Genomic DNA, 56472 nt, shown 5'->3' with positions numbered 1-56472 from the left:
AACAAAGTAACTGCTTAATCACTGTATTTTAAAATATAAGTAGGACTTTATTTTATATTTTAAAATTAGATTTCGAGTTATTGTATTATATCAAAATATAAGTTTGCAATTCCGCAGCGGGCAGTTGCACATCGGCTCCGCTTAGTGCGACAAAGCATTGTCAGCCTGAGCGGAGCCGAAGGCAGGTGTACGACTTTTACACCCTACACATAAGCAATGCAGTCAATTTCAACCAGTGAGTCACCCGGCACGCCGCCGTAAACAGCAACAGTTGTGCGGCATGGTGGTTTGTTGCCAAAGCGGCCTTTGTAGGCTTCATTCATTGCTTTGTAATCATTCAAATCATGAAGGAAAACGCTGCATTTCAGCACTTTCTCCATCGAAGATCCTGCCTTGATCAATTCTTTTTCCAACTCGTCCAAAACGTGCTTCGTATGCGCAGTGATGTCCCCTTCAAAGTGCGCGCCTTTTCCGGCTACGAACACCATATTGTTGAATTTGGTGTGACCAGAAAACAAAGGCACATCCTGATACATCACAACATCGCCGACTTCCTTTTCGGGTGCAGCCACAGCAGGGGCAATTGCTTCTGCTTTTGAAGCGACTCCGATTCCGGCCACTCCGGCAATCGAGGCGAATAATTTTTTGAGGATTGATCTTCTTTCGGACATGATTGTTTTATTAAGTTATAAAAGGGATGGATTATGCTCTTTTCTTTTTGCTCTTTTTGGCAATTTTTTCGTTGGCAGGCATTGTGATTTTCCAGATGCTTCCGCCCGATTTGTTGCCTCCTTGTTTGCCGCCGTATTCGATGATGTACAGGATATTTCCAACAAGCAATGCATCGGTAGGCGAGGTGAAGCCGTCGATAATGCGGGTTGTTTTTACTTTGTAATTGTCTGTTGCTTTGTCATATTCCATTTTCAGGTGCAGCAAATCTCTGCCTTGCTTTCTTAATGGACTAGGGTTGGCGACGCCGTTTCTTGGGCCGCCTGTGTAACGAATGACAAAACCGTCGCCGGTGAAATCTTTGCCCAGGTCTTTTTTCGTGTCAAAAAACAATCCTAATGGTGAGGAATGTGCATTGAATGTGCTTACGCCGACTTTGGTTGAATCACCATCGAAGACCAGCCCGGTTTTCTTATCGCGATATTCGTTGGCATCGGGACCCATGTTTTGAACGCCGGGGGTGAATGTTACACCAGCTGGTCTTTTTGGAAAATCCGGATCGTTGTGAAAATACTTCATCAGCCATGCAAAAGCAAATTTGCTCAAAAACGGATCCGTGTCTGGGTTCGGCTGATAATCGGGATATTGCTGGGGGTTGTCAATGCCGCCCATCACCCATGGAAAACCATAATGATGGCCCTGCCTCACCCAGAACATATCTTCCGAATGGTCGTAATCGCCGGAATTGGAAACTGCGAAAAGGTTTCCTTTCGGATCAAAAGCCATGTCATAGGCATTGCGAATGCCTTCTGCATAGAGATAACCTTCTGCTTTCAGTTTTGCGGCGTCGTCAACGAGCAACAGATCTTTTGAATCGATTGGGAAACGGTAAATGTTGGATGTCAATGCGTTGTCGCGCGCGTTTGGATATTCGCCGCCATTGTCCTGCACTTCGCCGTGATCCGTTCTTGCGCCTGTGTTTACGAAAATATACTTGCCATCCGGGCTGATTTCCAATGCATTCCACCCATGATCAAACGTGGTTTTGTTTGCCCCATATTCCACCGTGTTGAAAACAACGGTCATTTCTGGTTTTTCCCCGCCACTTTTAAGCTCATATCGGACCATTCGGCCTTTATTGCCTTTGTTGTTATTGACATTAATATTTCCGGCCAAAAAGAGCGTATTTCCTTTGAAAGCAGCTCCTTGCAGACGTGTGATGCCATGATCTTCTGCACTCAAAATTTTCTTGCTTTCGGGCTGTCCGTTGGTTGTGACGATCTTTAAAACGTCACCAAAGAATGTTGTATAATAAATATCTCCGGTAACCGGATGCTGAATGATGCGCACCGCTTCCGGCTCGATCTTCATGTAATGCTCAATCGTAATGTCGTCCCGAAGCGATTTCGGTGTGTTGGTGACGGTTTCTTTTTGTTGGGCCAATGCATTGCTTGCAATGACCGCAAACAGAAACGCGGCGATTTTTGGTTTGAAAAAGCGGCTGATTGTTGACATTTTTTATGTTAAGGGGTTCAGTTTTATTCAGTTTTGCCTAAATGCCGAATGTACGCGACGAGCTGCCAGCGCTGCTCATCGGTAAAGACGTCCTTAAACGGAGGCATGTTGCCGCGACCGTTTGCTATTTTCCAAAAAATAGACCCGTCACTCTGGCTTTTGACCAATGTGTCGTGAAAATTGGCCGGTTTTTGTCCCAACGCACCGCCCGCAGCACCATCGCCGTAACCCGCATCGCCATGACAAGCAGCACAATATAATGTAAAAAGCTCTTCACCCTGTGCGAGCGTAAGCGGTTCTTCGTGATACGGACTTTTCAGCGTGTCTGCCCAGGCTGGCGCTTTCCAGGGGTCCTGGGTCAACTTTTGGTCAATGGTTTTGGAAGAAAATCCTGCGAGGACAATGCCGGTAAAAATAACAGCACTTGCTGCTAAAATGTTATTTGTGCGCATTAATGTAAGTGAAACGTTGTTTATAAATCTTGCGATTCTCCCTCCAACCCCTTAAAGGAACACTCAATTGCCGGAGAGTAATATCCGCTTAAACGAGGTTGGAAGGAGAAAAGCGTTTTTGTCAATTCATGCTTTCCACAGTTGCCCTGACTTTCGAAACTTCTTTGGCACTGACTGCGCTCGCCTTGTTTCCGAAATTACGGCGGATATGCGTCAAAACTTCTGCTATTTCTTCATCCTTTAAAAAACTGTGCTGCGGCATAACATTGTTGTAGGATTGCCCTTTGACTTCAAGCGGCCCATCCAAACCTTTCAGCAATACTTTTATAAGTCGCTCTTTGTCACCAGTTACCCAATCAGCGCCGCCGAGTGGAGGAAAGCGCTGCAAATCGCCCATTCCGTTGCGCTGATGACAAGCCGAGCAGTAAACGCTGTATACTTTTCCGCCGGCAACGGGCTTGTCTTTGTCCAGATTGTCGTTGATTATGTCCGGTGTGCGAATGTTGGACATGGATTTCCTTTTTTCCATTTTTACCAAATCGGTTTTCGCAAACTGCTTCCTATCGCCTTTGTAAGTAACTTTCCAGATCTTTCCTTTTTCGGTTTCCGCAATGTAAAGCGCGCCATCCGGCCCCATAGCAAGGCCCATCGGCCGATAAACTGCGTCGCTTACATTCACGATTGGGTCTATTCCTGCAAAACCATCTGCAAACACTTCATAATCACTGGAAGGCTGGCCGTTTTCAAAAGGAACAAAACCAATGAAATAACTCGACTGCGGATACGGCGCACGATTTGTGGAGCCGTGAAATGCGATGAACGAACCGTTTTTATAGCGGTCCGGAAAATGGTTTCCCTTGTAAAAAAGAATGTCGTTTGGAGCCCAATGGCCAGGAAATCCGATCAATGGCTTTTCGTATTGGTCGCATCGCCCGACTTCGTTTCCATCGCCGCCATATTCGGGATTAAGGACTTTTTTGCCCTGCATTTGGTCATAATAACAATATGGCCAGCCCGCGTGCGTGCCTTCTTTGATCCGTAGAAATTCCTCCGACGGAAGCATTGCGCTTTGCCAGGGTGAGTAAATCTGCGGAAACAGGCGCAGCAAATCGTCGCGTCCGTGCTGCACTGCATAAAGATTGTTGTCAGCAAAGTTCCAGTCAAGCGCTACAACGCTGCGTAATCCGGTGGCGAATTTCAGGCCATCTTTCTGCAACTGGCCTTTTTTATTGGCATCGAAGCGCCATATCCCGCCGTGATCTTCCAGAATCGGGCAGGGGTCCAGGCCGCTCGATGAGGGAATGCGGTTATCATCCTGACATGCATTGGAATTGGCTCCAAATGGCACATACATAAATCCTTTGTCATCAAAAGTGACTGGTTTCGCAATGTGCTCGTGCATGCCGTGCGCATGGTCGTCTGTCAAAATAACCTCTTCTTCGCTTGTAGGAACGAGCTCGCCGGGTTTCAATTTGTATCGGTAAACAATCAGCTCCGAACTGAAATAGAGATAACCATTGTAAATCCGCATGGCAGTTCCGTAAACGCCTTCGCCACCCCGGCCACCAAATCGCTTGATTACATCTGCACGCCCGTCACCATTCGTATCCCGCAATGCGATGACGGATTCGCCTTTTTTAGCAAACCTTGCTTTCACATAAATATCGCCGTTGTCATTGATTGCAAGATGTCGCGCACGACCCGGCAAGCTGTCCACAACCACAGTCGCCTCGAAGCCATCCGGCAGGAATAATCCGCCATTTTTATCATTGATAACTCCATTTTGTTGAATCCCACGCCCGGTAAAACCCAAAGCAAAAAGCACCAAAATGGAAGCTGAAAGTTTGAACGATTTATAACGCATTGGTCAAGAGGAGGAGTTTAGGATTGCGTCAGCTTATTTTAGGTAAATGGGATTTGCGATGCCGTTGAGGTCATAGACGATTTTGCCGCCCATAATCGTCATTTCACATTCCAGCTTCTCTTTGCCTTCCATTTTAAAACCGGTTTTGTCATAAAAACCGAAATTTCCTTTTCGCATAGAAAAAATGGCGACGTCGGCGATTGCGTTTTCAGACATGTGGCCCAGGTTTTCTCTCTTAATGACTTGCGCCGGAGCCCAGGTGCTGGCTTTGATAACCGCTGGCAGATCCATACCCATGACATAAAATTTGGACATAATGCTCAGCATATCTTTCATGGAGCCGTTCATGCTGCCCGTATGAAGATCCGTGCTGATGGTGTTGGGGTAAAATCCTTGCTTAATGGCCGGAATTGCTTGTGAATAGTTGAAGCTCGCACCGCCGTAACCCACGTCGAAAATGATCCCGCGCTTGCGTGCTTCCAGAACAAATGGCCGCACTTTCTGCGCCTTTTCGTCCACAATGGTTTCTCTGACATTGCCTTCGAGCAATGTGTATGCGTGTGTGAAAATGTCTCCCGGGCGCAGGTGTTTTAAAAATAAATCTTCCAATGGAAGTGGCGGCGTGCTTCCGCCAAAATCAATCATCACCGGCATGTTGGCCAATTTGCCAGCCTTAACCGCATTATCAACGGGTTTCCAGTCATTGCCGATAAAATGCGCAACTTTGAAACCGACAATGTCATTCTTGTTTTTAAGCGCAACGCCGGCAGCCAGCTCCGGATTCATGTCGCTCGTGTCCTGTTCGTAATTTCCGCCGCGCATGCCTTCTCCCACAATGTTCAGGAAGGAAAGAACCCGCGTTTTGGAGCTGAAAATGACATTCTTTTTAAATTCCGGAAATGATTCCCAGCCCGCGCCGCCTGCATCCACGATCGTGGTGACGCCTACGCGAAATGTAAAGCCATCGGGCGGTAACGCAACCAGACCATTACTTAAATAATGGTCTGGTTGCGTTCCAAAAAACACGTGTCCGTGCATATCAATGAGGCCGGGCGTGACATACATGCCTTTGGCATCCACGACCTGTCGGGCTTCCTTCGGATCAATGTCCTTGGCAACCTTCTTGATCTTTCCTTCAAATATCCCCACGTCCATCACTTGGTTGAGGTTATTTTTAGGGTCAATCACCGTTCCGCCTTTGATCAATATGCTGTAAGTTTGCGCGTTAACAACAGAGCTTTGACAGCATATCAGTAAAATGATAAGCAGAAATTTGTGTTTCATTTTTTATAGGGCTTAGGAATAGTATTCGGTAATGCAAAGTCTTAAACAACCGCCTTGGACAATTCTTCTTTCAGGCGGGTTGCTACAATTTTTTCTTCGCCCGGCTTCAAGCACCAGGTTGTAATGGTCAATGTGTTGTTTTCGCCCGGCATGATTTCGATGGATGGATCGCCTTTGCGCATATTTTCCTGCAATAACTTCACAGGCAGACTTACTTTGGCTGCGTCCCACGAAATTCTGAGTGTAGGCGTGTGGTTTCCGAGTTCAGGCGCAAATGTCTCTACATTCACACCCGCCACGCTTTTTGCTGCATTGCTGATCACTGCAGCACGGTCTTCCCACATTTTCCACTCTTTCTTGTGGTCCATCTTCACAAACTTTTCCAACGCTACATACATGCCGAGAATCTCTTCCTTATTCACTTTCATGCCTCGCCCGATGGTTGAACCGCGTGGCGGCATGCTCAATCTTGCTGCGTCAATCAGATGTTTTTTGCCCATCAGGATGCCCGCGCTTTGTGGCCCGCGCATGGCTTTTCCTCCCGAAACGCACACAAGATCGAAGCCCATATCATTGAATCGCCAGAGGTTTTCCACCGGCGGCACATCTGCAGCCATATCGATCATGGTCGCAATGCCATTCTTTTTCGCGATTTCAACCCATTGCTCATGCTTAATCTGTCCCTTATCCGATTGAATATGCAGGAACCAAAGCAGAGCTGTTTTCTCGTTAATGGCTTTTTGTAATTCTTCAACCGTCTCAATTTCAATGATTTTGCAACCTGTGTTCGTCAATGCATGCGAATAACCAATATTATGGCCCTTCTGAATGATCACTTCGGACTTCATTCCGGTGCCTTCCAAATGCGGCAATGCTTCCACTTTTTTAGGATCCATTCCGGTTAATACGCCGGCCAGTCCCAATGTCAATGCAGAAAAGCAGCCAGCCGTAACCACGGCCGCCTCGGCGTGGGTTAATGCAGCTATTTTTTCTCCAACCTTGGTTTGCACTTCGTCCAGCATCATGAACTCTTTCGCCGCACCCTGGATCGTTTCCACAACCTCATCCTGCATCAACGAACCGGTCATAGCCGTGTAGGTACCCGCAGCATTAATAAAAGTTCGGATGCCTAGTTCCTTGGCCAGATTTCTCACGGGAAGTTTAGCAGCGAAAGTCGCAGCTTCGGCACTGCCATTGCCCAAAAATCCGCCCAGCAAAGGAAAAGCGGAAAGGTGTTTAATAAGATCTCTACGGTTTATCATGATTTTGGAAAGGACTTGGATTAATGATAAGGGTTCTAAAAGTGACTTTGAAAGGATCAACAAATGTAAGGATGCAGGAAATGCATGCTGATACTCTTTTTGCAAAGATTATTTTTTACCAATTCAGAAAATTATAAAATAAACTTTGGTCAATGTAAATTTTAACGTCCTTTTAATTCGGTGCAGAATATTTAGTCAAGAAAAAGCTGCTTCACGCAAACCGGCGTAGGAATGCTGATTTCTTTTTGAGTGTAAGTGAGCTGACCCGTTTGGGCATTTCTTTTGAAAAATACCACATTATCATTGTCCCGATTGGTCACAATGGCAAGCTCGCCTTTTTCATCGATCATAAAATTACGCGGGTGTTTGCCATGCGTTTCAGCGTGTCCGGCAACGGTTAGTTTGCCTGTCTGGGCGTCGACGGCATAAATCGCCAAACTTTCATGACCACGGTTGGACGCGTAAAGGAATTTGCCGTCAGGTGAAAAATGAATGTCCGCCGCAAAACTTTTCCCTGTAAAATCCGCTGGAAGCATCGTAACGCGTTCCAAAGGCACGAGCGCGCCTGAGTTTTTTACGATTTTAAAGGAATTGACAACCGAGGCCAGCTCGCAAGCCGAATAACCAAAGTTCCCGCTCGGATGAATTGCAAAGTGGCGCGGGCCGTCGCCAGCCTTCACTTCGGCATAAGGCACAGCTCCGGGCGTTAATTTGCCTGTCTTTGGATCCACAGCATACACCATGATTTTGTCAATGCCTAAGTCAGAAGCGTAAATGAATTTGCCGTCCGCAGAAGGAATAACCGAATGCATATGCGGTTTCTGAGAAGCTGCGCCTTTGTCCTGAATGCTGTCTGCCGCTACACCGATCGTTCCGTCGCTGTTCAACAAATAAACGCCTAATTGTCCGCTGCCGTAGTTAGAAACATATAAAAACCTTCCTTTGGGGTCCACGCTCACATGGCACGGGCCTTTACCGAGCGATGATTTTGAATTCAGCGTTTTCAGCTTTCCGGCCGCATCAATGGCGTACGAAGAAACCGTGTTGTTTCCTTCATTCGCAGAATAAAGGAATTTTTTATTGGGATGAAATTCAAGGAATGATGGGCTGTTTTTATTAGTCAAAACCTGTAATTCCTTGAAAGACAAGTTGCTTCTATCAAACTCATAGACGTAAATTCCTTCACCTTTTTGGGTGTATGTGCCAATGTAAAGGATCTCTTTTTGTCCGGATTTTTGTGCAAATGTCATGATCGCGGAGATTAGTAAAATGAATGTGAAGATGGTTTTGCGCATGGGGCAGGAATGTTTGTGGATGATAACGAGAAGTCTTAACTGGTTTCTATTCAAATATCAATGTGCCGAATTTGCTAAACTCATGAAAGCTGCCGCCCGTTTTTTGCCAGGAGTAATAGGCCGTTTTAGCGTCGTAATCGATTCGGTAAAAATTTCCCCGCCACTTCGTCCCCGACTTGGGTGCGGATGTCACCATTGGACTCATGAGTGCATACGGAATAAAAAACTCCGCTTTCCATCCTTCAACCGACGCCATACTTTTTTTCTGGCCGCCTTGCGCGCTTGTTGCGTGCTGCACGCGGTTGCGGTCGGTGTAATGCCAGGCTTTCCAGCCTTCGGTTTTGCCTTTGATGTTGGCAATGATAATGGGCAGCTCGTAATCCAGCGGCGAAAGCTCGTATTCAAGGTAAATGGGCACCGTCGTGTCAGGCCACAAGAAAACTTCTACGACATCTTCCTTAAACAGCAGGCCATAATCTTCCATAATGGTCGTTGTCAGCTTCTTATCTGTGCAGTCGAATAGGAAATAAAGGCCTTTTTCAGAATAAAGGATTTTGACTTTGGTGGTAAACTGTTTGCCCGGCGCGGCTTGGTTTGGGCCTTTTTGGACAGTGATCTCAAAAGCCTTGGCTGTGGACCAGTTGGCCGCGTTGCCTTCGCCATTAATCTTGAAATCGGTTGTTTTTTTGATCACCAACGACGAATCGGGGATTTCCGCCTGCGCATTGGTGCCCGCTAAAATTCCTGCCCACAAGAGCAGGAGGACATATCTTTTAAACATTATTTATGGTTTAGGATTGAATTGGTCCCGCCGAAGCAGGTTATGGCAAGTTCATTAGGTTTTTACATATTACCAAATCGCCACATAATCTTTGGAATGATTATTTAATGGAAGGCTGTATTGAACAAAAACCTTTTAACTGTAAAATATTATGATACGCGAAAGAGGAGAACCCGCAATAGCTGATACCAGCAAGCCAATTTTAGAGGCGCCTGTATTCCAGGATTTTCCACAAAATACACAGCAAACCCGCTCAGTCGCTGACGATCCGGATTTGATTGGTGACGACGACGATGATGACGCCGACGATGTGCTTCCAGCGGATGCAGTTGACGATGAAGACGATGATTTGCTTGACGATGAAGAGCCGGTAATTGTTGATGGCGACGAAATCGTTGACCTGGAAGATGATGAAGATGACGATACGCTATAACTTTTGCGTCTCAAAATAGCTGCTTTCAGCAGAAAATGGCAAGCCCCGGGACCGATCGTCCCGGGGCTTTTTTGTGGACGCAATGAGTAATGATATTCTACCCGGCGCTTTTCCAGCTAAATAAGGAAGATTATTGTCCTCACTTTACCTAACCCATGCAGTCCACAGAAAAGAATGTTACCCAAAGCATTACCCAGGTAATTGCAGCTTCGTCCCTTGGTACTTTAATCGAATGGTATGATTTCTACATTTTTGGCAGCCTTGCGGTCATCATTGGTCAACAGTTATTTCCCAGCGATGCCGGAGCTTCTGCCTTGATCAACACACTGGCTATTTTTGCTGCTGGTTTTATTGTCAGGCCGTTTGGTGCATTGGTTTTTGGTCGTTTGGGTGATCTCATCGGACGTAAATACACGTTTTTGCTCACGCTTGTCTTAATGGGCGGCTCCACTTTTCTGATTGGTTTAATTCCTTCCTATTCCAGCATTGGTTACGCCGCGCCGATCCTTGTTTTGATTTTGAGATTGGTGCAGGGCCTCGCATTGGGCGGGGAATATGGCGGAGCCGCAACTTATGTGGCTGAACACGCGCCCGTTGGAAAACGCGGCTTTTTCACAAGCTGGATCCAGACGACTGCAACATTGGGTTTGTTCCTTTCGCTGGGGGTTATTGTGCTAACCAAGAACATGTTAGGAGCGGAAGCATTTGCTGACTGGGGGTGGCGCATTCCATTTCTGGTATCTATTTTGCTCGTTGGCGTTTCCATTTACATTCGGATGAAAATGCATGAATCGCCTGTTTTTACAAAATTAAAAGCGGAAGGCAAGGTCTCGACAAATCCCTTAAAGGAGAGTTTTCAAAAACGCGCAAACTTCAAAATGGTTTTGCTTGCATTGTTTGGAGCAACGATGGGGCAGGGGGTTGTCTGGTATACGGGCCAGTTTTACGCGCAGTCTTTTCTGGAAAATACGTGTAAACTTGATTTTAACGAATCCCGTTATGTGCTGCTTTGGGCAATTCTTTTCGCAACTCCATTTTTTGTGATTTTTGGTTCGTGGAGCGATAAGGTGGGTCGCAAATGGATTATGCTGACCGGAATGTTGCTTGGTGTGCTCTGTTATCGACCGATCTACCAATATTTTATTGATGCGACCAATGTCAAAGAGTTTCAAAAGACGGAGCTTAAAAGTGCGTCCGAGCCGGTGGTTGAGCGGACGTTGATCAAGGACACAAAGGATTCCCTGATCACCACAACAACATTCAAAACATTGAACAGTGGCATGACATTCAAGGAAGCGACCATCGTTGTGATCCCGGACGATGTGCTTGCACCATTGCCTGAGCCGCAGACCGTTATCAAAGATGTGACGCTTACCAGGTCAACTTATATCATTATCATTGCGCTGGTTTTTTTCCAGGTTTTGTTGGTAACGATGGTTTATGGACCCATTGCGGCCTTTTTGGTTGAATTGTTTCCAACCAAAATCCGCTACACTTCCATGTCGCTTCCTTATCACATTGGAAATGGCGTTTTTGGTGGACTTGTGCCGTTTATTGCAACATTGGTCGCCTCATTCAGCGGTTCTACGCCGTTGTCCGGACTCTGGTATCCGATTGGCATTGCAGCACTTTCGTTTGTGATTGGAGCCGTTTACATTGATAACAAACGCGAAGAGCATGTTGCGGATTGATTGCGTGTTTTTTTAGAGATAAAATAGAGACTAACATATTTATTATGAATGATTTAAAGAAATTTTTAGGAATAATCTGGATGCTGCTTGGGCCGGTTATTATCATCTTTTTAATCATGCAGGCCAGTGAAAAAATTGCGCTTGCAACCGAGGGCATCGCGCGGACGAACACAACGCTGCAATGGTCGATCATCATTTTAGTTTTTATTCCAATTTGTGCAGGGCTTGTCATTTTCGGCTTTTATGGCTGGAAAGGTGAGTATGACAAGTTGCCATCCAGTTCGTCGGAACTTTAAAAAAATTACATAGGAATTTGCTTCTTTTGTGGATTTCCCGCTCGTTGATGTGGATTTGGCTGGATAGTTTCTATTTTTGATCATATCAACAGACGATCCTGGATCATGAAAGAAGAGGTTTTTATTTTGTCCGCAGCCAGAACGCCAATCGGCAGTTTTGGTGGAAGCTTATCCTCCGTCCACGCCGCCCGGCTTGGCGCAACCGCGATCAAGGCCGCTTTAGAAAAAGCAAATGTATCCGCTGACCAGGTGGAGGAAGTAATTATGGGCAATGTAATTTCTGCCAATCTTGGCCAGGCGCCTGCGCGGCAAGCCGCATTGTATGCCGGACTTCCCGAGAGCGTAATTACCACAACCGTCAATAAAGTGTGCGCTTCGGGCATGAAGGCGCTGATGTTTGGTGCCCAAGCCATTCAATCGGGAGATGCGAAAGCGATTGTGGCGGGCGGCATGGAGAGCATGTCGCAGGTTCCGTTTTATTTGCCAAAAGCCAGAAATGGTTATGGTTACGGAAACGGTGAAATAATCGACGGATTGCTAAAAGATGGACTTATAGACGTTTACGACCAAATAGGCATGGGCTTATGCGGCGACCGGACCGCAACCAAATACAACATTTCGCGAGAGGATCAGGACGCATTCGCCATTCGTTCCTACACAAAGAGTGCAGAATCGACTGCTAATGGATTTTTCCAAAATGAGATTGCAGCAGTTGAAGTGCCGTCGCCCAAGGGCGGTGATGCGGTTATTGTTTCCGAAGATGAGGAATACAAAAAAGTGAAGTTCGAGAAAATTCCGTTACTGAAACCTGCATTTTCAACGGATGGGACTGTAACGGCCGCGAATGCTTCTACGATCAACGATGGCGCCGCTGCACTCGTGATTTGTAGCAGCGAGTTTGTAAATTCTGGTAATTTCAAGCCAATTGCCCGCATCGTAGCTTATGCCGACTCTGAGCAGGAGCCTGCCTGGTTTACCACAACACCAATTCTTGCCACACAAAAAGTACTTAAAAAAGCTGGAATGTCACTCTCTGATATTGATTACTTTGAAGTAAATGAGGCTTTTGCCGTTGTCGCGCTCGCTTATATCAATGTGCTGGAATTGGACATGGATAAGGTTAATGTCTTTGGAGGAGCAGTTTCGCTCGGACATCCGCTTGGCGCTTCCGGCGCACGCATTGTCACGACTTTGTTAAATGTTTTGGAGAAAAATAATGGCAGGTTTGGCCTCGCAGCGATTTGTAATGGTGGCGGCGGAGCGTCTGCTGTGATCGTTGAAAGACTTTAAGATTCTTTGATCAATTCTTTCAACCGATCGTAAAAGCCAGTGCTTTTGAATGTGAAGGTTTTGTGCAGAATATAGTTGCTGACGAAGCTGCAACCTTGCCCAAAAATGTAACAGGCCATCTCTGTAATATTCACGTCTTTCTTACCAAATGGAAGCTTGGCTTCGTAAATGCCATAACCCAAATAATTGGTCACGACTTCGTAAGAAAGATCCGCTCCAACTTTGGTAACAACCATTGAAACCATTGCGACCATGAAAAACTTAACCATTTCACGGCGCGTCTGATTACTTTGACGTGCATTGAATGCGAAAAGCTTGGTCAGCGTAAAGCCCCATATCAGCCCGACAAGATAGGAGGGAACGATGGATGCGCTCCACGAAATATCAAACCAATCTTGAATTAAACTACTGGAAATTAACTGAATAACAGCACCGGTCCCCGCGACGATAAAATAAGCTATTAAATCCTTGGCATTAAAAATTTTACTGTTCTGCGGTTCGGCCACGTGCGTTTGAAGTTTGTTGAAAAACGGCTGAATGAATCAAATGAGGCTCAATATTAGAAAGAAATTGATCCTGAAACAAAACCGTCCTTTGATTTTGATCGAAAGGAAACATGAATGGCACACCATCATTATGGCACCATTTTTGTTGCATTGGCTATTTTGGAAACGCCTATGAAAAACATTATTCTCTTTACACTTCTGCTTTTTAGTGCCGTTCCGGCCTTGGCTCAAACGCAAAAATGGGCCGTGGGGCTAGAAGTTGGTGAGCCCAATGCGGTGAGTATCAGGAAATATGGCGACCGCAATGCATTGGATATCAGCATAGGAACTTATATTGGACTTTTTAAAAGCAAGGACAATTATAAAGTGAGCAACGACGACCTTGGCAGCGTTGGCATCATGTTCAATGCAACCTATCTTTGGTATACGCATTTTCTAAATGATCGTATGACTGCGTATGCCGGCCCGGGTTTTCAGGTTAATTCGCGGCGTTATTATCCGAATAAGAATGTGAAGTCGGTTTACACCACCAACATTTCTACCGGACCATCGGTAACGGTTGGTTTAGAGTTCTTTTTTGCCGAAAAACCTACCTCATTATTTGTGGAAGGCGGTGGCTATCTGGAATTAATTCCAAAATTCTTTTATTTAAATCCCAATCTAAGCATTGGATTACGACATAACTTTTAACAACAGAAACCCGTGAAAAAAATCTATTTAATAAGCTTAATGGCTGTTCTGGCAGTAGTTAGCTTGTCGTGTTCTCAGCAATTGCAAAGACGTTATGACCAGCGACACGGCACATCATCAGCGAGCAGCCGCGACGGCTCGGAACGCACTTACGACTCCGACTATCGCTCCAACAACGGCACTTACAAAAGGGATTATGACAAAGTTGCGACAGACGGCATAAGGGATGATTCACGTATTACAAGCTCGCCGGGAAGTGCTGATTACAACCAGCAACTGGTGTCGCAGTATCAGGAAATGGACAAGCTAGCGGAGGTTGTTCTGTATGAGCTCGACAACCTGGAAAGTCGTTATAATGTTTTAATCAGTGAATATAAAACAGCCAAAACGTCTCAAAAGGACCTTTTATCAGATCAATTGGACAGGATCAGCTCGGATCAGCTTGTGCTTTACCGCGCTTACACCAACATTTATCGCAATGGCAAAACCAATTGGACGTCGGTAAAAAGAGATGTTGAAAGTGACCTGCGTTCAGTGAGAAAAGTTGAAAATCGCTGATTACCAGCCAGCGCCTTTGGTGTTCGTTTTGATCCTGCAAATATAACCGTCCACGGTCATGTAAAGCGTTGAGCCGTCATTGCCCCAGGCGCAATTGGAGGTGAGTTCGCCCATTTCCAGTCTGCCCAGGAGTTTTCCGGCAGGCGTCAGGATCAACATTCCTCCGGGCCCGGAAGACCAAAGATTGCCGTCTTTATCAATTTTGAGACCATCGGGTAAGCCGGCTTTCCCTGCTTTCACCATTGGCGTTGCATCGAATATCAGTTTTCCTTTTCCAACATTGCCGCCTTCATCCACATTGTAAGCCATAATCACGGCCTTTTCAGGGTCGGATTGGGCGACATAGAGCATCTTGCCGTCCGGTGAGAAAGCCAATCCGTTCGGTCGGGTGAGGTCTGGAATTTGCAAGCTTACTTTTCCATCTTTTGCAATGCGATAAACGCCAAATTTATCAGTTTCCCGATTTGGGTCCTGATGCTTTTTGGCCATCCCATAAGGCGGATCTGTGAAGTAATAACTGCCATTGGAGTGCTCTGCGACATCATTTGGACTATTAAACCGCTTTCCTTCAAAATTGTCGGCAAGCGTGATTTTTCCTCCTCCTTTCAATGGCAATGCTGAAATGCGGCGATCACCATGTTCGCATGAAACGAGACGGCCTTTGCTGTCAATAATGAGTCCGTTGCTTCCCTGTTCGTCGCTGTAAACACCTCTTCCCGTATAACCCGAAGGTTCCAGAAAAACCGACAACCCACTTTTTTCGTCCCATTTATAAACTTTGTTTTTGGGCACATCAGAAAACAACAGAAAACTGCTGTCCTTCACCCAAACCGGGCCTTCGGACCATTCAAAACCGGAAGCGAGCACTTCAATTTTTGCATCTTTCGAGAGCAATTTTTCAAATGCGGCGTCCTCATAAATGACCCTTCCCATCGTCGGATATGACTTTTGGGCAAAAGAAATTTGAGAATTAATTAAAAGGAAAAATATGGCCAAATAGCGGAGCTTCATCTTTTCGTGCGTAAGGGTGAATGGAAGAGATTAATGCCCTGTAAAGCAGAAAAGTAATTCTAACCTACTGTTTAGCTGCGAGAAAGCGAGTTAGCGATTGGGAATGGAAGCCAGAATCAGGCTGCAATAAGGGGCGAGTTCCATTTTTGTCAAGAGCTCGCTGTGTTGTGGATCATTTGAGAAAACAATATGAACAAAGTCGGCTTTATCCGCGGGCATTAAAATCGGTTTTGAAAATTGGCTTAAATTATGCATGATAATCAGTGACTTATCTATATGGGGGCGCAGATATGCGAGCATTTGGTTGTCGTGCAGACACACGCGATGCAGGTTGGGTGCGAAGATTTGCGCCAGCGCCGGCTCCGATTTGCGAAGCTGAATTAAGGTGCGGTAATGATTGAAAACAGATTCCGGGTCGGCCTGCTGGATTTCTAATGGCGCCACGGTGTCGGTTGTTGAAAACTGCGCTTCAATCCAGCTTGTGTTTCCACTTTCGGGCTCATTATTTGTCCAAAGAAACGGCTCCCGAATGTAGGGATCGGGCTTTGTGCCAAGCATGCCGATTTCCTCTCCATAATAAATGTAAGGCTGACCGGGCAAAGTGAGCAGAATGCTTGCAGCCATTTTGATCTTCGCTTTGTGATTTCCCGTGACGCTGCCAATGCGGTCCTGATCGTGATTGGTCAGCATAATGGCGTCCACAAACAAGGGATTGTATTTTTCAAAAAGCGCATAACTCGCTTGGAGTTTTTCAACAATTTCCTCATCCCTTTCGCCAATCAGCATCCGTTGCAAAGCAAAACTCAGGTCGAAATGAAAGGTCGCGTCCAGATATCTGAAATAGGGTGCCACCTCTTCCGTTTCCGCCCAAACTTCGCCAACTGTGAATGCATCGGGCTTCACTTCCTGCACGATATTTGAAAAATACTGCCAGAATTCAATGCTCAAATGCTTCTCCCAATCGGGATAAATGTGCCTCGCAGCGTCCAGCCTGAAACCATCCACACCAATTTCAACGAGCCAAAATCGGATGATTTTTTCAAGTTCGTCGCGCAATGCTTCGGAATGATAATTCAGATCCGGCATGCCTTTGAAAAACAAGCCATAATATTTTTCAGGATCTTCCAGGTTTTCATGCCATGGATAAACCACTTGTGAATCGTCGGAAGTTTCGCGCGTTGAAATGCCCAGCGCTTCAATTTGCGGCGGCGTCATCCACCAGTAAAAATTTCGGAATTCATTCGAATTGCTCTTTCGCGCTTCCGAAAACCAAGGGTGCAGCGTGCTGGTGTGGTTAATGATCAGGTCAAGATAAATGTGAATCCCGTGCGCGTGAGCGGCATCCAGCAAGCGCTTGAAGTCGTCCATTGTGCCATATTCGGGCTCAATGGCATAATAGTCGGTCACATCATATTTGTGATAACTCGGCGAGGGATGGATCGGCGTGAGCCAAATCGCCTCAATGCCCAGCTCGTTCAGGTAATCCAGTTTTGAGATAATGCCATTGATATCACCAATTCCATCGCCGTTTGAATCGCAAAAAGAGCGGACAAAAATCTCGTAACAAACGCGCGGGACAAACTTTGACTTATCTGCAATCATTGGAAACACGCCTCATTGCGGCATTAGTCGGTTATTTGGTAAAATAAGGCTTCAACATCTCGTACACAATGTGCACCGGCAAGCCCATAATCGTATAAAATGATCCTTCAATTCTGTCAACACCCGTCATCCCGATCCATTCCTGAATGCCATAAGCGCCTGCTTTGTCGAAAGGTTTGTATTGTTCAATATAATAAGTTATTTCCCAATCTTCCAATTCACGCAGAGATACTTCGGCAACATCAGAAATAGTTTGAATGCTTTCGCCAGCTAACAAGCTTACGGAAGTGATTACTATGTGTTTTTTGCCAGAAAGCTTGCGCAACATTTTGAAGGCTTCGCGCTCATCTGCCGGCTTTCCCAGAATCTCGTGATCCGCAACGACGATGGTGTCTGCGGTTAAGACAAGGGAATCCGGTCGTGCATTCAAAAACATCTGTGCCTTTCCTTTGGAAATGTAATCGGCAACTTGCTCGGCAGGCAAATCGGCGGGATAACTTTCATCCGTTGGAAGCACTTCAACTGTAAAATCGAAACCTGCATCTGTCAGTAATTGCTTTCGTCTTGGAGAATTGGATGCCAGGATAAGAGGCTTTTTTAGCAATATCATTAATGTAAAAATTTATATAAGGTTCTTTTACGGCGTTTAGGAAGCGTTTTAAGTGGATTTCAAGAACTTTTTTTAAAATCTTTTTATCAAATGAAACCAATCCCGCACAAATAGATGTTACAACATTAAATGTATATACATCATAATTTACATTTGCCAGTTAACATGTCCATTGAAACTGATATCAAACAAAAAAAATTTCGAAGCGTCTATCAGCGCCTCGCATTGAACCTTGTTTATACGAGCAATTGGCTGGAATACAAGCAACTGGAATTTTTCAAAGAATACGACATCACAAGTCAGCAATATAATGTTTTGCGCATTTTACGCGGTCAGCAAATGACGCCGATCAAGGTAAGTGATATTACCGAAAGAATGCTGGATAAAAATTCAAACACATCGCGGTTGGTCGACAAATTGTTGGCTAAAAACCTTGCTAAACGCTCGTCTTGTCCCAATGACAGGCGCGCAGTGGATGTTGTGATCACCGAAGAAGGACTGCAATTGCTCAAAGAACTTGATCCGCACGTGGAGGAATGGGAAAACCGCTTCAATGTGCTCACGGCTGAGGAGGCAGAACAAGTGAGTGCGTTGCTTGATAAGCTTCGCGAGTCGGACAGTTAATGCTGATTATTAGAGAATTACCATGAAATGAATAACCCAATAATTAAACAATCAATTAATTCAAAAATGAAAACTACAATGAAATCTGTGAAATTTTTTATCGCCTCTCTAACAGTTGCCCTTTTCGTTTCTGCATCGGTTTCAGCAGAAGACAATGGCAAAAAAGCTACAAATCTTAAAGTAAACACCGCTAAAAGTGAACTTACCTGGTTGGGTAAAAAAGTGACTGGCGAGCACACTGGCAAAATTGCTTTGAAAGAAGGAACAATCACAATGGACGGCGCTAAATTGACTGGCGGAAAATTCGTTGCAGATTTGACCAGCATTACTTGTACGGACCTTACGGACAAAGAATACAATGCAAAATTGATCGGTCACTTGAAATCAGATGATTTCTTTTCAGTCGCAAAACACCCGAATGCTACATTCGTGGTAACAAAAGCAACTCCAAAATCAACAGGCGTTTACGAAGTAACTGGCGATCTTACGATCAAAGGAATCACAAAGCCTGTAACTTTCCCTGTAACGGTTAAAACAACTGCTGCCGGTGCGGAAGCAACTGGAACATTGGTTGTTGACCGTTCGAAATATGATATTAAATACAACTCTAAGTCTTTCTTTGAAAACTTGGGAGATAAAATGATCAACGACGATTTCACAATTGACGTGAAATTGGTTGCTGCAAAATAATTCACTTTTTTATTTTCATGGCTAATAGTATTAACCTGTCCGACACTTGTCGGGCAGGTTTTCGTTTTTTAAGCCAATAAATTTAATTGTTTAATTCGCGGTATTTTGGGAAGTCGTCGAGGAAGTGGATTTGTCCATTCACAGCTTGGAAGCAATAATGGCTTAATCCATTGGTAACGGCCAGATATTGAGGTTGTAAAGTGAAATTGTACCGGCTTATTTGGGCAAAAGTGGCATCATTCACGGAAATGAAAGGCGCTTTGCATTCAACCAAAAGAAAGGGAAGGGAGTCGCCCGACAAAATCATAATGTCTGTTCTTTTGGCCAGTGTGTTGTATTGCATGCCGGTTTCCACGGCGAAGAGTGACTTGGGATAACCGTATTCGGTAATGAGCAAATGAATAAAATGTTGCCTGACCCATTCCTCCGGTGTAAGCGAGACGAATTTCCTGCGTATGATGTCGAAAATATGCGGTTTCCCGTTAACCTGCTTAACTTTGTAAGCGAATTCAGGGAGGTTCAGAGATTCCATGAACGAAGATACGCATCGCAGCAAAGGCAGCCAATAAACTTAGAGATTTCATGACTACCAAAGAACAAATCGTTGAAAACTGGCTTCCGCGCTACACGGGCACGGCTGTTGAAGAGTTCGGGAGTTACATTTTGTTAACCAATTTTGGGAATTATGTGACCATGTTCGCGGAGAAATTTGATGTGCAGGTGAAAGGGCAGGGACGGGCCATGCAAACGGCTACGGCCAAGGACATTACGATCATTAATTTTGGAATGGGAAGTCCGATGGCTGCCACCGTAATGGACTTGTTATCAGCCATTAATCCAAAGGCTGTTTTGTTTTTGGGTAAATGCGGTGGTCTGAAAAAAACGCAGGTTGGGGATTTGATTCTGCCCATTGCCGCCATTCGCGGGGAAGGAACGAGCGACGATTACATGCCTTCGGAAATTCCGGCATTGCCGTCGTTTCGGTTGCAAAGCACGGTTTCGGCTAGCATTGCAAAGCACAAGATGGATTACTGGACGGGGACGGTTTACACAACCAACCGCAGGATTTGGGAGCATGACGACAGTTTCAAAGAATATCTCCGCGACATTCGCGCAATCGCTATTGATATGGAAACGGCGACTATTTTTATAGTCGGTTTCGCCAATTCTATTCCGCATGGCGCATTGTTGTTGGTTTCAGACAATCCGCTGGTTCCGGAGGGTGTGAAAACGGAAGACAGTGACAAAAAAGTAACGACCAATTATGTAAAAATGCACCTCGATATTGGCATTGAGTCACTGACAGAGCTGGCCAGATCCGGGGCGTCAGTGAAGCATTTACGGTTCGAAAATTGATTATAAAATGAATGAAGCTTCTCTCTACGAGCGCATTGGCGGCGACGCCGCGCTCAGGCAATTAACCGATAAATTCTACGATCTGGTCTTTTCACACGAACTCATTTCCAGACTTTTCAAAAGTGATAAAGATGAGATTAAAGAAAAACAACGCCTCTTCCTGACCCAATTTCTAGGAGGCCCGCAACTTTACTCCGACGTCCACGGCCACCCCATGATGCGCGCCCGCCACATGCCGCACGTCATCACGGAAGACGACGCCATCGCCTGGCTGCAATGCATGTTCTCAGCCGTAGGAAGCCTTTCCATCAGCAAGGAATTAAAGGATGAGTTATTCAACAGATTCCCCAGAACAGCGTTTTTTATGGTGAATAGTTGATGGAGTAGGTTTTTTGCGTGGGTAATGTAAAAGGCAATGCTTACCGGCTGACCGTAAAGTTCAATTTTGAGAAACAATGGGCATTTATCCGTTTTATTGGAACCCACCAGGAATATGATCGCATTGACGCTAACTCGATTTAATTTATGAAACTCATTAAGACAACAGAAGATTATCAGGCGGCGCTCGATCGCATGGAAATCCTTTTTGACGCGCAAGCAGGTTCGCCCGAAAGCGACGAGGCGGATGTGTTAGCGCTGCTCATTGATGAATACGAGCACAGACATTATCCGATCGAAGCGCCCGATCCCATTGAAGCAATCAAAATTCGGATGGAAGAAATGCAATTAAAACAAGTGGATCTTATCGATGCGATCGGAGGGAAAAGCAGGGTTTCTGAAATTTTAAATAAAAAGAGGAAGTTAAGCGTAGAAATGATCCGCAATCTGGCATCGCGACTACATTTATCAGCCAACAGCCTCATTGGCGACTATCAGCTCACCCGATAATTTTATTCTCCAAGTCAGGCAGAACAAGAAATCTTTACCTTTGCCGCATGAATTTTAAAGAGCAATTAATCCAGTATCCGATACTCGAAATTGTGGCGAAGGCTGCGGCGGAGCTGGGTGTCGAGGCGTATGTTTATTGATCGGTTTGGTGGCAGCGGTTTTAGTAAGTTTTTAAAGCTTTTTGAATGTACATGAGAACATCTTCAATTGAAATATCAGTGCTTTCTTCGACGGAACCGTTGCCGAAATGTTTGTGGTGAGGAAATGTGGATAGTTGAGGAAAGTGCGGTGCATTGTCCCAGCGGACAATTAATTCTCCGGTTTTCTTCTGCCAATGAAAGGCATATTTTCGGCGCGTTGGCTCTATAAATTCTTTGACATACAGTATGCTGTCATCCTTAAACCTGATTTCCAGATTTAAATAATAGCTTTCTGAAAGCTCTCGAAAGTCATTGATTGTATAAGCCGCAACAAGGCTTTTGTCATCCAGCCATTTGAAAATCTCCATTCCTGATATCAGCTATTTTTGAATCAATTTCTGATAGGAACTGAGTATAAGCTTTCCATTCTATGAGATCTTCCCACGCTTTAAAATCTTCTGAGTCAGCGTTTTCAATCTCAATTTCAAATGCTTCTAAACCGGAATTATATTTATTTTCAAGAAAAGTGATTTTTTCTTGAAACTGCTGTTTTTGGGCTAAGTAATCTAACAAAACCCAGTTGCCGATTTGTTTTTTAGTCAGCGTAAGCATAATATTTTTGAAGCCGATGTTAACAAATTTAAATATTCCGAAAGGTTAAACAAGTTTTATCACAGATTAGTTAAGTTCTTTACCTTTGCCGCATGAATTTTAAAGAGCAGTTAATCCAGTATCCGATACTCGAAATTGTGGCGAAGGCTGCGGCGGAGCTGGGTGTGGAGGCGTATGTGATCGGCGGATTTGTAAGGGACCTGATACTCAAACGGAATAGTAAGGACATTGACATCGTTTCCATTGGCAGCGGCATTGAGCTCGCGGAAATGGTTGCCGGGCAGCTGGGACCGGATGTTTTTGTCAGCATTTATAAGACATTCGGGACGGCTCAAATTAAACAAGGAGATCTCGAAATTGAATTTGTAGGCGCCCGGAAAGAATCTTATCGGGCAGATTCGAGGAAGCCAGCCGTGGAGGACGGGACGCTAAGCGACGATCAAAACAGGCGAGATTTTACAATCAATGCAATGGGCATTAGTCTCAACAAAACTGCATTCGGTGAGCTTGTTGACCCATTTGACGGCATCCGCGACCTGAAAAAGAAGATCATTCGCACGCCGCTCGAACCCGAGATTACATTTTCCGATGATCCGTTGCGCATGATGCGTGCGATCCGCTTTGCAAGCCAACTTAATTTTGACATTGAGCCGGATACATTCGACGCGATCGTTAAAATGAAAGACCGCATTGAAATCGTTTCCATGGAGCGGATTTCGGATGAGTTGAATAAAATAATTCTTTCCCCGACGCCTTCTTACGGTTTCAAGTTGCTCTATCACGCGGGCATTTTGCAAATTATTTTTCCCGAAATGATCGAATTGCTTGGTGTGGAAACGATTGACGGGAAGGGCCATAAGGATAACTTTTACCACACTTTGCAGGTTTTGGACAATGTGTCTCAACACACCAATGACCTCTGGCTGCGCTGGTCGGCCATTTTGCACGACATTGCGAAGCCTGCCACCAAGAAATTCGATAAGCGCGTCGGCTGGTCGTTCCATAATCACGAAGAAGTGGGCGCGCGGATGGTTCCGGTAATTTTCCGACGGATGAAATTGCCGCTTAATGAGAAAATGCGGTTTGTCAAAAAGCTCGTTCGGCTGCATTTGCGTCCCATTGTTTTGTCTAAAGAAGAAATCACGGATTCTGCAATGCGGCGTTTGCTGGTCGAAGCCGGCGAGGACATTGAAGCGTTAATGAAGCTTTGTCGTGCGGACATTACTTCCAAAAATCCGGATAAAGTGAAGCGCTTTCTGCACAATTTTGATCTGGTGGAACAAAAGTTGAAGGATCTTGAAGAACGCGACAAATTGCGCAACTTTCAACCTGTGATCACCGGTGAGATGATTATGGAAGCTTTTGGCTTGAAACCTTGCAAAGAAGTCGGCATCATTAAAGAAATGGTCCGGGAAGCCATTTTGGAAGGAATTATTCCCAATGAGTTTGAGCCTGCATTCGCTTACATGGTGAATGAGGGCGAAAAAATGGGCTTAACTTTACAATCATAATTTGTCCCTCATATTTTTTAAATGGAAAACAATACCCAGTTCAAACGCTTTTTCGGCGCACTTTTGACCATCTTAGGCATTTCTGTCCTGTTATTTGCGTGTGTTGCATTTTTGTCTGACAAGCCCGTTTTAGGACTTACGGTTACCAAATGGGAGTCGGTCGTTCCGTTTTTAGTCGGGACCGTTTTCCTGCTTACCGGCGTCAATCTCGTTAAGGGCTGAAGGAGCGCGGACCAGAGCGGCTCCGACTGTACATTCCAGGCACTTCCGGAATGTACAGTAATTGTTATACCACTCTATAAGCGACTGTGAATCAGCGGCTGTTTTTACTTTCATTCCCAAAGTTCCCCATTCTCTCATGATCCGATTGTTTTCCGCGTTAATTTCTGACAACCAGGAAATGGCCTTGTCAAGCAATTCAGACTGCTGACGATGCCTGGCGTAGGCGACTAGCAGTGGCACGGCAGCATTGATAATGAGCAGGTTTGAAGCATCTTTGCCTAAGAATGGGACCTTTGATTTTGATTTTTTACCAAACAAATAATGCGCTTGCCAATATTCTGACTGTTCTGCATGGAATAAAGCTTGTAAATCTGCAAAGTTGGAGGCCGAGATGATTTCCGAAAACAAGCTTGTCGTCCTGCTCAATATTGCAGCGAATTGAGCGAGCCGGACGGTTGGGAAACCAGCCGGTCGCATACGCAGATTTTTCCATTCATGACCGCTCATAAGTTGCTCTTTCAAAGCATATTTTGCTTTCAGAAATTGAAATTCAATGCGTAGTTGATTCACGTAATCTTGGTCTGAAATTTTCGGAATCAGCCCCGCGCATCCGAAGAGCAATGCCTCGGTCTGCAACAATTTCCCCCTGTGCCTTCGAACGATTTTCCACGTTACAATGCCGGTCAGGCGAATGAATGCCGCATCGTTTTGTTTAAAACCGAAATGTTTGCCCAACCATTGATAAGCGGTTTCTTCCCAATCACTGTTATTATTTTCAAACAATTGCATGACTTGTGCGGCTTTTTTATCAAGCCTTTCAAGCAGCACGCGATCGAGCATATTGAACTTTTGAATGTCTGGAACCTGTGCAAATAGGGCTGCACAAGGGATGGTTTCAGTTTCATCCTGCAAATGGCGATAGCGCTCCAAAACGGAAGTCGTCACAATATCTTTCAATGTTAATGTTGGCAGCAATGTGCCGTCTCGCCTGACAACCGGCCGGTCATTTTCCCACACAACATGCAGCACAACTGTTTCATAAGCCGCATCTTTTTCATGATTGTGCAAGCTCCAATCGGAGGACTTAACATGGATTTCGACATTGCCGATCCATTGCACATTATCAATAACGACCCTTGCTTCCGAAAAATCGGGTCCAGAGTTGCCATTTCTGTGGCCCGTTCGCAAGATGGTGAGCGGCAAGCCTTCGTCCGTTTTGAGGTTGTTTGAGGCGAAATATTGGAAACGCCATATAAAACTCAGAATATCTTCATTCATAGCATTGGGAATAAGCGTGTGCCGAAATATTTGATGTTGTGCGCATTATTTTCTTTGTCTAAACCTGATTAGTTTCTGTTCTTTGTACGCTGATTTGGTTTGTTGGTCTCGATTTTTGAAGTAAAAAAGTTTTATGCTCCGCCGTTTGCAATTCATTGCGCTTAGATTTCTCATTGTTTTTTTTGTCATTTCAATCGTTTGGGTGCTGGTTTTGAAGTTCTTACCCGTTTGGGTAACGCCTTATATGCTTTCAAGAAAAATTGAAGCTTTCAGGGACGACGAGGACACTGAAATTCACCACGATTGGGAGCCGTATGAGAACATTTCGAAAGAAGTTGCGCTGGCCGTTGTGGCATCCGAGGATCAGAATTTCCCAAAACACTGGGGCTTCGATTTTGACCAGATTTACAATGCGGTGACAGAAAAGCGGAAACGCGCCCGGGGAGCGAGCACAATCTCACAACAAGTGGCCAAAAATGTATTTTTATGGCACGGCCGAAGCTTTGTCCGCAAAGGACTGGAAGCCTATTTCACTGTTTTGATTGAGTTGATTTGGGATAAAGAGCGCATTCTGGAAGTTTATCTCAATGTCGCTGAGATGGGGAAAATGACTTTTGGAGTCGAAGCAGCGTCATTGCGTTATTACAAAAAACCGGCAAAATCGCTCACGCGTTATGAATCCGCCCGCATCGCAGCCGTTCTGCCCAATCCCGTCCGTTTCTCCATCAAAAATCCGTCAGCTTACGTCAACAAACGCACCAGCCAAATCGTAAGGCAAATGCGTTATCTCGGCGGGCGGAAATATATTGAGGGGTTATAGAGTTAAACTTTATTTAAAAAAGTTTGTTTAATTTGGACAAAACTAGACGCACCTATGCAAACAACTTATCATATAAAAGCAGGCGATATTAACGTCAATCTGCTTGAATCCATTAAGAAATTGTTTCGGGAAAATGATCCTGTAACGCTAACAGTTCAGTTGGAGAAGCCTGCCAATCAGGATCAATTCGAGCTATTTCTTAAATCCGAAGCATTGCAGAAGAAATATCCTCCAATCCGCGTGGATAATGATATCGACCTTTCTAGTTTGGCTAATGAAGTCAATCTATGATTTACTTTGATTCTGATGTTCTAATTAATTATTTGGTTGTTCAGGACTTGGCTAAGCATGAACTTGCGACAAGTTTATACCAAAAAGCATCGAGGGATCAGCGATTTTTCATATCACTTTTATCCCTGCAAGAAGTTTCATTTGTACTGGCGAAACTAAAGGTCAATAATAACATCATAACTGAGAAGTTAGACGTTTTTTTGAAATCTGACCCCGCCGGTTATGACGCTAGGTCATTTAAACGAGCAAGCTATCTGGCGGAAATTATTGGCTATCAAAATATCAATGACTGTCTTCACACTGCAATTGCGGAGGCTCACTGCGATGAATTATATACATTCAACCATCGTGATTTCAGATTCCTTCAAAACAATACAAATTTGAAAATTACGATATTGGACTAAGTCTTGAACAAAAAAGACGAATTTCAATAGCACTTGATTGGCCACAAGCAAGTCTTCGTTCAACCTCAAAGCAACTCCAAAACATCCGACCAGCCTACTTTAATCATTCCCGCGGGCACGGCTGCTTCTTTTGTGGTGACTTCCAGGGTTTGGTTTTCGCGGCCGATGTTGTGACTGGCGAGGTTTTCCCAGTCATGGAGGAAAATGGTTCGGAAGTAATTCGCTAATTCGGCGTCTTCAAAAAGTAAACTGGCGTCACGGTTAACGGAAACGCCATCATTTGACCAATTCTGACTTCCTATCAGCACTTTTTCGTTGTCTACAATGATGCCTTTTGTATGACATTTGTCGTGCACTTTGATGCGCATCGGATCAAAACCCATATCGACCAATGCTTCCAGATTTTCACGGGCTGCGGCGGGAATAAAGTTTCTAAAAATAATCCTGACGTCCAGGCCTTGATGCTGTTTTTCAAGCACGGCTTCAATCAGTTCCGCAAGCTTATCATGACCTTCTTTCGGCGCATTGAATGTCTGATTTTGAATGAATAATTCACGTTGTGCGCTCTTGATCAATGCCAGTGTTTCCTCAAAATAATTATCGGGCGACAAAAGCGGCGTGACCGTAAAATTCCGCTCAGCGACAAACGGATCGAAGCTTTGAAACTGTGCCGCAAGCTCTTGTGCCAGATTTTGAGCCGGGATCAGAAAGTAAATGTCTTCTTGGAAAAACTCATTGACGGTCGCAAGTTGCGTCGTTTTGTTGTTTTCGTAATCATGCAAAATGTATTTTTCAAATTCCTTCGCAATCGCCTTGTTTTCAAGCAACACGTGCCAGTCACGGTTATAGTTTTTGAGGAGAAATTCTTGCGTGGGATTTTCAATTTTACGCACATCAGGCTGATTGGATGACTGCCAGCTTCCGCTTGAAACCGAAACGCTTTTGCTGTCGCGAACGGCAACTTTAATGTGGTAACTCGTGGGAACCCAGCCGTTCTTGCTGCCGATCCGCACCCAAGCATTTTTGAGTTTTCCGTCCAATGCATCGCTTAGCTCATCCACCATTTCCTTATCTTCGAGATCGTCTTTTTTGGTGCCTTCGCCAGCATTTGATCCAACCTGAATGGCCATTGTCATTTGCTTGAAAGTTGGCTTCGCCGCGGCAACTTCCACGGCAGCCTGAATGTGCGTGGCTCCGAAATCATACATTCCAACGGTCAGGGATTTATTCGTGGCTTCCAAAAATGGTCGCAAATTGTTCCAGCCAGCTTCGGGACTCACATTGGCGTTCACTTTCATCGGGGCAGTGATTTTTTTCAAATCACCATTTGCCGGCGGAAAATAGCGGCTTTCCAATGCAATTGCGTCCGCCGGACTTAGCATTGTTTCCAGACTTTTGATGCCAGCGTCAAACCCAATGAGGTCCGCAATCGTAGGACCTGAAACTTCAACGGGATAATCCAGAAAAGTCTTTGGAAGCGGGGAGAAGCCTTCTTTTGCGAGCTGGCTGATCGTTTTTCGTTTGAAAACAGTCACTACGATTGCCCGTTTTTTCGTTATCCAGCCATTTTCAAAAACGTAACCCATCCGCAATCCGGCGACATCTCCGCGAGACAAAAACGCCTGTCTGGCTTTTTCCAAAATGGCAGACTCGCTGGCCGTATCATTCGGTTTCAGGACAAGAGAGTCACTTCCGCCGGACGTTGCAGCATTCAAAATCGCTGGCGTTCCTACATTGACGGTGAGTGTAAACGGAATGTTGATCGACACGCCGTTTTCAGCATTGACTACGGCGCCATTGGAATGAACCATAAGCGAACTATCGCTATTTGAAGCCGGATTTGGCTTGGCTGTAAACAATTCGGCGAACAGCCTGCCTTCTTGCGCATTTAATGTCCGCGCGTCCATGTGGCTCAGAATAGAACTGATCCGAACGCCCTCATTCATGATCCATTTGATTTGATCTTCGCCCATGGAACTGGTCCAGATTCCGCCATTCACGGAAACGATGTTCCCGTTTTCATCTTGCTCATAAACACCTGAATGATGCAATCCCACAACTTCCCAGCGCTCATTATAAACCGGCGAGCCCGAAGATCCCGGTGCTGTATCTGTTTGATAATGAAGGAAATGGTCCAAAACATCAATAAGCTGATTTTCACGGAGCCCGATCTGCTTCGGCATGCCATTGGGATGTTCGATCACATTGAGCCATTGCGAAATAATGGTTTTTCCCTCTTCCCTGATCAACGAATTGAACCCATATGCCGACAACGGACGACCGTTGGTGCTAAGTGCGCGTACGGACACAATGGTGTAATCCAATGTTTCATCCGTAAAGAAAAACGTGCTCGGATCAAGCGAAAAAATGTCGGTTGGCTGTAAAACCTGATCAACATTGAACTCGTAATTCATTTCCAGCCGTGCCAATGCAGCGGTGGCTCGTTCTGGCAACACGTGATTATTTGTCAGCATCAATGAAGGCGAAATCATGAAGCCGGTGCCGTAACCAAGCAAATTTCCCGAGGCATTCTGGATCCAGATTCTGCCAACGGTTTTGGAAAAATAAATGGCTTTTGATAAAAAGGATATGTCAACAAGATCATTGGTGCCCAGAATTCTTTCGAGGCTTTTAACCAGCACTTTATCCGTTGTTGGCAATGTTCCCTTCAATGCGGGGAAGGGCATTTGCGACCTGGAAACTTCCGGTAAGCCGGTGACGTCGAGTCCGCGCATGGTCAAGAACTTCGAAACTCTTTCCGGACTGTCAATTTCGAGGAAACGCTGTTCTCCTAAGAGGCTCATGTGCTCCGCTCGTTGCGGCTCGCGATCCAGAAATCTGCGTAACGTGTGGGCGAGTTGCTGCTTGAAATGGCTGTTGATCATGTCGCGAAAGTTGAGGTCGGCAAAGTTGCCTTTAACTGCTTCCTTTGTTCTTTTCTTTCAGAAATTTGTAAGTTCTGTGACGCGCAAGAATGGGGTCTAATTTTTCAAATAAGCCCTGGCTTTTGAAGGCATACCAATTGATTTTGAGCAGATAAAGGCTCACAAACGAGTCGCGGTGTTCCAGGATAAAAGCGCTCGTTTTTGTTTGCAAATCCAGCCTTTCGAGCGCTTGTAACCCGTGCCAGTAATCAATGCTGTCGGCCTGCGCTTTCTTTCGGGCAAGTGCTTCGCCTGCCGTGTAAACCTTCAATCGGTCGTCGGAAGGTTTTTGTATATTTTGCCAAAAGATTTGCCATTCTGCATTGCTTTTTGAATTGCTGACGGCAGATTTTGAGAGATCCGTTGTGTCGAGCTGAATGCGGATTCCTGGTTCGAGGAAAAAGAAAAGCGAGCCTTTGAGCTGGGAAACCTGCATTTGATACAGGTTTGGAACCAGGTCCTTTTCCATTTGCAAATTAACGCTGTCCTGGCCCAGTTTCAGCGAATGAACAGTTGCCGCAAAGCCTTTTTCACGTGTCAGTAAAATCGCTTTGCGGCCTTTAAGTCCTTCGGGATTAACAATTTTTATCCTGACAAGCTGACCAAATGACGCAATCGAAAGCGTGAGCAGTGCGATACATTGCAGCAGAAATTGGGTCATTTTCAGCGATCAGATTTAAATCAATTATTTTATCTCCACTTTCACCAAAACCGGCTGGTGATCAGAAGGATAACGTTGCTCCCTGGCATCCGTTAGAACGCCGTATTTGAGCACATCGATATTTTTACTAACGAAAATGTAATCAATGCGTTTGTCCATGGGTGCGTCAAACTTGAAACTGTTGAATGTGCCCTCCGGACCGTAAGGAGCCTGTTTTGTAACCTCGTGCGTGTCGCTCAAAATGCCTTGAATTGTTTTAATTTGCTCGGTGTCAGGGGTTGAGTTAAAATCTCCGGTAAGGATAACTGTGGATTTGCCTGCAATTTCCTGAATTTTCTTCACCATTAAATGTCCCGACTGCCTGCGCGCTTCAACGCCCTGATGATCAAAGTGCACATTGAAAAAATAGAATTCTTTCTTGCTCAAAAGATCCTGAAATTTACCCCAGGATGAGATCCGGTTGCAGCAGGTTGCGTCCCATCCTTTGCCCGGTTTGTCGGGCGTTTCGCTTAGCCAGAAATCGCCCGATTGCAATAATTTAAAACGGTCTTTTTTGTAAAAGATCGCAGAATGTTCGCCGCCTTCCTTGCCATCGTCGCGGCCTTTGCCATAAAATGCGTAATCCGTTAATTCAGCAACATCTTTCAGCTGTCCGATCAATGCTTCCTGAACGCCAAAAATGTCAAATTCGTGGAATCGAATCAAACCTTTTACATTCTCCTTGCGATTGGGCCAGGCGTTGACGCCGTCGTTCGCGGTGTTATAACGGAGGTTGTAAGAAGCGACATTAATCGTGTTTTTTTGTGCAAAAGTGCTTTGGCACAATGCAAACGCCAGGTAAAAGGCTAAGGCAATTCTTTTCATTTTAAAACGGTTGGCATAAATTAAGTTTGTAACAACAACAACATTCCCGAAAGATGTTTCACGACTCGGGAATCGGCAAAAATCGGACATAAATCGCTGATTAATGTGCATAACAGATTAAGTAATCGCCCTCTTTGTTTTACTTTTCTTAATAATTATTTAAAGTTTACGCGTTCGCAGTGTTTTTTTGTAACTCGTAGTTCCTTATTAGCCATTTATAACATACTGCATATTACGCGAATGAATATTTATCCGCAGGCTTCCCGCATTCTGCTGGCCATCGATTGCATCATTTTTGGATTTGACGGAAAAGACATTAAGCTGCTGCTCGTCAAGCGGAATTTTGAACCCGAGAAGGGAAAATGGTCGCTTATGGGCGGTTTTTTGAATTCTGATGAAGACCTTGCAGACGGCGCCGCACGCATTTTATACAACCTGACCGGACTGAAAAACATTTATGTCGAACAACTCGAAACGTATGGAAAGGTTAAACGCGATCCGGCTGAGCGAACAGTTTCAGTCGTTTTTTTTGCATTAATTCAAATTGACGATCATGATTCTGAGGCGGTTAGGAGCCATAATGCGTCCTGGATCACCTTGGAAAACAGGCCTGCATTAATTTTTGACCACGAGGAAATGGTTTGCAAGGCCATCGAACATTTAAAATACAAAGCTGCATTGCACCCCATTGGCTTCGAGTTGCTTCCAGAACTTTTCACCATTCCGCAGTTACAAAAACTTTACGAAGCCATTTACAGCATCCCGCTCGACCGGAGAAATTTTAGCCGCAAACTGCTTTCAACAGGCTTATTAATTGACACGGGCAGGAAAAACAACAACAGCACCACGAAAAAGGCGACGCTTTATAAACTTGACGAAGTGCGCTACAAAGAAAAATTCCACTCGTTCTGGAATTTTATGCCCGACAGCATGAAGCAGTCGTAAGGGTGGATCTCGCAATTGCAGTCAAACTTACATGATCAAATGCGACGATCAAATGTGTGAACGGTGTCAAATTTTAATTGTGTCAATATTACACCAAAGATAAATTAAATTATATTTGTTGGCTGATTAATGAAATAAAACATATTATTGCCTCGATCTTATCCTAATCCACAATGAAAGAAGACTACGTTATTGGCATTGATTTTGGCACGGATTCGGTAAGAGCGCTCGTCGTCAATGCACAAACCGGCGAACAAGCGGGCACTGCGGTGCGCGAATACAGCCGATGGAAACAGGGAAAATATTGCGATGCATCGCTGTCCCAATTCCGGCAGCACCCGCTGGATTATCTGGAAGGGCTGGAAGGAGCGGTTAAGGAAGCGCTCGAAAAAGCAGGCGATCATGTCCGGCAAAACATTCGCGGAATCTCTGTTGATACGACTGGTTCCACGCCCGTGGCCGTTGATCGCAATGGAACGCCGCTTTCACTTTTGCCTGAATTTGCGGACAATCCGAACGGCATGTTTATCCTTTGGAAAGACCATACGGCCAATGCCGAAGCAGAACAAATCAATGATCTCGCGCACGGTTTGGCGACAGATTACACCAAATATGTAGGTGGCATATATTCATCTGAATGGTTTTGGGCAAAGATTTTACGAACATTGCGCGTAGATCCAGAAGTGCGTGAAAATGCTTTTTCATGGGTGGAACATTGCGACTGGATCTCGGCAGAGCTTACCGGAAATACAGATCCGCTTACATTGAAAAGGTCACGCTGTGCGGCGGGCCATAAGGCGCTTTGGCACCAGGATTTTGACGGACTGCCTCCTAGTGATTTTTTGTCAAAGCTCGACCCGCTTCTAGACGGCATCGGGGATCGGCTGTTTTCCCAAACGGAAACTTCCGACGCGCCAATGGGCACCATATCCAGTGGATGGGCGAGCAAGTTAGGTGTTCCAGAGAATGTTGTGATTGGCGTAGGCGCATTTGATGCGCATATGGGTGCCGTGGGCGCGTTGATCGAGCCTTATTCTTTATGCAAAGTCATTGGCACTTCCACTTGCGACATGCTGATTGCGCCCAATGAAGAGGCTGGACATCTACTGATCAAGGGCATTTGCGGACAAGTGGACGGCTCTATCATTCCCGGCATGCTGGGCATGGAAGCAGGACAATCTGCATTTGGAGACATTTACGCATGGTTTGCGAAACTAATCATTGAACCTGTCAGAACTTTGTTGGGTGAAGAAGCGGCGCAGGAAATGTCGCGCAATTTGATTCCGCATCTTGCAAAACATGCTGAGAAATTGCCTGTCACCGATAACGACATCATTGCCATCGACTGGCTGAACGGCCGCAGGACGCCCGATGCAAATCATACGTTAAAAGGCGCCATTCTCGGCTTAAATTTAGCCAGCGACCACGTTCGCATTTTTAAAGCATTGGTTGAATCGACGGCTTATGGTTCCAAAAGCATTGTGGAAAGGTTCAGGCATGAAGGTGTGCCAATCCATCAGGTGATTGCGATTGGAGGCGTGGCGAAAAAGTCGCCGTTTGTGATGCAAACATTGGCTGATGTGCTCAATATGCCTATCAAAGTGGCCGCGTCGGAACAAGCGTGTGCATTGGGAGCGGCTATGTTTGCGGCTGTGGCTTCGGGAGTTTACACATCATTGCCCGAAGCGCAGGAAGCGATGAGCTCCGGCTTCGATGCTGTTTATTCCCCCAGACCTGCGCAAGCGGCTGTTTATCAGACCTTATATCAAAAATATTTACAGACAGGAGCGTTTCTTGAGAACAGCTTTCTTCACCAATTTTCACTTGCATAATGGTTGATTTAAAACAATTTGAAATCTGGTTCGTCACCGGGAGCCAGGATTTATATGGAGATGAAACGCTTCGGAAAGTGGCTGAGCACGCACAAATCATCAGCCAATATTTCAATGATGCGTCGGAAATGCCTGTCAGAACGGTTTTTAAGCCTGTTGTAAAGTCCTCCGGAGAAATTTTCAACATTATGCAGGACGCCAATGTTACGGCAAACTGCATTGGAATCGTTGCGTGGATGCACACATTTTCGCCTGCCAAAATGTGGATACGCGGATTGCAGATCATGCAAAAGCCGTTGCTTCATTTGCATACGCAATATAACCGCGACATTCCGTGGGCGGACATTGATATGGATTTCATGAATTTGAACCAGTCTGCGCATGGCGACAGGGAATTTGGTCACATTATGACGCGGATGCGCCTGAACCGGAAAGTTGTAGTGGGCCATTGGCAACAAGCGCAGGTAATGAACGATGTGGCGCAATGGACCCGTGTTGCTGCTGCACGACATGATATGAAAGGAGGGAAATTTGTCCGTTTTGGTGATAATATGCGGGAAGTCGCTGTTACAGAAGGTGATAAGGTTGCAGCTGAAATGACCTTTGGTTTCTCGGTAAACACACACGCGGTTGGCGATCTGGTTGCGGTGATTAATCAGATTTCGGATGAGGAAGTCGGTCGGTTGATAGACGAATATCAGTCGCAATATGAACTTTCGGCGGGCATCAGGAAAGGAGAGGAGCGGCATGATGCACTTCGGGATGCGGCCCGCATTGAACTGGGGTTAAAATATTTTTTGGAAAACGGAAATTTTAAGGGTTACACCAACACTTTTGAAGATCTGCATGGCATGAAACAGCTTCCCGGCATCGGCTCGCAGCGCATGATGGCTGCGGGTTACGGATATGCCGGCGAGGGCGACTGGAAAACGTCTGCAATGGTGCGCGCATTGAAAGTGATGGGCAGCGGTTTGCCGGGCGGCAATTCCTTCATGGAGGATTACACGTATCATTTCGATCCGGCCAATAATTTGGTTTTAGGCTCACATATGCTGGAAATTTGCCCGAGTATCGCGGCTGCGAAGCCTTCTTGTGAAATCCATCCGTTGGGAATTGGCGGAAAAGAAGATCCCGTCCGGCTGGTTTTTAATGCATCGGCAGGGCCAGCCATTAATGTGTCTTTGGTGGATATGGGCAACCGTTTTAGGATTTTGGTCAATGAAGTTGAAGCCGTAGCAGTGACGGAAGCGCTGCCCAAATTGCCCGTTGCGAGGGTTTTATGGAAACCAGCGCCGGATATGGCAACGGGTTGTGCCGCCTGGATTTATGCAGGAGGCGCGCACCACACCGCATACAGCCAAAACCTGACGACGGACCACATTGAAATGTTTGCTGAAATGACGGGCGTAGAATTGGTGGTTATTGACAAAAACACTTCGTTAAGGCAGCTGAAAAATGAATTGAGATGGAGCGAAGCTTCTTATAAATAACAGGGCATGTCAAAATACACTTATTTAAAAGAGCAGGTTTACGAGGCCAATATGGAGATCCCGAGAGAAAATCTGGCGATCGTTACATTTGGTAATGTGAGTGGAATAGACCGGGATGCTGGTGTGATCGGCATCAAACCCAGCGGTGTACCTTATCACAAGCTGAAAGTGGAAGACATTGTAATTCTGGACCTGGAAAATCAGGTTGTAGAAGGGGCGATGCGCCCATCTTCTGACACCAAAACGCACACATTGCTTTATAAAAGTTTCCCTAACATTGGCGGCGTGTGCCATACGCATTCCACCTACGCGGTGGCCTGGGCGCAAGCCATTAAACCGATTCCAAACCTCGGAACAACACACGCCGACCATTTGACAACCGCCGTGCCGGTAACGCAGGTGATGTCTGACGAAATGATCCAGCGGGATTATGAATTGGAAACGGGCAATCAGATTCTGGATCTTTTTGCTGCGGAAAATTTAAGTTATGAAGAAACCGAAATGGTCCTTGTGGCTTGTCACGGACCGTTTACATGGGGTAAAGATCCGGCAAAGGCCATTTACAATTCAATTGTTTTGGAAGAAATTGCAAAAATGGCGTTTCTGACCCTGACGATTAATCCGTCGTGTGAGGCCATTAAGCAAAGTCTGTGCGATAAGCATTATTTTCGTAAACACGGAAAAGATGCTTACTACGGGCAGGGATGCTAATTATTTCTTCTCCTCCAAACGTCTGCTTGCAATGTTGCGCATTTGTTGTAGTGCCTCCTGGCGTGACATGCGTTTCTCGCTCGCTTTTGCTTCATTAATGGATTCTTTGGAAAAACGACCTTTAAATAGGTTCCAAATGGCAAATATCATATCGGGTTATTCTTAATAGTTTAATCAACTAACGTAATCCAAACATAGGAAAGTTTAGGATATAAAAAAACTACCAGCAAACAAGTTCGCTGGTAGTCATTAGATTGTCTAAACGTTGAGTATGAAGTCCTTTTTTCTCAATAAATTAACTTAACACGCCCTTACGCAGTTTACTGCCAGGATTAAATTCGTCCTTGATCCAACGAACGAAATTGTTGGAGTTCGTTTTGTAAATCTCCATAGACAATGGCTTTATGCCACTGAATTCCACCTCTTTAACGTACTCTGCATGCAATTTTAGAATTTCAGACAGGGTTTTGCTATCAGTTTTCATTTATTCAGGGATGTTAAGGTTACGACAGGTTTGGATTTTTACCATACTAATGTTGTTCCCAAAGTCCTAAAAAATTTACTCAAATTAGAAAAGTTATAAAAATAGTAATAATTGTTATAGGGTGTGGCGTAAATTTCCCATTTCATCATTTAATGTGGACGAAAGCGTACAAAAGTTGTTACATTATAGGACAAAGTGGGAAATATCTATAACTATATGCATTAGTAAGTGCCTGGAAGACACATTTTTGCAGTTCAAAAAAATGTAACAAATTAAGGTTATAAAACCTGTTCCAGGAGAGCGTGGAGGCTATGGAAAGCGGTGTTACTTGGTTTTCTGACTTTCCGAGTTGTTTGCAGCATTCAAAAAGTTATAGCCCTTAAATCCCAAGCTTCTTCTTTAAAGTTGCAATTTCCAAAGGTTTGGGGAGCAGATCCAGAATGTGCAGGCTGGCTCTTGCTTTGTCAATATCACGCGTGTCAATGGTGGATGACAACATGAAAATCCGGATTTTTTCTTGCAGCAAAGGCGGTAGGCTGTCGAATTCCTCAATGAATTCAAAGCCGTTCATATCAGGCATTTGCAAGTCCAGCAGGATAACGCTTTCAGGTAAATTTGCGCCTTGGCTGACTAAATGTTTGAGTGCATCACGTGCTGAGTTGAATGTCTTCACCGAGTCTGTGATGCCGCTCTTTAGAAGGAGTTTTTCGTAAATGAATAGATCAAAAGCGCTATCATCTATTAAAAAGAAGTGTAGAAGTGGCTTCATAACTATTATTTATGAATGGAAGGGATGTTGACTTCGAAAATACTTCCTTCTCCTATCGACGACGAAACCTTGATTTGTCCCCCTAATTTGGCGATTGCTTCGTGAACAATGTACAAACCGATTCCCGATCCGCTGTTCGTTGCGCCGGCACGGTAAAACATTTTAAAGATCTTATCCTGATCCGAATCCTTGATTCCGGAACCATTGTCTTCCACAATGATCCTGGCCGCATCAGGCGTCGACTTAATGGTCAGATGGACAAATTGGTTTGGTTTCGTTTTGTCCTGAAACTTGATCGCGTTGTTGATCAGGTTATTAAAAATGATCCGCAATTTCATCACATCCGACTTGAAGACGCCCGCTTGATCAATGTCGGTGGTCATTTTCAAATTTCCATATTCGGGAAGATATTGAATGGTGGCCTGGACTTCCGTAACCAGTTCCTCAAAACTGATATCCGTAACCACCGGCACGCCACGTGCGTTTTTGTAATAGTCTATAATGTTGATAATGAATGTGTCCAGCTTTTTTACAGATTGCCGGATCAGTTCCAGATATTCATTCTGGGACTTGATATCATCTTCCAGCAAAGCCAGATTGACGATCCCAAGCACAGACATCAAGGGCGCGCGTAAGTCGTGTGAAGCGCTGTAAACGAATTTGTCCAGCTCCTCATTGGCCTTTTGCAGTTCTATATTGCGCTGTTGGAGGTCTTCCCGTGTTTTGTAAATGTCATAAGCATGTGAAATGGCGTTTTCCACATAATTGTAATCCCACGGTTTGTCGATAAACCTGAAAACTTCTCCTTTGTTAATGGCGTCAATGGCAGCGCTTATGTCTGTGTGTCCGGTGATTAATATGCGTATGGGTTTTGGGAACTTCGTTCTGATCTTTTCAAAAAATTGCACACCCGTCATGATCGGCATGCGCTGATCCGCGAGAATAATGCAAAAGTCATTTTTTTCAAGAATTTCTTCTGCTTCTACGACCGACGAGGTGACTGTAATGCTGTACTGCTTCCGGAAAGAAGCCTTGAAGGAGTGCAAATTATGCTCCTCATCGTCAATGTACAATATGGTTATGGGTTTTTCACTCATTGAAATCCTGGATAGGGCGAGGCTTTTGTTTTACCGGCAGTGTGATTAAAAATTCTGTTCCCTGGCCAACTTCGGTATTAACCTGGATATTGCCACTATGAACCTCGATTATTTTGAAGACAATGGACAGTCCGAGTCCGGTCCCGTCACCCACTTGTTTGGTGGTGAAAAAGGGTTCGAAGATCTTCGCACGAATCTCCGGCGTCATTCCAGGCCCGTTATCTTTGATGGAAATGGAAATGTTATCGGGATCGCGCAGCCACGACTTCACCCAGATTGTCGGCGTTTTATCCCCGGTCCTGTGCTTCAACAAGGCGTAAATCGAATTGTTAAGAATGTTCATAAAGACCTGGTTTATCTTGCCCGCGAAGCACTCAATACTCGGAATGTTGCCTAACTCCTTCACCAAACGGATCGAGTTGCCCATTTGGTAATTCAAAATAATGAGCGTTGATTCTATTCCTTCATTGATATTGACCACATTAAGGTCGGATTCATCGACGCGGGAAAATATTTTCAACCCTTTCACGATCTCAACGGTCCGGCTGGCGCCATCTTCCATGCCTTTCAGCAGCGTTCCCAACTCGGTTTTTATATAATCAAGATCCAGCTCTTCTTTTAGTTTGTCAATTTCCCTGATTTTCCCCTGAATGCCTTCAATGGAATCAATGGTCTCGATATCGTTATATGAATCCAGAATTTCAAGCACATCGTCAATGTCCCTGCGCAACGGTCTGATATTGGAGCTCACGAAGTTGATCGGATTATTGATCTCATGCGCAATGCCAGCCGTAAGCTGACCAAGCGACGCCATTTTTTCAGAATCGAGCAACTGCGTTTGCGTGTCTTTCAATTTGTTAAGCGTCACATTCAGTTCTGTATTTGCAAATTGCAATTCGGCCGTCCTTTCGTTGACACTTTTTTCCAGAAAGCTGTTTTGCTCCATGATGATCTTCTCATTTTCGAGCGAAATTCTAAGTGCCTGCGCCTGCGACTCTTCCCGGTCCCGCTTGAAAATGTTGATTTTGTCTGCCAATGCGATGGAAAGTAAAACCACTTCTGCAATAGAACCGAATTGCATTGTATAAGTTGTAAAAACATTATAAGGCAATATGTTGATATTACGCAAAACCAGTAAGAAAAGGCCTATCAGGAAAATTGTCCAGGCAGTCAGGAACAGTTTTGCAGGACGATAATTCTCTTTTGAAAGTTTTAATCCGATAATAAAAAGCCCGATTGCGCCAATTCCTCCTGAAACGTCCACCGCGCGAAAGCTCAGAAGCTCAAATCCCAACAAATTTAATATTCCCGTCGAAGAATAAAGGATAATGATAACATTTAGTATCATAATTCCGGGTGGCCACTTTTCATCCAGCTGCAAAAAGTTTTTCACAAACAGCATGGCAAAAATTCCGGCAAGCCCTGAAAAGTAAATTGTAGCAACCGAATTGAAACCAGGAGCAAACGGCCACATGTATTTGAATCCGTAACCCGAAAGTGCTGTCTGCGCTAACCCGACGAAAAACACGTAAAGCACATAAAAAAGGTAACTTTTATCGCCGGTCGAAAAGTAAATGAACATGTTGTAAAGCACCATCACAATAATGATCCCTGCAAAAATGCCATTGATCGTTTCACCAATTTGCGCCGATTCGAAAAAGTTTTCCTGGTCGCGAATGATCAACGGTAAAATGACCTGATTATAACCCTTAACCCTCAAATAATAATCTTTGTGATCGCCAGGCGTGATGTTGAGATTGAAAACGAGGTTCTGATGCTTGATAATCCGGTCGTCAAAATCGTCGGTTTCAAGATATTTTTCGGACTTGACATGAGAGCCGGTTATTTCGAAAAGCTCGCAGGTGTGAATGAGCGGATGCGCAAGTTCGAGGAAAAGTGCCGGACGGCGTGTTTTATTGACTATTGAAAAACGAACCCAGAATGTGGATTGACTTAGCCCCATATTGGGCGTGTCGTCCGTGCTTTGGACAAATCCTTTTTCTTTTCTAACCTCTTCAAAACTAAGCTTGTTGGTCCGGTCCTCGTAAATTTCAAGCTGCTTTCCAATGATCATGGAGCCATCGTGAAATTCCACAGGTTTGCCATAAACCAACTGTATGGAAAAAATCAGAATTGTAAAGAATCGCGTAAAAAACCTCATAGAGTCTGAATCTTCATGTCGAGATTATAATGTAATGCTATCTCACCCTTTGGGCCTTTTTCCACCGCATATTGAACCGGCTGTTCGCGCAAATCGAATATCCGATCGCGCTCTTCCTGATGTGCATTGGGCAATCCTTGCAAGTCGTCAACAATGATGGCAGTCGCGATAAGGCCTTCTTTGGGATAATAAAATGTTCCATTATTTCCCAGAACGCGGATGATATCAAACCCGATTCGCAGGCACTGTCTTAATGTCGGCGGCGAACATAGGGCGAGCAAACGATCTACACCTACCTGAGAAGTAATTGCAACGCCAATCCTACCCAAGAAGATGCTCCCGATGCCATAACCTGCTACTTCTTTGGAGTTAAACAGCCCACAGAACTCGGCAATTTTTTTATCTTTCAAATTGTCAACGTACCCGTAAATGCGCTCATCCTTCTTCGCAATGGCATCTTCCATAGGCAGTTTCATGACCTGGTTACGCACCTGAATGCGTCCGCCTCCATAGATTTTTTCGCCATCCTCCGACTCGACAATGATAACATAGGTGTTCTCATCATGCAACCAGTTGTGACTTGCGGAAGTAACTTGTTTTACGCCGTACGCCTCTAATACTTTTCGGTGTTCGTCGATATATCTGTAACTAGTCTCAACATCCTCCGGAGCCTTGTACGCCTTAATTTTTGCTACCATCAAATTTTGTCGTTTACAATAAACAGAGTTTCATTCAATGGAAGGCGTTTCGATTTCATTGCGAGCATTTCAGTTTTGTTGATTTTTAAGAGGAAGACTGCCTTTGTATTGTTATGCTGAGTTATAATTCGTTCAAAGTCAAGCTGTACGTTCGTTAATACTGCAATCTCCCGGTCATCCAGACCTTCACCAGTGGCGAGACGCTCGAAAAGCTGCAAAGGCGCATTCACCGGTTGCGCGGCCAAGCCAAGTTGCTCAACACGCAGCCAAAGCCTTTGTGCCGCCATTCCTCCTTTAAAATATGCTTCTTTTGAGCGCTCGACCGCCACCACCGCAATGCATGAAGCGTTTGTAACAGCTGCCTGCGTGGCTTCCGATAATGCATTTCCCCCACCGATCGCGCGCAGCGTTCGCGCAATTTTTTTATCTTTCAAAATGCTTAAAACCGCCATTTGCTGCGGCGAAGTGACAATCGATTGGATTGCATAGCCATCGCCAAACTCACTTTCTGTTCTGCCAGGCCAGCGCGTGTTTCGCTCGAAGAAATCGTGGTGGCCCGCATCATTCAATAAAAGCGTCAGCTCGCAGGCGCCAATAATGCTGCCCAATTGCGCCAGCTGATTTTTCCCCTGAATGAATGTGACGTGTGCTCCTTTAACATCCGCCACAGCATTTCGCATTGCATCCAGTTCCGATTGGTGTAATGTGTACAGAACGCCTGGATTGCGATTGGTAACGCGGGTTTCAATGTAATCGGCCAGTTCATTGGCCGAATCAGGAATGCTTCCTTTGTTTTGGACTAATTCTATTGAGGCAGTCAAATCAGTGGCGGACGCCAGCGGGAAAAACGTAGTTTGCGGCTCGTAGCCTAATTGTTTGGCCCTGAGACTGGCATTTTCCAGTGCAGCGCCAAGCGCGAGGTGAGCTGCTGTATTTTTATAGTTTGCAAAAGAATGCGAGCGGGCGGGATCGTGGAAGAGGTGAAGGCGGCCATTCCGGAAAACCCATTTCCAGGGCTGGTCGTTTCCGGCAGATGGGGCCAATGTCCCCGCATGCACGATTTGCTCAATTTCTTCATTTGATATTACTGCCGAAGATTGACTTCCGGGAAGTGAATCGACGATTTTTATGGCATTATCAAGATCAAAACCTTTGTCCGGTTTACTATAAACGGTTGATGCGGATTCTGCTGATTTGTTTGCGATAATGTTTTCAAGATCAACATAATAGCGTCCGGAATCCGTAAACTGATTGAGGAGAATGCGTCTGCACACATCCGTTACCACGCCTCCACCCAGCGTCACCGCACTTGCCAGCTGCGGCCACGTGCTGATCGACTGCCCGATTTCCAGAAGCGAAGCGCGTCCACGGCTGGATGTGTTCATGGCGTCAATGATGCGCATAACGAGTGGAAACCGGTCGGCGGGAGCAATGTTCCTAAGCTTTTCTTCTGGAATGCCTGCGAGTAATCCGTGTAAAATCGGCATCCCGGCGTCCAGATCAAACCTTTCCACATCCAGCATGCCCCGATCACTCGTTTCCATCACCACGGGAATGCCGAAGTGCCGCGCCTTTTCCCGACAGCTTATTTTAACTTCCAGATCATCGCATTCGTCAACCAAAATATCCAGTTTTCCATGCTCGGTCAAAAACCCTGTTATGTTGGTGTCCGTAATGCCTTCGGGATAGCATTCAATGTCCAGATAGGGATCAATTTCGGCGATTTCTCTAGCTGTAACAATGCATTTATTGATCCCCAGATTATGGAGTCCGGTCTTGATGCGGTTAAGGTTGCTCAGCTCTATCGTGTCGAAGTCAGCGAGCTTCAATGTGCCGCAAATGCGCTCAGTGGCCACACTTACAGCAACCGCGTGGCCGACAGACAGGCCTATAATTCCTATTTTTCTTTTGGATAAAAGATCTTGTTCCTGAGGAGTGATTTTGTAATGGTTTCGGCTGGTCCTGAGCGTGATGAAGTCAGCCTCGTTCAGAATGTGCAGGAGTCGGTTGGACCAGGGATAATAAATCCAGTTCCCTTCCAGATCAGTGTCTTTTTCTGCCGCCCATGCCGCGTATATTTCATCGATTTCGATGGGAGTAAGCCGTTTTCGCGGACTCCTAATCTTAATCAGCTCCTTCATCTGGGAAGCGAACAAGTCCAAGACGATTTTGTTCTGGTAATCGGCAATTACTGAGTTAAATTTTTGTTTGTCAGCGCTTTGCTCTTTGAAAATGAAAACCGGTTTATAAATCGTATTGTTTGATGAATCTGGATACATTTTTAAACAATTAGGAGGATGGTTCCCAGAAGAACTCATTAAAAATTTAAAATTCAACAAATTGTTTTGATCTTCGTATTAAATCCTGTGAACCGCCCGATAATATGCCAATCCATGCCGTGGGATAAATATTTTGATCAATTTTACACAATTTGCTTAAATTATTTTTGTAAAACTACCACTGCATCATCGCCACACAAAATATTTGATGGAATTGGATCAAATTTACCTGAGCGCTTGTCGTTTACGGAATTTCAAAAGTAAAATTGTAAAAAGCACTTGACGCTTTTGTGTTATTATAGAATTAATATTATAATATTATCAATTAGTTTAGCCTTTTCGCTCCAACTAACGAGTCAAATCACCTCCAAGAGTAAGTATTTTAAATGGAAACCAAAGAAAAGATCAGTGTACTTTATGTGGATGATGAAATTAATAACCTCAATTCATTTAAGGCCGCATTCAGAAGAGATTTTAATATACTGATCGCAACCTCCGGGCGTGAAGGTCTTGAATTGCTGAGACACAACGTTGTACACGTGATTATCACCGATCAGCGCATGCCTGAGATGACTGGTGTGGATTTCCTGATTGAAGTGCTGAAAGACTACGCTGACCCTGTTCGCATCCTCCTGACGGGTTACACAGATGTGTCCGCAGTGATTGACGCCGTCAATAAGGGGCACATTTACTATTATCTGAACAAGCCCTGGGACGAGGCCCAGCTGCGCATCATTATCAAAAACGCCCACGAAATATTTCATTTGCGCGAGCAAAACAAGGAGCTTATCGAGAAGTTGATTGAAGTAAACGGCCAGCTTGAATTTTTGCTGAGACAAAATCTGCTTTCCTAGGTTCTCGCATTGCGTCCGATTTCTCCAAAAAAGTGTGCTGGTATTCTTTTTGCTTTATCCCCATGTCTGCATCTTCGCAGGCTCGATAAACTGGATTAGTTATGAAAAAGATATTGGCAATTGGAGCAATTTCTGGCGTTGTGTTGTATGTTTTCTTCAACAAATTCTTCCGCGAAATGGAAGGAAAGTTTGCAGCTGAAAAAAAACAGCCTGAATTGGCCGGAAATAACAAAACAGAAGGGTATTTTTACCATCAGAGCGAATTGGCGTCTGAAAATACTGCCGCCGACATCGTTCCAAGTTTCAACAATTAAGGCTCGGAGCGCCGGGCAAATCCAGTGTAATTCCCCGGCATAATGTTGCGAACAATTTACCTCAAAAGCTTATTCTTGATTCTGACAGGATTGTTCGTATCGTGTGGAGAGGGAACTATACCCCCTCCACCACCCAAGCCTATTGAACAGCCCGGCGGAGAACCCGATCCCACAGACACCACGGGGAACACCATTGACACCACCACGAATCCCAAGCCCGATACAATCATCATTGACACGCTGAAACCCAGGAACAGCAACCGCTTTTTAGCATTGTCCAAGGGTTTTGGCGCAACAAACATTTATAGCGAAGCCCAGCTTTCGAACAAAACCGGCATTTACACCAAGGCCCGTGACTATATTGGGCGTGCAGTAAATTTAGATTATTCGTTTATAGCGCCTGCCAATGACACGTTGCAATACAGGCCATTTGTGCTCATGGTTCATGAAGGCGCATTTCTTTTTGGTGAATTGGGTAATGAATTGGGCAAAGCGAGGTGGCTCGCGCGAAAGGGTTACGCCACTGCGTCTATTAATTATCGTTTGGGTTTTAATGGTGGTTCGCAAGCCAATTCCTGTGGCGGCAATAATCTCGAAGTGATCCAGGCCATTTACCGCGGCGTGCAGGACACTTACACAGCGCTCCATTACTTTGCGGACAAATCGGAGACATTTGGGATTGATCCGGGTCAGATGATTCTGGCCGGGAGCAGTGCCGGGGCCATCATTATTTCGGCCCTTGTTTATATGGATGAGTCGGACTTTGAAGCATTGCAGCCCGGGATTGTGAAAACGCTCGGGCCATTGGACCCGGTAAAAACCGGAACTGAATTTCGCGTGAGAGCTTTGCTTTCCTATTTGGGATATGCAATTTTTAAAACCAGTTATATCAGAAATTCGAATGCAAAACCAACCGTTTTCTTTCAAAGGACGGGTGACACGGTGCTCCCTTATCAGCAGGGAAATCTGTTTTCATGCGGATCGTATTTTTGGATGCAAGGCGCAAAACCGGCTTCGGATCGGCTGAAAACACTTGGAAAGCCTTTTGAGCTGAATTACCAGCCCGAAAAAGGGCATATTTTGTCCTACACAGAAGAACATGTCGCAAATCGTTACGCGCAGTTTATGAAGCGTTTTTGGTCGGATAACCGGCGACAGATAACGATTGAAAACTTCAAAACACTGGAAGACATTCAACTTCCCTAACTTATCTTCCCTTCATAAAAGGCAACATTCGTTTCAGATAAGTGGATAATCTCAATTCCAGAAATTCATAAGACAAATAGGAGGCAACCATTGTCATAAACAGTGCAAGGAAGAACATGGACGTTCCGGTGCTATAAACCGGGTAACCCAATCTTTTGAAAACATGCCCCAGAATGACCACAACGGGCACATGCACAAGATAAACCGAAAACGACATATCCCCGATTTTAACCAGCCAGTTGGGGAAAGCGATGCTCCGTTGCGAAGTGTAAAATATAAAGGATAGAAAAAGCAAACTCGATCCGAAACCCCATTGCAACGGCCCCAACCCACCAAAAAATCCTGACCAATATTGCCACAAAGCCAGGGAAATAAACATAAATACAAGCCACACCCTGGAAAACAAAGAAGCGAAAAAAGGAAACAGCTTTTCGTTGGTGTAAATGAGGCCAATGATAACTCCATAGACGAAATTCCAGATAATGGGATTCATGACCATGTTCAAATAACCATTGCCAGAATCATAGGTTCGCTGCGCTTCCAGTGTAATGAAACCCATTGTGTGGGGCATTATGACGAGCGTAATGATGATGATAATGAAGAAAACGACCCACCGATATTTTGAAAAGAACATTGAAATGGCCACCAATGCATAAAAGTAGATTTCGTAATTCAATGTCCAGCCGACTGGCAAAAACGCGTAACCGTAGAAAGGTGGATCTGTGTGCGTGACTGGAATGAATAAAAGACTCAGAATCACATCCTTGAATGCACCGGCTTGGAGCCCGATCCTGCTTTGGAATAAAAAATAAACCAATGTGATGACAGCATAAGTGGGCCAGATCCTGACAAAACGGCGGGCGATAAATTTGTAAACAGCCAGTCCGGAGAATGTTGTCTGCTTGGTAATGTACACCATAATGAATCCGCTAATGACGAAGAAAAGCGCAACTCCCGACGGGCCGGAATTGAAAAAATAATCCAGCTCCTGCTTGAATGGCTCACCCTTTTTGATGACATCTTTGAGGTGATAAATGGTGACTGTCAGCGCTGCGGCAGCCCTGAGAACCTGAATGCTATTTATTTTCGACTCGAAGGGATTGCTGACCGGCTTGATCTCCTGATTCATTCTTTTTAACAATATTTTACGTGACCGGCCGAAACCGGGGCTGTAAAGTAAATCAAAGTTTGGCTTATGTAGCAATTTACCATCAGCCACATGTTATTTTCGAATCAAAGGACTGCGCCCTGTCAAACGGCACAATTTTTAAGGCTTTGACTAAACGTATATCGTAACAAGTAAATCAGTCACATATGGATCGCGTGCTAACCGTAAAAGAACAGATAGAAATTGAAGCTCCAATGAGCAAAGTTTGGGAAGTTTTGATTGCACCAAAATACGTGCGGCAATGGGACGATCTTCCCGAAGGCTTTGGCGATTATTATCTGGAACTAGGGAGAGTGATCGAATGGTCGGGGCGGTCGCGCATTACTGTGGTGGAATGCGAGCCAAATGAAACCTTGAAGCTGTCGCTATATGCCGAAAAGTGGGAATTGCCGCCTGCATCCTATGACATTGCCTACACATATAAACTTTCGGAATCCGGCGCAGGCGTCGTTCTTGAACTGGAAATCGGGGATTTTGCATCGCTGCCCGATGGCGAGGATTATTATAACGCGTCACTGGAATTTGCAGCAACTGCATTGGAAAAAATCAAAAATCTGTCCGAAAACAGACTTTGATTGGGGCTGTGAGTATATTTGTAATGATCACCGCCGAATCCTATGCAACCGACCACAAAACTATATTATGACACCAACGAAGTAGCCGAACTGGTTGGCTGCGAGCCGTCTGCTCTACGCTTTTGGGAGAAGAAGTTTCCTCAGCTTAACCCGAAGCGCGACGCGCGGAACCGAAGGCGTTATACAGAAAGGGACATTGAAATCATTCGCAAGATCATGCATCAGCGCGACAAGCAGGGGCGCACGATCAAAGGCGCGCGCGAGCAAATGCGAAGAAAAGAAGAGGCGCAACTGTTGATCCAAAGGCTTATGCGCGTTCGCAAATTCCTCGAAGAATTGCAGGAAAAGCTCTGATCGGTGCTCATCATTATTTAAATGTCCTTTCCAATGCGGTCCATCTTTTTGTTATTCTTAATAGCTTCGCTTCCAAGTTTTGAGCAAAAGTTTCAATCGGCTGAAATCCGCAAGCACATTGCATTTTTGGCTTCTGATGAGATGGAAGGGCGCGGCACAGGAAGTCTGGGTGAGATCCGATCGGCAAATTACATTGCTGATATTTTTGGAACACTGGGTTTGAAGCCTGCGGGAACTGACGGCAGTTTTTTCCAGCCATTCCAGGTCAAATATTCGATAGAAGGAAACTTGCACGAGCTGACAGGCAGGAATGTTGTTGGATTTTTAAACAATAATGCAAAGAAGACGATTGTCGTCGGCGCGCATTATGACCATCTTGGAAAAGGTTTTCAGGGGAGTTCGCTTTCGCCGGACAGTAAGAATAAGCTCCATAATGGCGCGGACGACAATGCTTCCGGAACGTCTGGTGTGATGGAATTGGCCAAATATTTCAGCAGCAATAACATTAAAGAAAAGCACAATTATCTCTTCATTGCGTTCTCAGGCGAAGAGCTCGGACTGCTGGGTTCGAAATATTTTACAGAAAATCCGACCATTCCGCTTGCGTCCATCAGCTGCATGGTAAATATGGATATGATCGGCAGGTTAAGCGATGAAAAGGGCGTGATCGTTTCGGGGTGGGGGACAAGCGCTGTTTGGGGAAAGCTCATTCCGGAACTTGCTAAAAGCCAGGGACTGAAAGTTACGGTTGATTCATCGGGCGTCGGTGCGTCGGACCACACATCTTTTTATCTCAAAAACATTCCTGTTGTGCAGTTTTTTACGGGTGTGCACGGCGATTATCACAAGATCAGCGATGACGTGGAGAACATTAACTCTGCGGGCGAAGCAAAAATTCTCACAGTCGTCTCCGGGTTGCTCGAAAATCTGGACAGAGAAACGGTCGACCCGCAATTTGTAACCGCTGACAATCCGCATTCGGGCAACAGCACAGCTGATTTTAAAGTCACATTGGGAGTCATGCCTGATTACAGTTATTCGGGAAAAGGCCTCAAAATCGATGGCGTTTCCAAAGCTCGCCCAGCCGAAAAAGCGGGCATTCAGGCGGGAGACATCATTAAAAAACTGGCTGGAAAAGAAATTACTTCCATATATGATTACATGGAAGTGCTCGGCGAGCATGAAAAAGGCGAAAAAGTAGAAGCTGAATTCTTACGTGGCGCTGAAACCAAAAAGGTAACAGTAACATTCTGACTTATTGAATCGCGCCGCGTTTGCCAAGTTCAATGGCTTCCATCTGACTGATCAGTCCTTCGTGCAGATTAAACCGCAGCAATGTCCGGAATTTGTGAAAACCTTCCCGCCCGGCGGCGCCCGGATTAATGTAAAGCATATTATTAAGCTCCTTATCCCGGATCACCCGAAGAATGTGTGAATGTCCGCACACGAAAATATCAGGCGTTGCGGATTTTAGTTGCGGCATCACCTGCGGATTGTAACGCGGGGGCGCTCCCCCAATGTGCGTGATCCATACACGAAATCCTTCCAGGTCAAAATGCAGGTTTTCAACCGTTCGGGCACGGATCTCATTGTTATCAATGTTCCCAAAAACGATTCGGCATGGCTTGAAAGCCTCTAATTGGTCTATAATCTTTGTAGAACCGATATCACCGGCGTGCCAGATTTCATCGCAATTTGCGAAGTGTTCGAACACGCGTTCATCCAGGTAACCGTGTGTGTCTGATATCAATCCAATTGTTTTCATCCGCTATCGAGGTCGTGTCTGATCTGTTTTGTAACCGCAAAATAAATTAATTTTATTTTTCTTGTTAATTAAAGTAACTTATATATAACGTTTTTATATATTAGGGATGGGTTTCTTAATTTAAGTTAATTTTTTGTTACTATCGTCAAAATCGGGCTGTAAACTAATTTTGTAGTTGTAAAGTTGCATCAGTTTGTCTATAATTGCGTAAAGTAGTATATCAGTTACATCCTTCGAGTAATCTAACCACCATCAGCCTTGAAAAAAATCCTACTTCTGTTCTTTTTATGCCCCTTTGTAACGGTCGCCCAGGCGCAGACCGGCGGGCGATTTACGCTTAAAGGAGTAGTTACAGACACTTCCGGGGCGGCCTTGCCCGAAGCCACGGTCATGTTGCTGCTGCCCAAGGACTCTTCGCTGGTGAACTTTGGCAGAACCAACAAAGAAGGCGCATTTGAGTTGAAAAACCTGAAACGGACGCAGTATATTTTCAAGGTGTCTTATGTCGGCTTTGTGCCTTATCAGGAGAATGTTAACCCAAAAGACGGCGATGTGACGGACCTGGGCAGAATGAAAATGAAGGTGTTACAAAAGGAGTTGTACGAAGTCGTAATCAAAACCGCGAGGGCGCCGTTGAGCATTAGGGGCGATACGGTGGAGTTTGATGCGCGTGCATTTAAAGTGCCGCCAGGATCAACAGTCGAAGATCTGCTCCGCAAACTCCCGGGAATGCAAGTGGATGCGGATGGAAACATCAAGGCACAAGGCGAAGAAGTCAAACGTGTAACGGTCGACGGTAAGCGGTTTTTTGGCGACGACCCCAAAATGGCAACCAAAAACCTTCCTGCCGAGGCAATCAACAAAGTGCAGGTTTTCAATGGTAAAACGGAACAGTCGAAAGTTACGGGTGTTGACGATGGCAAGCGGGAGAAAACGGTCAACCTGGAACTGAAAGACAGCCATAAAAAAGGTGGTTTTGGGAAAGCGACCGCGGGCGTAGGAACGGACAAGCGATTGGAAGGAAAAGTAAATTACAATCGGTTCGACGACAAGCAGCAATTTGCCATTCTGGGCTTTGGAAACAACACAAACCAGTCGGGCATCGCGCGGAACGATTATCAGGATTTCAAAGGGAGCCAATCTTTTAACTGGGGCGACGATGGGGATTTTGGATTCAATAGCGGCCGTTATTATGGTGGGGATGATATCACGATCCAGCCTTCCTGGAACGGCGGCGGCTCCGAAGGCTTTACCAAAAACTTCGCAGGCGGCGCAAACTATAACTATGACAACAAGAAAACGAAACTGAGCACGAGCTATTTTTACAATCAGACAAAGGCCATCAATGATGTGCAGGCACGGACGGAGAACTTCCTGACGAATGATTCTTACAGTTCGCTGGATAACTCGAAGTCAATCGGCTTCACGGGCAATCACCGACCAAGCCTTCGGTTTGAAAAGAACCTTGATTCGCTCAATACACTTGTTCTGATTAGCAATTCGCGGATCAATTCGGGAGATGAGGATTATGACAGCTTTCAGCGATCGTTCCTGAATGAGGGAGTTGTGACCAACCAATCGACGGTTGATAATAAGAGCGAATACAATTCCTTCGCAATGGCTAACCTGCTTTTGTACAGACACAAGTTCAAGAAAAAGGGAAGGAACTTTGCAGCGAGCGTCGCTTACAACATTAACAATGCTGACGAAGACAAACGCCTGAATTCGATGAATATATTCTTTCAGGATTCGACAAGAAACAGCTCCATTAACCAGCTGAATCAAACAGAAAGCACCCGCGGCAATTTCAAAGGCAGTTTGTCTTACATTGAGCCTTTTGCCAAGAAATTCACCTGGGAGACATTCTTCAATTACAGCATGCGGAAGGACAAAGTTGACCGCGACGTGTTCGATGTCAGCGGAACGGAGCGCGAAGTCAATCAATTTCTGACACGCTATTATTCCAACGATTTCACCTACAACCGTGTGGGCACAAGTCTTCGTTATTCTAACAAAGGTTTCAATTTCGCTGCGGGACTTGCCGGTGTCCAGTTTGAATTGCGAGGGAAATTTGCTTCCGATAAAAATGCAACGAATTTTACGCGTGTTGACAAGAGCTATTTCACACTCGTGCCCAACGTTTCTTTAAATTATGACCTCAAAAACAACCGCTATCTTTACGCAGAATATGGCCTGAATGTTCGTGAGCCGTCGGTTACAGATCTGCAACCGATTGTAGACAACAGCAATCCGCTCTATATCACCGAAGGAAATCCGGACCTGATCCCGTCCTCATCGCACAGCGTTTATGCCGGTTATAACATGTTCAATCCAGCCAGCTTTACCAATCTTTACATTGGCCTTTCCTACAATTACAATGTAAACCAGATCGTTTACAACAGAACAGTGAATGTAGAAAACCTGATCACGACCACCAAGCCGATCAACATTACAGGAGGAAACAGTTACGGGACTTACGCAGGATTTGGATTTCCTTTGAAGAAGACAAAAGCGACGCTGAATCTTAACACAAATGTCAATTTTGACAACAACCTGACTTACATCAATGGTGTTAAAAATGAGACGAATACAGACAGCTACAATTTCGGCACACGCCTCGATCTGACGCCTAGCGATGCTTTTACATTTTACGGTAATGCCAACTGGGGTATCAGCGAGTCGAAATATTCGATCAACACCAATCAAAACCAGAAGATCTTCAACGCGACTTATGGGGCTGATGTGAATGCAAAAGGGCCGAAGGACATTTATTTCAATGCGCGGTTCAATTACAGGATTTATAAAAATGACCAGTTCGGCTTCGATCAAAAATTGCCGATCCTGAACTTATCGGTTTACAAGATCATGCTGAAAAGTAAAAAAGGAGAGATACGACTTACGGCCAACGACGTGTTCAAGCGAAATCAGGGCATTACGCAGAATGTCAACCAAAACTATTACACAGAGCGCCGTGTGAGGACATTGTCAAGATATTTTATGCTGAGCTTTACATATAATATGCGTGGTGTAACCGCTTCTGTCAGACGGAACAACAACTTTTAAACACTGAAATTTAAACCTATGAAATCGATTTCGTTAATTATGTTGTTGCTGTTTTCTCTCGCTGCTGCGGCCCAGAAAATGGAGGGAGAGATCACATATGATCGCGTTTTCCACTGGACCCGAGTTTATTCCCGGTTGAGTTACATGAGCCAGGAAGAAAAAGACAGGTTAAAACTTACTTGGGGCAATGACGATGAATCCAAGCAGGAAATGACAATGATATTCAATGACAAGCAAAGCTATTACAGTTATCCGAAGGTCGATGAATTGTCCGAAGGCGGTTATTCTTGGCGGAAAGGAGAGTTTAAAATTTACCGTGATTATGAGAATAGCAAAATGACCGACATCATTGAAATGCTAGGCAAAACTTACATTGTTGAAGACTCAATCCAGGCCCCGAACTGGAAAGTGATGAATAAAATTAAAGAAGTGGCGGGTTATATGTGCATGATGGCTGTGACAGAGGACACGATCAAAAATCAAAAGATTACAGCTTGGTTTGCAGACAATATACCGGTTTCCGGAGGGCCACAAATGTATGGTGGTCTACCCGGAATGATCCTCGAGCTGGATGTGAATGACGGCGATATTGTAACCACAGCCAAAGAGGTGAAATTAAGACCGGTGACAGGTGAAGAGCTGGCACTGCCCAAAAAGCTCAAAGGGAAGAAGATCAATGCGGCCAAATATGTGGAGTTAACAAGTAATCACATTAAGGACAGCATCAAGGCGCATCGTAATCCCTATTATGCAATCCCCTATTGATTTTTATTAGAAATCTGCAAATTTATTATAAAAGGAAAGATTGTCTCGGCGATCTTTCCTTTTTTCGTACATTTGCGACTTCATTGAGCCTGTGAGTTGCAAGTGGTTGGCTCGATATTTATGTATTATTACTCACTTACCTATTTTTATACTTAACACTGTTGATCTAATTAACCACCCTTTATTATGAAACAAACGCTTTTAGCCGTTGCTATGCTCTTTATTCTTGGCGCTTGTGCGGGCAAGAAAAAATTGCTTACTGCGCAAAAACAAGCCAGCGAAATCCAGATTCAATTGGACAAAGCGAGAGCCGACCTGAACGATTGCGATAGCAGAACTGCCGGACTTAACAATGATTTGAAGGCTAAAAACGATGAGCTAACCAGCAAAAATGCAAAATTGAAAGAGCTGGAAGAACAAGTTGAATTCCTTAAGAAAAACAACAATAATTTGCTTGACCGCATGTCTGATCTTTCGGTTATCAGCAAAGAAGGTTCTGAAAGCATTAAAAAATCGTTGGCAATGATGGATGCGCAAGGCATGCAGATCCGCGATTTGAATTCAAGCATTCAGAAAAAGGATTCTTTGAACATGGCGCTTGTGCTAAACCTGAAACGTTCGTTGGCAGATGTTAGCGATGAAGATGTTCAGATTGAAGTGAAGAAAGGCGTTGTTTATGTGTCACTTTCTGACAAAATGCTTTTCAAATCTGGAAGCTCGGTTATCAATACACAGGCTGAGTCGGTGTTGAGCAAAGTTGCCAAGATTCTGAACGACTACAAAGAAATTGAAATCCTGATCGAAGGCCACACGGATAATGTGCCTATCGCAACGGACAAAGTTTCTGATAACTGGGATTTGAGCGTTTTGCGCGCGACTTCGGTTGCGAGAACATTGCAGAAGAAATATGGTGTTGAACCAGTTCGAATGATTGCTGGTGGCCGTGGCGAATATTTACCCAAAGTGGCAAATGATTCGGCGCCAAACCGTAGCTTGAACCGTCGTACGGAGATTATCATCACACCTAAGTTGGATCAGTTCTTCAACCTTTACACGCCAAATGCTGGCAAGTAATCGTTTAGTAAGCATAAATTGAGGAAAGCCCGTCGGAAACGATGGGCTTCTTTTTGTTCACTCATTAAAACACGCATTCATGTCTGAGCAAGTTCCAAATAAGGAAACTATCGAGAAAGCGCATCAGCTTGTGGCTCCTTACATTCATCACACGCCCGTTTTAACTTCCAGCTTCTTGAATGACTTGTGCGACGCGCAGATATTTTTCAAATGCGAAAACCTGCAAAAGATAGGCGCATTTAAAGCGCGGGGCGGATTGAATGCAATCCTGTCTTTGTCAGAAGATCAGTTTGAAAACGGCGTAACGACACATTCAAGCGGAAACCATGCGCAGGCCATTGCCTTTGCTGCCGCGAAAGTGGGAGCAAAGGCTTATATTGTAATGCCCGATAATTCGCCATTGGTCAAAATACGCGCTGTGGAAGGTTACGGCGGGCAAATCACTTTTTGTAAAAACACGCCCGAAGAACGTGAAAGCACGGTTCAGGAGATAATCGGGAAAACCGGTGCAACCTTTATCCATCCTTTCAACAACTACGAAGTGATCGCCGGACAAGCGACTGCTGCAAAAGAATTGATTGAAGATGTGGACCATGAGCTCGATATGATTTTTGCTCCAGTGGGAGGAGGCGGGCTGCTGAGCGGGACGGCATTAACAGCCCATTATTTTTCGCCAGCCACAAAGGTGTATGCGGGCGAACCGGAAGGCGCAGCAGATGCAGTGCTCTCTTTCAGAAGTGATAAAATTGAAAAAGCGCCTTATGTCAAAACCATTGCCGACGGCTTGCTGACTTATTTAGGCGACAAAACCTTTCCAATTATTAAGCAGCATGTGACGGATATTCTGACAGTTTCCGATGAGGAAATTGTCCAGGCAATGCGCTTTTTGTGGGAACGCATGAAGCTTGTTGTGGAGCCTTCGGGTGCTGTTTCGTTAGCGGCTTTTATCAAAAATAAGGACCAGTTTAGCGGCAAAAAAGTCGGTGTGATTCTGACCGGAGGAAATGTAGATCTTGGGAAATTGCCGTTTTGAGTATATTTCAGTGGTTTTTCAGGAAAACAAGAATTTAATTGTTGCCAAATATGCGGTTAACATTGCATTGCCGTTATTAGTAGAAATGCCGCACGCCGGTGAATTAATGTTGAATGTTATTTACTCTTAAAGTTAAAGTATGAAAAAGCTGATTTTTTGCGCCCTTGTTATTTTTATGGGAGCCTGCAAGGATAAAGACGATGATGTAGCACCAGAAGTTGACTATGCACCGGAATATGTCGGAGCTTATGCCACGACGACAATCAACGGACCAACAACTGTTAATGAAGATTGGACGATTACGGTTCTTGGCAAAAACAAACTTGCTATTGCTTACATCAGAACCATAAAAATTGCAATCGCCGGAACATCGGTGACTGTTGTTCAGGAATATCCATTGTCTGACGTGCATTCTGACAAAGACGGTTTTACGATCAACGAAACGGTCAATGTTAAACAGAGCACTGGAGAGCCACTTAAACACAAAGTGGAAGGTGTTGCGACAAGGGTTGCAGGTGCCAGTGGCGTTGCTCAGCTGAATATTAATTTGAAAATAGCCGATCCATCAAACGGAAAAGCCTCTTACGAAGGATATCTCGAATTCAAGAAGAAGTAAGTTTTTGAACGCGAATGAAAAAAGCGATTGGTTTTGGACTGAACCCCAAAAGTTGGACGAGTTTAAGAATTAACGATTAGTGTGATGAGCTCGGTATTGTACCGGGCTCATTCCGTTTAAATTCA

General features: G+C 44.9%; 58 protein-coding genes and 1 pseudogene. 32 read left to right on the top strand and 27 right to left on the bottom strand.

What is annotated here, in order from left to right:
• Positions 1 to 203: 203 nt before the first annotated feature.
• From LZG73_RS00295 to LZG73_RS00260, 8 genes are all read right to left on the bottom strand, one after another.
• Positions 204 to 674 (bottom strand): RidA family protein, encoded by a 471-nt coding sequence (locus LZG73_RS00295; protein ID WP_233845525.1) that lies wholly within the window; start codon positions 672 to 674, stop codon positions 204 to 206.
• A gap of 28 nt (positions 675 to 702) precedes the next feature.
• Entirely contained in the window at positions 703 to 2184 is a 1482-nt protein-coding gene (locus tag LZG73_RS00290) for a sorbosone dehydrogenase family protein (RefSeq protein WP_233845490.1), read from the bottom strand.
• Between the two features lie 23 nt (positions 2185 to 2207).
• Positions 2208 to 2636 (bottom strand): cytochrome c, encoded by a 429-nt coding sequence (locus LZG73_RS00285; protein ID WP_233845489.1) that lies wholly within the window; start codon positions 2634 to 2636, stop codon positions 2208 to 2210.
• 121 nt (positions 2637 to 2757) lie between these two features.
• The gene (locus tag LZG73_RS00280; protein WP_233845488.1) at positions 2758 to 4500 is read right to left on the bottom strand and encodes a c-type cytochrome; all 1743 of its coding nucleotides are present in this window, start codon (positions 4498 to 4500) and stop codon (positions 2758 to 2760) included.
• Positions 4501 to 4533: 33 nt separating this feature from the next.
• Positions 4534 to 5784 (bottom strand): amidohydrolase/deacetylase family metallohydrolase, encoded by a 1251-nt coding sequence (locus tag LZG73_RS00275; RefSeq protein WP_233845487.1) that lies wholly within the window; start codon positions 5782 to 5784, stop codon positions 4534 to 4536.
• Positions 5785 to 5825: 41 nt separating this feature from the next.
• Positions 5826 to 7046, bottom strand: a complete 1221-nt coding sequence (locus tag LZG73_RS00270) for an aminotransferase class V-fold PLP-dependent enzyme (protein WP_233845486.1) — start codon at positions 7044 to 7046, stop codon at positions 5826 to 5828.
• 191 nt (positions 7047 to 7237) lie between these two features.
• On the bottom strand, positions 7238 to 8341 hold the full coding sequence (locus LZG73_RS00265) for a lactonase family protein (protein ID WP_233845485.1): 1104 nt from the start codon (positions 8339 to 8341) through the stop codon (positions 7238 to 7240).
• Between the two features lie 46 nt (positions 8342 to 8387).
• The gene (locus tag LZG73_RS00260; RefSeq protein ID WP_233845484.1) at positions 8388 to 9122 is read right to left on the bottom strand and encodes a carbohydrate-binding family 9-like protein; all 735 of its coding nucleotides are present in this window, start codon (positions 9120 to 9122) and stop codon (positions 8388 to 8390) included.
• Positions 9123 to 9273: 151 nt separating this feature from the next.
• Between LZG73_RS00260 and LZG73_RS00255 the strand changes: the two genes are divergently transcribed.
• The 4 genes from LZG73_RS00255 (at position 9274) to LZG73_RS00240 (ending at position 12832) form a co-directional block, all read left to right on the top strand.
• Entirely contained in the window at positions 9274 to 9555 is a 282-nt protein-coding gene (locus LZG73_RS00255; RefSeq protein ID WP_233845483.1) for a hypothetical protein, read from the top strand.
• 155 nt (positions 9556 to 9710) lie between these two features.
• Complete coding sequence (locus LZG73_RS00250) at positions 9711 to 11246, top strand: MFS transporter (RefSeq protein ID WP_233845482.1); 1536 nt, start codon at positions 9711 to 9713, stop codon at positions 11244 to 11246.
• Positions 11247 to 11290: 44 nt separating this feature from the next.
• Entirely contained in the window at positions 11291 to 11542 is a 252-nt protein-coding gene (locus LZG73_RS00245) for a DUF6814 family protein (protein WP_233845481.1), read from the top strand.
• A 105-nt stretch (positions 11543 to 11647) separates the two neighbouring features.
• On the top strand, positions 11648 to 12832 hold the full coding sequence (locus tag LZG73_RS00240; protein ID WP_233845480.1) for an acetyl-CoA C-acyltransferase: 1185 nt from the start codon (positions 11648 to 11650) through the stop codon (positions 12830 to 12832).
• Here LZG73_RS00240 and LZG73_RS00235 read toward each other — a convergent pair.
• Positions 12829 to 13338 (bottom strand): GtrA family protein, encoded by a 510-nt coding sequence (locus LZG73_RS00235; RefSeq protein WP_233845479.1) that lies wholly within the window; start codon positions 13336 to 13338, stop codon positions 12829 to 12831. The two genes, LZG73_RS00240 and LZG73_RS00235, sit on opposite strands and share 4 nt — an antisense overlap.
• A gap of 114 nt (positions 13339 to 13452) precedes the next feature.
• Between LZG73_RS00235 and LZG73_RS00230 the strand changes: the two genes are divergently transcribed.
• Both LZG73_RS00230 and LZG73_RS00225 read left to right on the top strand, forming a co-directional pair.
• Positions 13453 to 14028 (top strand): porin family protein, encoded by a 576-nt coding sequence (locus tag LZG73_RS00230; RefSeq protein ID WP_233845478.1) that lies wholly within the window; start codon positions 13453 to 13455, stop codon positions 14026 to 14028.
• Positions 14029 to 14040: 12 nt separating this feature from the next.
• Complete coding sequence (locus LZG73_RS00225; protein WP_233845477.1) at positions 14041 to 14586, top strand: hypothetical protein; 546 nt, start codon at positions 14041 to 14043, stop codon at positions 14584 to 14586.
• Here the strand turns inward: LZG73_RS00225 and LZG73_RS00220 are convergent, their stop codons facing one another.
• From LZG73_RS00220 to LZG73_RS00210, 3 genes are all read right to left on the bottom strand, one after another.
• On the bottom strand, positions 14587 to 15597 hold the full coding sequence (locus LZG73_RS00220) for an SMP-30/gluconolactonase/LRE family protein (RefSeq protein ID WP_233845476.1): 1011 nt from the start codon (positions 15595 to 15597) through the stop codon (positions 14587 to 14589). It lies immediately after the preceding gene.
• A 90-nt stretch (positions 15598 to 15687) separates the two neighbouring features.
• Positions 15688 to 17199: an alpha-amylase family glycosyl hydrolase gene (locus LZG73_RS00215; protein WP_233845475.1), complete on the bottom strand. Its 1512-nt coding sequence runs from the start codon at positions 17197 to 17199 to the stop codon at positions 15688 to 15690.
• Between the two features lie 31 nt (positions 17200 to 17230).
• Positions 17231 to 17809, bottom strand: coding sequence for a Maf family nucleotide pyrophosphatase (locus LZG73_RS00210; RefSeq protein ID WP_233845474.1), 579 nt, complete (start codon positions 17807 to 17809; stop codon positions 17231 to 17233).
• A gap of 165 nt (positions 17810 to 17974) precedes the next feature.
• Between LZG73_RS00210 and LZG73_RS00205 the strand changes: the two genes are divergently transcribed.
• Together LZG73_RS00205 and LZG73_RS00200 are read left to right on the top strand one after the other, a co-directional pair.
• Positions 17975 to 18433, top strand: coding sequence for a MarR family winged helix-turn-helix transcriptional regulator (locus LZG73_RS00205; protein ID WP_233845473.1), 459 nt, complete (start codon positions 17975 to 17977; stop codon positions 18431 to 18433).
• 78 nt (positions 18434 to 18511) lie between these two features.
• On the top strand, positions 18512 to 19123 hold the full coding sequence (locus tag LZG73_RS00200; RefSeq protein WP_233845524.1) for a YceI family protein: 612 nt from the start codon (positions 18512 to 18514) through the stop codon (positions 19121 to 19123).
• 82 nt (positions 19124 to 19205) lie between these two features.
• Here the strand turns inward: LZG73_RS00200 and LZG73_RS00195 are convergent, their stop codons facing one another.
• The gene (locus tag LZG73_RS00195) at positions 19206 to 19655 is read right to left on the bottom strand and encodes a type I restriction enzyme HsdR N-terminal domain-containing protein (protein WP_233845472.1); all 450 of its coding nucleotides are present in this window, start codon (positions 19653 to 19655) and stop codon (positions 19206 to 19208) included.
• Between the two features lie 50 nt (positions 19656 to 19705).
• On the opposite strand from LZG73_RS00195, the gene LZG73_RS00190 reads away from it, so the two are divergent.
• The 4 genes and pseudogenes from LZG73_RS00190 to LZG73_RS00175 all read left to right on the top strand — a co-directional run bounded on the left by LZG73_RS00190 (position 19706) and on the right by LZG73_RS00175 (position 21367).
• Positions 19706 to 20479, top strand: coding sequence for an AMP nucleosidase (locus LZG73_RS00190; protein WP_233845471.1), 774 nt, complete (start codon positions 19706 to 19708; stop codon positions 20477 to 20479).
• A gap of 7 nt (positions 20480 to 20486) precedes the next feature.
• Positions 20487 to 20858, top strand: coding sequence for a globin (locus tag LZG73_RS00185; protein ID WP_233845470.1), 372 nt, complete (start codon positions 20487 to 20489; stop codon positions 20856 to 20858).
• 17 nt (positions 20859 to 20875) lie between these two features.
• Positions 20876 to 21001: pseudogene (locus tag LZG73_RS00180) on the top strand (type II toxin-antitoxin system HigB family toxin); the annotation flags it as partial.
• Positions 21002 to 21004: 3 nt separating this feature from the next.
• Positions 21005 to 21367, top strand: coding sequence for a type II toxin-antitoxin system HigA family antitoxin (locus LZG73_RS00175; RefSeq protein ID WP_233845469.1), 363 nt, complete (start codon positions 21005 to 21007; stop codon positions 21365 to 21367).
• 160 nt (positions 21368 to 21527) lie between these two features.
• Here LZG73_RS00175 and LZG73_RS00170 read toward each other — a convergent pair whose 3' ends face one another.
• Complete coding sequence (locus tag LZG73_RS00170; protein WP_233845468.1) at positions 21528 to 21875, bottom strand: DUF6516 family protein; 348 nt, start codon at positions 21873 to 21875, stop codon at positions 21528 to 21530.
• Positions 21850 to 22119 carry a hypothetical protein gene (locus LZG73_RS00165; protein WP_233845467.1) on the bottom strand — a complete coding sequence of 90 codons (270 nt, stop codon included), beginning with the start codon at positions 22117 to 22119 and terminating at the stop codon, positions 21850 to 21852. The genes LZG73_RS00170 and LZG73_RS00165 overlap by 26 nt, the downstream gene beginning before the upstream one ends.
• Before the next feature lie 92 nt (positions 22120 to 22211).
• Here LZG73_RS00165 and LZG73_RS00160 point away from each other — a divergent pair, with 92 nt between their 5' ends.
• Both LZG73_RS00160 and LZG73_RS00155 read left to right on the top strand, forming a co-directional pair.
• A complete protein-coding gene (locus tag LZG73_RS00160; protein ID WP_233845466.1) occupies positions 22212 to 23630 on the top strand; it encodes a CCA tRNA nucleotidyltransferase in 1419 nt (472 codons plus the stop codon).
• A gap of 21 nt (positions 23631 to 23651) precedes the next feature.
• Positions 23652 to 23852: a hypothetical protein gene (locus LZG73_RS00155; protein WP_233845465.1), complete on the top strand. Its 201-nt coding sequence runs from the start codon at positions 23652 to 23654 to the stop codon at positions 23850 to 23852.
• Here LZG73_RS00155 and LZG73_RS00150 read toward each other — a convergent pair.
• Positions 23802 to 25130 (bottom strand): DUF2851 family protein, encoded by a 1329-nt coding sequence (locus LZG73_RS00150; RefSeq protein WP_233845464.1) that lies wholly within the window; start codon positions 25128 to 25130, stop codon positions 23802 to 23804. The genes LZG73_RS00155 and LZG73_RS00150 overlap by 51 nt on opposite strands.
• Before the next feature lie 133 nt (positions 25131 to 25263).
• Here LZG73_RS00150 and mtgA point away from each other — a divergent pair, with 133 nt between their 5' ends.
• From mtgA to LZG73_RS00135, 3 genes are read left to right on the top strand one after another with little or no spacing between them, the layout of a single operon-like run.
• Positions 25264 to 25950, top strand: coding sequence for a monofunctional biosynthetic peptidoglycan transglycosylase (mtgA, locus tag LZG73_RS00145; RefSeq protein WP_233845463.1), 687 nt, complete (start codon positions 25264 to 25266; stop codon positions 25948 to 25950).
• Positions 25951 to 26004: 54 nt separating this feature from the next.
• A complete protein-coding gene (locus LZG73_RS00140; RefSeq protein ID WP_233845462.1) occupies positions 26005 to 26241 on the top strand; it encodes a hypothetical protein in 237 nt (78 codons plus the stop codon).
• Positions 26238 to 26645, top strand: a complete 408-nt coding sequence (locus tag LZG73_RS00135) for a type II toxin-antitoxin system VapC family toxin (protein WP_233845461.1) — start codon at positions 26238 to 26240, stop codon at positions 26643 to 26645. The genes LZG73_RS00140 and LZG73_RS00135 overlap by 4 nt, the downstream gene beginning before the upstream one ends.
• Before the next feature lie 65 nt (positions 26646 to 26710).
• Here the strand turns inward: LZG73_RS00135 and LZG73_RS00130 are convergent, their stop codons facing one another.
• Genes LZG73_RS00130 through LZG73_RS00120 form a run of 3 tightly spaced genes read right to left on the bottom strand, consistent with a single transcriptional unit; the run spans position 26711 to position 31094 of the window.
• Positions 26711 to 29530, bottom strand: coding sequence for a phospholipase D-like domain-containing protein (locus LZG73_RS00130; RefSeq protein WP_233845460.1), 2820 nt, complete (start codon positions 29528 to 29530; stop codon positions 26711 to 26713).
• A gap of 31 nt (positions 29531 to 29561) precedes the next feature.
• On the bottom strand, positions 29562 to 30230 hold the full coding sequence (locus LZG73_RS00125; protein WP_233845459.1) for a DUF4369 domain-containing protein: 669 nt from the start codon (positions 30228 to 30230) through the stop codon (positions 29562 to 29564).
• A 24-nt stretch (positions 30231 to 30254) separates the two neighbouring features.
• Positions 30255 to 31094: an endonuclease/exonuclease/phosphatase family protein gene (locus LZG73_RS00120; protein WP_233845458.1), complete on the bottom strand. Its 840-nt coding sequence runs from the start codon at positions 31092 to 31094 to the stop codon at positions 30255 to 30257.
• A gap of 240 nt (positions 31095 to 31334) precedes the next feature.
• Here LZG73_RS00120 and LZG73_RS00115 point away from each other — a divergent pair, with 240 nt between their 5' ends.
• From LZG73_RS00115 to LZG73_RS00100, 4 genes are all read left to right on the top strand, one after another.
• Entirely contained in the window at positions 31335 to 32039 is a 705-nt protein-coding gene (locus LZG73_RS00115) for an NrtR DNA-binding winged helix domain-containing protein (protein ID WP_233845457.1), read from the top strand.
• A 173-nt stretch (positions 32040 to 32212) separates the two neighbouring features.
• The gene (locus LZG73_RS00110) at positions 32213 to 33871 is read left to right on the top strand and encodes a ribulokinase (protein ID WP_233845456.1); all 1659 of its coding nucleotides are present in this window, start codon (positions 32213 to 32215) and stop codon (positions 33869 to 33871) included.
• Positions 33871 to 35361: an L-arabinose isomerase gene (gene araA, locus LZG73_RS00105; protein WP_233845455.1), complete on the top strand. Its 1491-nt coding sequence runs from the start codon at positions 33871 to 33873 to the stop codon at positions 35359 to 35361. The genes LZG73_RS00110 and araA overlap by 1 nt, the downstream gene beginning before the upstream one ends.
• Before the next feature lie 6 nt (positions 35362 to 35367).
• Positions 35368 to 36072 (top strand): L-ribulose-5-phosphate 4-epimerase, encoded by a 705-nt coding sequence (locus LZG73_RS00100; RefSeq protein WP_233845454.1) that lies wholly within the window; start codon positions 35368 to 35370, stop codon positions 36070 to 36072.
• On the opposite strand, the gene LZG73_RS00095 is transcribed toward LZG73_RS00100, so the two are convergent.
• From LZG73_RS00095 to LZG73_RS00070, 6 genes are all read right to left on the bottom strand, one after another.
• Complete coding sequence (locus tag LZG73_RS00095) at positions 36073 to 36222, bottom strand: hypothetical protein (protein ID WP_233845453.1); 150 nt, start codon at positions 36220 to 36222, stop codon at positions 36073 to 36075.
• 713 nt (positions 36223 to 36935) lie between these two features.
• Positions 36936 to 37325: a response regulator gene (locus tag LZG73_RS00090; RefSeq protein ID WP_233845452.1), complete on the bottom strand. Its 390-nt coding sequence runs from the start codon at positions 37323 to 37325 to the stop codon at positions 36936 to 36938.
• A 5-nt stretch (positions 37326 to 37330) separates the two neighbouring features.
• A complete protein-coding gene (locus LZG73_RS00085) occupies positions 37331 to 38422 on the bottom strand; it encodes a hybrid sensor histidine kinase/response regulator (protein WP_233845451.1) in 1092 nt (363 codons plus the stop codon).
• Entirely contained in the window at positions 38415 to 40583 is a 2169-nt protein-coding gene (locus tag LZG73_RS00080) for a 7TM diverse intracellular signaling domain-containing protein (RefSeq protein ID WP_233845450.1), read from the bottom strand. The genes LZG73_RS00085 and LZG73_RS00080 overlap by 8 nt, the downstream gene beginning before the upstream one ends.
• Positions 40580 to 41281, bottom strand: a complete 702-nt coding sequence (locus LZG73_RS00075; protein ID WP_233845449.1) for a hypothetical protein — start codon at positions 41279 to 41281, stop codon at positions 40580 to 40582. Before LZG73_RS00075 ends, LZG73_RS00080 begins: the two co-directional genes overlap by 4 nt.
• Positions 41281 to 43560: an Rv1355c family protein gene (locus tag LZG73_RS00070; RefSeq protein WP_233845448.1), complete on the bottom strand. Its 2280-nt coding sequence runs from the start codon at positions 43558 to 43560 to the stop codon at positions 41281 to 41283. Before LZG73_RS00070 ends, LZG73_RS00075 begins: the two co-directional genes overlap by 1 nt.
• Before the next feature lie 386 nt (positions 43561 to 43946).
• Between LZG73_RS00070 and LZG73_RS00065 the strand changes: the two genes are divergently transcribed.
• The 3 genes from LZG73_RS00065 (at position 43947) to LZG73_RS00055 (ending at position 45934) form a co-directional block, all read left to right on the top strand.
• Positions 43947 to 44414, top strand: a complete 468-nt coding sequence (locus LZG73_RS00065; protein WP_233845447.1) for a response regulator — start codon at positions 43947 to 43949, stop codon at positions 44412 to 44414.
• A gap of 101 nt (positions 44415 to 44515) precedes the next feature.
• Positions 44516 to 44728 (top strand): hypothetical protein, encoded by a 213-nt coding sequence (locus LZG73_RS00060; RefSeq protein ID WP_233845446.1) that lies wholly within the window; start codon positions 44516 to 44518, stop codon positions 44726 to 44728.
• 42 nt (positions 44729 to 44770) lie between these two features.
• Positions 44771 to 45934 (top strand): alpha/beta hydrolase, encoded by a 1164-nt coding sequence (locus LZG73_RS00055; protein ID WP_233845445.1) that lies wholly within the window; start codon positions 44771 to 44773, stop codon positions 45932 to 45934.
• Position 45935: 1 nt separating this feature from the next.
• Here LZG73_RS00055 and LZG73_RS00050 read toward each other — a convergent pair whose 3' ends face one another.
• Positions 45936 to 47063, bottom strand: coding sequence for an acyltransferase (locus LZG73_RS00050; protein ID WP_233845444.1), 1128 nt, complete (start codon positions 47061 to 47063; stop codon positions 45936 to 45938).
• A gap of 185 nt (positions 47064 to 47248) precedes the next feature.
• On the opposite strand from LZG73_RS00050, the gene LZG73_RS00045 reads away from it, so the two are divergent.
• The 3 genes from LZG73_RS00045 to LZG73_RS00035 are packed head-to-tail and all read left to right on the top strand — an operon-like array spanning position 47249 to position 49285.
• The gene (locus LZG73_RS00045) at positions 47249 to 47677 is read left to right on the top strand and encodes an SRPBCC domain-containing protein (RefSeq protein ID WP_233845443.1); all 429 of its coding nucleotides are present in this window, start codon (positions 47249 to 47251) and stop codon (positions 47675 to 47677) included.
• Positions 47678 to 47719: 42 nt separating this feature from the next.
• A complete protein-coding gene (locus LZG73_RS00040) occupies positions 47720 to 48031 on the top strand; it encodes a MerR family transcriptional regulator (RefSeq protein WP_233845442.1) in 312 nt (103 codons plus the stop codon).
• A 33-nt stretch (positions 48032 to 48064) separates the two neighbouring features.
• Complete coding sequence (locus LZG73_RS00035) at positions 48065 to 49285, top strand: M20/M25/M40 family metallo-hydrolase (protein WP_233845441.1); 1221 nt, start codon at positions 48065 to 48067, stop codon at positions 49283 to 49285.
• 1 nt (position 49286) lies between these two features.
• On the opposite strand, the gene LZG73_RS00030 is transcribed toward LZG73_RS00035, so the two are convergent.
• The gene (locus tag LZG73_RS00030) at positions 49287 to 49796 is read right to left on the bottom strand and encodes a metallophosphoesterase (protein ID WP_233845440.1); all 510 of its coding nucleotides are present in this window, start codon (positions 49794 to 49796) and stop codon (positions 49287 to 49289) included.
• A gap of 258 nt (positions 49797 to 50054) precedes the next feature.
• Here LZG73_RS00030 and LZG73_RS00025 point away from each other — a divergent pair, with 258 nt between their 5' ends.
• From LZG73_RS00025 to LZG73_RS00005, 5 genes are all read left to right on the top strand, one after another.
• Positions 50055 to 52859: an outer membrane beta-barrel family protein gene (locus tag LZG73_RS00025; RefSeq protein ID WP_233845439.1), complete on the top strand. Its 2805-nt coding sequence runs from the start codon at positions 50055 to 50057 to the stop codon at positions 52857 to 52859.
• An 18-nt stretch (positions 52860 to 52877) separates the two neighbouring features.
• Positions 52878 to 53624 carry a GLPGLI family protein gene (locus tag LZG73_RS00020; RefSeq protein ID WP_233845438.1) on the top strand — a complete coding sequence of 249 codons (747 nt, stop codon included), beginning with the start codon at positions 52878 to 52880 and terminating at the stop codon, positions 53622 to 53624.
• Positions 53625 to 53810: 186 nt separating this feature from the next.
• The gene (locus LZG73_RS00015) at positions 53811 to 54698 is read left to right on the top strand and encodes an OmpA family protein (RefSeq protein WP_233845437.1); all 888 of its coding nucleotides are present in this window, start codon (positions 53811 to 53813) and stop codon (positions 54696 to 54698) included.
• Positions 54699 to 54777: 79 nt separating this feature from the next.
• On the top strand, positions 54778 to 55731 hold the full coding sequence (locus LZG73_RS00010; protein WP_233845436.1) for a threonine/serine dehydratase: 954 nt from the start codon (positions 54778 to 54780) through the stop codon (positions 55729 to 55731).
• 139 nt (positions 55732 to 55870) lie between these two features.
• Positions 55871 to 56347 (top strand): hypothetical protein, encoded by a 477-nt coding sequence (locus LZG73_RS00005; RefSeq protein ID WP_233845435.1) that lies wholly within the window; start codon positions 55871 to 55873, stop codon positions 56345 to 56347.
• Positions 56348 to 56472 lie beyond the last annotated feature (125 nt).

Source organism: Dyadobacter sp. CY326, from assembly GCF_021390515.1.
Lineage (GTDB): Bacteria > Bacteroidota > Bacteroidia > Cytophagales > Spirosomataceae > Dyadobacter.
The sequence above is the reverse complement of the archived record's forward strand: the minus strand, read 5'-3'. Positions and strand labels throughout refer to the sequence as shown.

Excerpts from the sequence above, each read along its gene's own strand:
- LZG73_RS00290 (WP_233845490.1), bottom strand. The coding sequence starts at position 2,184 with ATGTCAACAATCAGCCGCTTTTTCAAACCAAAAATCGCCGCGTTTCTG.
- LZG73_RS00285 (WP_233845489.1), bottom strand. The coding sequence starts at position 2,636 with ATGCGCACAAATAACATTTTAGCAGCAAGTGCTGTTATTTTTACCGGC.
- LZG73_RS00280 (WP_233845488.1), bottom strand. The coding sequence starts at position 4,500 with ATGCGTTATAAATCGTTCAAACTTTCAGCTTCCATTTTGGTGCTTTTT.
- LZG73_RS00275 (WP_233845487.1), bottom strand. The coding sequence starts at position 5,784 with ATGAAACACAAATTTCTGCTTATCATTTTACTGATATGCTGTCAAAGC.
- LZG73_RS00270 (WP_233845486.1), bottom strand. The coding sequence starts at position 7,046 with ATGATAAACCGTAGAGATCTTATTAAACACCTTTCCGCTTTTCCTTTG.
- LZG73_RS00265 (WP_233845485.1), bottom strand. The coding sequence starts at position 8,341 with ATGCGCAAAACCATCTTCACATTCATTTTACTAATCTCCGCGATCATG.
- LZG73_RS00260 (WP_233845484.1), bottom strand. The coding sequence starts at position 9,122 with ATGTTTAAAAGATATGTCCTCCTGCTCTTGTGGGCAGGAATTTTAGCG.
- LZG73_RS00255 (WP_233845483.1), top strand. The coding sequence starts at position 9,274 with ATGATACGCGAAAGAGGAGAACCCGCAATAGCTGATACCAGCAAGCCA.
- LZG73_RS00250 (WP_233845482.1), top strand. The coding sequence starts at position 9,711 with ATGCAGTCCACAGAAAAGAATGTTACCCAAAGCATTACCCAGGTAATT.
- LZG73_RS00245 (WP_233845481.1), top strand. The coding sequence starts at position 11,291 with ATGAATGATTTAAAGAAATTTTTAGGAATAATCTGGATGCTGCTTGGG.
- LZG73_RS00240 (WP_233845480.1), top strand. The coding sequence starts at position 11,648 with ATGAAAGAAGAGGTTTTTATTTTGTCCGCAGCCAGAACGCCAATCGGC.
- LZG73_RS00230 (WP_233845478.1), top strand. The coding sequence starts at position 13,453 with ATGGCACACCATCATTATGGCACCATTTTTGTTGCATTGGCTATTTTG.
- LZG73_RS00220 (WP_233845476.1), bottom strand. The coding sequence starts at position 15,597 with ATGAAGCTCCGCTATTTGGCCATATTTTTCCTTTTAATTAATTCTCAA.
- LZG73_RS00215 (WP_233845475.1), bottom strand. The coding sequence starts at position 17,199 with ATGATTGCAGATAAGTCAAAGTTTGTCCCGCGCGTTTGTTACGAGATT.
- LZG73_RS00210 (WP_233845474.1), bottom strand. The coding sequence starts at position 17,809 with ATGATATTGCTAAAAAAGCCTCTTATCCTGGCATCCAATTCTCCAAGA.
- LZG73_RS00205 (WP_233845473.1), top strand. The coding sequence starts at position 17,975 with ATGTCCATTGAAACTGATATCAAACAAAAAAAATTTCGAAGCGTCTAT.
- LZG73_RS00200 (WP_233845524.1), top strand. The coding sequence starts at position 18,512 with ATGAAATCTGTGAAATTTTTTATCGCCTCTCTAACAGTTGCCCTTTTC.
- LZG73_RS00195 (WP_233845472.1), bottom strand. The coding sequence starts at position 19,655 with ATGGAATCTCTGAACCTCCCTGAATTCGCTTACAAAGTTAAGCAGGTT.
- LZG73_RS00190 (WP_233845471.1), top strand. The coding sequence starts at position 19,706 with ATGACTACCAAAGAACAAATCGTTGAAAACTGGCTTCCGCGCTACACG.
- LZG73_RS00185 (WP_233845470.1), top strand. The coding sequence starts at position 20,487 with ATGAATGAAGCTTCTCTCTACGAGCGCATTGGCGGCGACGCCGCGCTC.
- LZG73_RS00175 (WP_233845469.1), top strand. The coding sequence starts at position 21,005 with ATGAAACTCATTAAGACAACAGAAGATTATCAGGCGGCGCTCGATCGC.
- LZG73_RS00170 (WP_233845468.1), bottom strand. The coding sequence starts at position 21,875 with ATGGAGATTTTCAAATGGCTGGATGACAAAAGCCTTGTTGCGGCTTAT.
- LZG73_RS00165 (WP_233845467.1), bottom strand. The coding sequence starts at position 22,119 with ATGCTTACGCTGACTAAAAAACAAATCGGCAACTGGGTTTTGTTAGAT.
- LZG73_RS00160 (WP_233845466.1), top strand. The coding sequence starts at position 22,212 with ATGAATTTTAAAGAGCAGTTAATCCAGTATCCGATACTCGAAATTGTG.
- LZG73_RS00155 (WP_233845465.1), top strand. The coding sequence starts at position 23,652 with ATGGAAAACAATACCCAGTTCAAACGCTTTTTCGGCGCACTTTTGACC.
- LZG73_RS00150 (WP_233845464.1), bottom strand. The coding sequence starts at position 25,130 with ATGAATGAAGATATTCTGAGTTTTATATGGCGTTTCCAATATTTCGCC.
- mtgA (WP_233845463.1), top strand. The coding sequence starts at position 25,264 with ATGCTCCGCCGTTTGCAATTCATTGCGCTTAGATTTCTCATTGTTTTT.
- LZG73_RS00140 (WP_233845462.1), top strand. The coding sequence starts at position 26,005 with ATGCAAACAACTTATCATATAAAAGCAGGCGATATTAACGTCAATCTG.
- LZG73_RS00135 (WP_233845461.1), top strand. The coding sequence starts at position 26,238 with ATGATTTACTTTGATTCTGATGTTCTAATTAATTATTTGGTTGTTCAG.
- LZG73_RS00130 (WP_233845460.1), bottom strand. The coding sequence starts at position 29,530 with ATGATCAACAGCCATTTCAAGCAGCAACTCGCCCACACGTTACGCAGA.
- LZG73_RS00125 (WP_233845459.1), bottom strand. The coding sequence starts at position 30,230 with ATGACCCAATTTCTGCTGCAATGTATCGCACTGCTCACGCTTTCGATT.
- LZG73_RS00120 (WP_233845458.1), bottom strand. The coding sequence starts at position 31,094 with ATGAAAAGAATTGCCTTAGCCTTTTACCTGGCGTTTGCATTGTGCCAA.
- LZG73_RS00115 (WP_233845457.1), top strand. The coding sequence starts at position 31,335 with ATGAATATTTATCCGCAGGCTTCCCGCATTCTGCTGGCCATCGATTGC.
- LZG73_RS00110 (WP_233845456.1), top strand. The coding sequence starts at position 32,213 with ATGAAAGAAGACTACGTTATTGGCATTGATTTTGGCACGGATTCGGTA.
- araA (WP_233845455.1), top strand. The coding sequence starts at position 33,871 with ATGGTTGATTTAAAACAATTTGAAATCTGGTTCGTCACCGGGAGCCAG.
- LZG73_RS00100 (WP_233845454.1), top strand. The coding sequence starts at position 35,368 with ATGTCAAAATACACTTATTTAAAAGAGCAGGTTTACGAGGCCAATATG.
- LZG73_RS00095 (WP_233845453.1), bottom strand. The coding sequence starts at position 36,222 with ATGATATTTGCCATTTGGAACCTATTTAAAGGTCGTTTTTCCAAAGAA.
- LZG73_RS00090 (WP_233845452.1), bottom strand. The coding sequence starts at position 37,325 with ATGAAGCCACTTCTACACTTCTTTTTAATAGATGATAGCGCTTTTGAT.
- LZG73_RS00085 (WP_233845451.1), bottom strand. The coding sequence starts at position 38,422 with ATGAGTGAAAAACCCATAACCATATTGTACATTGACGATGAGGAGCAT.
- LZG73_RS00080 (WP_233845450.1), bottom strand. The coding sequence starts at position 40,583 with ATGAGGTTTTTTACGCGATTCTTTACAATTCTGATTTTTTCCATACAG.
- LZG73_RS00075 (WP_233845449.1), bottom strand. The coding sequence starts at position 41,281 with ATGGTAGCAAAAATTAAGGCGTACAAGGCTCCGGAGGATGTTGAGACT.
- LZG73_RS00070 (WP_233845448.1), bottom strand. The coding sequence starts at position 43,560 with ATGTATCCAGATTCATCAAACAATACGATTTATAAACCGGTTTTCATT.
- LZG73_RS00065 (WP_233845447.1), top strand. The coding sequence starts at position 43,947 with ATGGAAACCAAAGAAAAGATCAGTGTACTTTATGTGGATGATGAAATT.
- LZG73_RS00060 (WP_233845446.1), top strand. The coding sequence starts at position 44,516 with ATGAAAAAGATATTGGCAATTGGAGCAATTTCTGGCGTTGTGTTGTAT.
- LZG73_RS00055 (WP_233845445.1), top strand. The coding sequence starts at position 44,771 with ATGTTGCGAACAATTTACCTCAAAAGCTTATTCTTGATTCTGACAGGA.
- LZG73_RS00050 (WP_233845444.1), bottom strand. The coding sequence starts at position 47,063 with ATGAATCAGGAGATCAAGCCGGTCAGCAATCCCTTCGAGTCGAAAATA.
- LZG73_RS00045 (WP_233845443.1), top strand. The coding sequence starts at position 47,249 with ATGGATCGCGTGCTAACCGTAAAAGAACAGATAGAAATTGAAGCTCCA.
- LZG73_RS00040 (WP_233845442.1), top strand. The coding sequence starts at position 47,720 with ATGCAACCGACCACAAAACTATATTATGACACCAACGAAGTAGCCGAA.
- LZG73_RS00035 (WP_233845441.1), top strand. The coding sequence starts at position 48,065 with ATGCGGTCCATCTTTTTGTTATTCTTAATAGCTTCGCTTCCAAGTTTT.
- LZG73_RS00030 (WP_233845440.1), bottom strand. The coding sequence starts at position 49,796 with ATGAAAACAATTGGATTGATATCAGACACACACGGTTACCTGGATGAA.
- LZG73_RS00020 (WP_233845438.1), top strand. The coding sequence starts at position 52,878 with ATGAAATCGATTTCGTTAATTATGTTGTTGCTGTTTTCTCTCGCTGCT.
- LZG73_RS00015 (WP_233845437.1), top strand. The coding sequence starts at position 53,811 with ATGAAACAAACGCTTTTAGCCGTTGCTATGCTCTTTATTCTTGGCGCT.
- LZG73_RS00010 (WP_233845436.1), top strand. The coding sequence starts at position 54,778 with ATGTCTGAGCAAGTTCCAAATAAGGAAACTATCGAGAAAGCGCATCAG.
- LZG73_RS00005 (WP_233845435.1), top strand. The coding sequence starts at position 55,871 with ATGAAAAAGCTGATTTTTTGCGCCCTTGTTATTTTTATGGGAGCCTGC.